Annotated in this window: 51 protein-coding genes (2 of these 51 cut by a window edge); 39 read left to right on the top strand and 12 right to left on the bottom strand. The window is 51.4% G+C overall.

The features are described 5' to 3' along the window. The 17 genes from fliD to argH form a co-directional block, all read left to right on the top strand. A protein-coding gene (gene fliD / locus C173_RS00470; protein WP_036721246.1) for a flagellar filament capping protein FliD crosses the window boundary here: on the top strand, positions 1 to 1,002 show its 3' portion. It extends 480 nt beyond the left edge of the window; 1,002 of the gene's 1,482 nt are visible here — the last part of the coding sequence; the start codon falls outside the window, past its left edge; it ends in the stop codon at positions 1,000 to 1,002. A 26-nt stretch (positions 1,003 to 1,028) separates the two neighbouring features. Continuing rightward, positions 1,029 to 1,418, top strand: a complete 390-nt coding sequence (gene fliS, locus C173_RS00465; protein ID WP_036721243.1) for a flagellar export chaperone FliS — start codon at positions 1,029 to 1,031, stop codon at positions 1,416 to 1,418. Continuing rightward, entirely contained in the window at positions 1,411 to 1,746 is a 336-nt protein-coding gene (locus tag C173_RS00460) for a flagellar protein FliT (protein ID WP_036721240.1), read from the top strand. Before fliS ends, C173_RS00460 begins: the two co-directional genes overlap by 8 nt. Positions 1,747 to 1,976: 230 nt before the next feature. Next, positions 1,977 to 2,174 carry a cold shock domain-containing protein gene (locus C173_RS00455; protein ID WP_036721237.1) on the top strand — a complete coding sequence of 66 codons (198 nt, stop codon included), beginning with the start codon at positions 1,977 to 1,979 and terminating at the stop codon, positions 2,172 to 2,174. Between the two features lie 489 nt (positions 2,175 to 2,663). Then, entirely contained in the window at positions 2,664 to 4,103 is a 1,440-nt protein-coding gene (locus C173_RS35285) for an S-layer homology domain-containing protein (RefSeq protein ID WP_051477719.1), read from the top strand. A gap of 228 nt (positions 4,104 to 4,331) precedes the next feature. Beyond that, complete coding sequence (gene hpf, locus C173_RS00445; protein WP_036721235.1) at positions 4,332 to 4,889, top strand: ribosome hibernation-promoting factor, HPF/YfiA family; 558 nt, start codon at positions 4,332 to 4,334, stop codon at positions 4,887 to 4,889. A gap of 308 nt (positions 4,890 to 5,197) precedes the next feature. Continuing rightward, complete coding sequence (gene secA, locus C173_RS00440; protein WP_036721232.1) at positions 5,198 to 7,702, top strand: preprotein translocase subunit SecA; 2,505 nt, start codon at positions 5,198 to 5,200, stop codon at positions 7,700 to 7,702. 332 nt (positions 7,703 to 8,034) lie between these two features. Further along, positions 8,035 to 8,286, top strand: a complete 252-nt coding sequence (locus C173_RS34575) for a hypothetical protein (protein WP_036721230.1) — start codon at positions 8,035 to 8,037, stop codon at positions 8,284 to 8,286. After that, a protein-coding gene (prfB, locus tag C173_RS00430; protein WP_155991162.1) for a peptide chain release factor 2 occupies positions 8,191 to 9,325 on the top strand; the annotation gives its coding sequence in 2 pieces (ribosomal slippage) (positions 8,191 to 8,283 and positions 8,285 to 9,325; 1,134 coding nt in all). Before C173_RS34575 ends, prfB begins: the two co-directional genes overlap by 96 nt. Before the next feature lie 72 nt (positions 9,326 to 9,397). Next, positions 9,398 to 10,282 (top strand): YitT family protein, encoded by an 885-nt coding sequence (locus C173_RS00425; RefSeq protein WP_155991154.1) that lies wholly within the window; start codon positions 9,398 to 9,400, stop codon positions 10,280 to 10,282. Positions 10,283 to 10,478: 196 nt separating this feature from the next. Continuing rightward, entirely contained in the window at positions 10,479 to 11,534 is a 1,056-nt protein-coding gene (gene argC, locus C173_RS00420) for an N-acetyl-gamma-glutamyl-phosphate reductase (protein WP_036721301.1), read from the top strand. A gap of 22 nt (positions 11,535 to 11,556) precedes the next feature. Further along, positions 11,557 to 12,789: a bifunctional ornithine acetyltransferase/N-acetylglutamate synthase gene (gene argJ / locus C173_RS00415; RefSeq protein ID WP_036721226.1), complete on the top strand. Its 1,233-nt coding sequence runs from the start codon at positions 11,557 to 11,559 to the stop codon at positions 12,787 to 12,789. Between the two features lie 71 nt (positions 12,790 to 12,860). Beyond that, a complete protein-coding gene (argB, locus tag C173_RS00410; RefSeq protein WP_036721224.1) occupies positions 12,861 to 13,688 on the top strand; it encodes an acetylglutamate kinase in 828 nt (275 codons plus the stop codon). A 69-nt stretch (positions 13,689 to 13,757) separates the two neighbouring features. Next, positions 13,758 to 15,044 carry an aspartate aminotransferase family protein gene (locus C173_RS00405; protein ID WP_036721221.1) on the top strand — a complete coding sequence of 429 codons (1,287 nt, stop codon included), beginning with the start codon at positions 13,758 to 13,760 and terminating at the stop codon, positions 15,042 to 15,044. Continuing rightward, positions 15,041 to 16,009: an ornithine carbamoyltransferase gene (argF, locus tag C173_RS00400; protein ID WP_036721218.1), complete on the top strand. Its 969-nt coding sequence runs from the start codon at positions 15,041 to 15,043 to the stop codon at positions 16,007 to 16,009. Before C173_RS00405 ends, argF begins: the two co-directional genes overlap by 4 nt. A 615-nt stretch (positions 16,010 to 16,624) precedes the next feature. Continuing rightward, complete coding sequence (locus C173_RS00395; RefSeq protein ID WP_036721214.1) at positions 16,625 to 17,860, top strand: argininosuccinate synthase; 1,236 nt, start codon at positions 16,625 to 16,627, stop codon at positions 17,858 to 17,860. Positions 17,861 to 17,950: 90 nt separating this feature from the next. Continuing rightward, the gene (argH, locus tag C173_RS00390) at positions 17,951 to 19,366 is read left to right on the top strand and encodes an argininosuccinate lyase (protein ID WP_036721212.1); all 1,416 of its coding nucleotides are present in this window, start codon (positions 17,951 to 17,953) and stop codon (positions 19,364 to 19,366) included. A 170-nt stretch (positions 19,367 to 19,536) separates the two neighbouring features. On the opposite strand, the gene C173_RS00385 is transcribed toward argH, so the two are convergent. After that, on the bottom strand, positions 19,537 to 20,322 hold the full coding sequence (locus C173_RS00385) for an alpha/beta hydrolase (RefSeq protein ID WP_036721210.1): 786 nt from the start codon (positions 20,320 to 20,322) through the stop codon (positions 19,537 to 19,539). A gap of 218 nt (positions 20,323 to 20,540) precedes the next feature. Here C173_RS00385 and C173_RS00380 point away from each other — a divergent pair, with 218 nt between their 5' ends. The 3 genes from C173_RS00380 to C173_RS00370 all read left to right on the top strand — a co-directional run bounded on the left by C173_RS00380 (position 20,541) and on the right by C173_RS00370 (position 23,619). Beyond that, complete coding sequence (locus C173_RS00380) at positions 20,541 to 21,146, top strand: type IV pilus modification PilV family protein (RefSeq protein ID WP_036721208.1); 606 nt, start codon at positions 20,541 to 20,543, stop codon at positions 21,144 to 21,146. Continuing rightward, the gene (locus C173_RS32585) at positions 21,130 to 21,720 is read left to right on the top strand and encodes a prepilin-type N-terminal cleavage/methylation domain-containing protein (RefSeq protein WP_051477717.1); all 591 of its coding nucleotides are present in this window, start codon (positions 21,130 to 21,132) and stop codon (positions 21,718 to 21,720) included. Before C173_RS00380 ends, C173_RS32585 begins: the two co-directional genes overlap by 17 nt. Positions 21,721 to 21,786: 66 nt before the next feature. Beyond that, positions 21,787 to 23,619: a hypothetical protein gene (locus C173_RS00370; protein WP_155991152.1), complete on the top strand. Its 1,833-nt coding sequence runs from the start codon at positions 21,787 to 21,789 to the stop codon at positions 23,617 to 23,619. An 84-nt stretch (positions 23,620 to 23,703) separates the two neighbouring features. Here the strand turns inward: C173_RS00370 and C173_RS00365 are convergent, their stop codons facing one another. Beyond that, positions 23,704 to 28,527: a DUF5057 domain-containing protein gene (locus C173_RS00365; RefSeq protein WP_036721202.1), complete on the bottom strand. Its 4,824-nt coding sequence runs from the start codon at positions 28,525 to 28,527 to the stop codon at positions 23,704 to 23,706. A gap of 305 nt (positions 28,528 to 28,832) precedes the next feature. Between C173_RS00365 and C173_RS00360 the strand changes: the two genes are divergently transcribed. The 8 genes from C173_RS00360 (at position 28,833) to C173_RS32580 (ending at position 37,219) form a co-directional block, all read left to right on the top strand. Continuing rightward, the gene (locus C173_RS00360) at positions 28,833 to 30,497 is read left to right on the top strand and encodes a GspE/PulE family protein (RefSeq protein ID WP_036721199.1); all 1,665 of its coding nucleotides are present in this window, start codon (positions 28,833 to 28,835) and stop codon (positions 30,495 to 30,497) included. Positions 30,498 to 30,512: 15 nt separating this feature from the next. Next, positions 30,513 to 31,562, top strand: a complete 1,050-nt coding sequence (locus C173_RS00355) for a type IV pilus twitching motility protein PilT (RefSeq protein ID WP_036721197.1) — start codon at positions 30,513 to 30,515, stop codon at positions 31,560 to 31,562. After that, entirely contained in the window at positions 31,562 to 32,767 is a 1,206-nt protein-coding gene (locus tag C173_RS00350) for a type II secretion system F family protein (protein ID WP_036721194.1), read from the top strand. The genes C173_RS00355 and C173_RS00350 overlap by 1 nt, the downstream gene beginning before the upstream one ends. 99 nt (positions 32,768 to 32,866) lie before the next feature. Beyond that, a complete protein-coding gene (locus C173_RS00345) occupies positions 32,867 to 33,361 on the top strand; it encodes a type II secretion system protein (protein WP_051477716.1) in 495 nt (164 codons plus the stop codon). 73 nt (positions 33,362 to 33,434) lie between these two features. Further along, positions 33,435 to 34,184, top strand: a complete 750-nt coding sequence (locus tag C173_RS00340; protein WP_036721191.1) for a prepilin peptidase — start codon at positions 33,435 to 33,437, stop codon at positions 34,182 to 34,184. A gap of 15 nt (positions 34,185 to 34,199) precedes the next feature. Further along, positions 34,200 to 35,798, top strand: coding sequence for a pilus assembly protein PilM (gene pilM / locus C173_RS00335; protein WP_036721189.1), 1,599 nt, complete (start codon positions 34,200 to 34,202; stop codon positions 35,796 to 35,798). Next, entirely contained in the window at positions 35,785 to 36,393 is a 609-nt protein-coding gene (locus tag C173_RS00330) for a hypothetical protein (protein WP_036721186.1), read from the top strand. The genes pilM and C173_RS00330 overlap by 14 nt, the downstream gene beginning before the upstream one ends. A 220-nt stretch (positions 36,394 to 36,613) precedes the next feature. Next, positions 36,614 to 37,219 carry a DL-endopeptidase inhibitor IseA family protein gene (locus C173_RS32580; RefSeq protein ID WP_051477715.1) on the top strand — a complete coding sequence of 202 codons (606 nt, stop codon included), beginning with the start codon at positions 36,614 to 36,616 and terminating at the stop codon, positions 37,217 to 37,219. Between the two features lie 114 nt (positions 37,220 to 37,333). Here C173_RS32580 and C173_RS00320 read toward each other — a convergent pair whose 3' ends face one another. Then, positions 37,334 to 38,761, bottom strand: coding sequence for a VanW family protein (locus tag C173_RS00320; RefSeq protein WP_036721185.1), 1,428 nt, complete (start codon positions 38,759 to 38,761; stop codon positions 37,334 to 37,336). Positions 38,762 to 38,951: 190 nt separating this feature from the next. Between C173_RS00320 and ftsE the strand changes: the two genes are divergently transcribed. From ftsE to C173_RS00295, 5 genes are all read left to right on the top strand, one after another. Then, the gene (ftsE, locus tag C173_RS00315) at positions 38,952 to 39,638 is read left to right on the top strand and encodes a cell division ATP-binding protein FtsE (protein ID WP_036721184.1); all 687 of its coding nucleotides are present in this window, start codon (positions 38,952 to 38,954) and stop codon (positions 39,636 to 39,638) included. Next, complete coding sequence (ftsX, locus tag C173_RS00310; protein WP_036721183.1) at positions 39,628 to 40,542, top strand: permease-like cell division protein FtsX; 915 nt, start codon at positions 39,628 to 39,630, stop codon at positions 40,540 to 40,542. The genes ftsE and ftsX overlap by 11 nt, the downstream gene beginning before the upstream one ends. Positions 40,543 to 40,585: 43 nt before the next feature. After that, positions 40,586 to 41,902, top strand: a complete 1,317-nt coding sequence (locus tag C173_RS00305) for a murein hydrolase activator EnvC family protein (protein WP_036721182.1) — start codon at positions 40,586 to 40,588, stop codon at positions 41,900 to 41,902. A 143-nt stretch (positions 41,903 to 42,045) separates the two neighbouring features. Then, positions 42,046 to 43,512 (top strand): S41 family peptidase, encoded by a 1,467-nt coding sequence (locus C173_RS00300; RefSeq protein ID WP_036721180.1) that lies wholly within the window; start codon positions 42,046 to 42,048, stop codon positions 43,510 to 43,512. A gap of 159 nt (positions 43,513 to 43,671) precedes the next feature. Beyond that, positions 43,672 to 45,018 carry a PDZ domain-containing protein gene (locus tag C173_RS00295; protein ID WP_051477714.1) on the top strand — a complete coding sequence of 449 codons (1,347 nt, stop codon included), beginning with the start codon at positions 43,672 to 43,674 and terminating at the stop codon, positions 45,016 to 45,018. 510 nt (positions 45,019 to 45,528) lie between these two features. On the opposite strand, the gene C173_RS00290 is transcribed toward C173_RS00295, so the two are convergent. The 3 genes from C173_RS00290 to C173_RS00280 form a co-directional block, all read right to left on the bottom strand. Beyond that, entirely contained in the window at positions 45,529 to 46,191 is a 663-nt protein-coding gene (locus tag C173_RS00290; RefSeq protein ID WP_036721177.1) for a response regulator transcription factor, read from the bottom strand. Positions 46,192 to 46,357: 166 nt separating this feature from the next. Next, positions 46,358 to 46,510 carry a hypothetical protein gene (locus C173_RS34770; RefSeq protein ID WP_235191714.1) on the bottom strand — a complete coding sequence of 51 codons (153 nt, stop codon included), beginning with the start codon at positions 46,508 to 46,510 and terminating at the stop codon, positions 46,358 to 46,360. Between the two features lie 138 nt (positions 46,511 to 46,648). Beyond that, positions 46,649 to 47,812, bottom strand: a complete 1,164-nt coding sequence (locus C173_RS00280; protein ID WP_036721171.1) for a sensor histidine kinase — start codon at positions 47,810 to 47,812, stop codon at positions 46,649 to 46,651. Positions 47,813 to 48,007: 195 nt separating this feature from the next. Here C173_RS00280 and C173_RS00275 point away from each other — a divergent pair, with 195 nt between their 5' ends. The 4 genes from C173_RS00275 to C173_RS00260 all read left to right on the top strand — a co-directional run bounded on the left by C173_RS00275 (position 48,008) and on the right by C173_RS00260 (position 51,709). Further along, complete coding sequence (locus tag C173_RS00275; protein WP_036721169.1) at positions 48,008 to 48,943, top strand: ABC transporter ATP-binding protein; 936 nt, start codon at positions 48,008 to 48,010, stop codon at positions 48,941 to 48,943. Between the two features lie 14 nt (positions 48,944 to 48,957). Further along, positions 48,958 to 50,124, top strand: coding sequence for an ABC transporter permease (locus C173_RS00270; protein ID WP_036721167.1), 1,167 nt, complete (start codon positions 48,958 to 48,960; stop codon positions 50,122 to 50,124). Beyond that, positions 50,117 to 51,277: an ABC transporter permease gene (locus tag C173_RS00265; RefSeq protein WP_200869493.1), complete on the top strand. Its 1,161-nt coding sequence runs from the start codon at positions 50,117 to 50,119 to the stop codon at positions 51,275 to 51,277. Before C173_RS00270 ends, C173_RS00265 begins: the two co-directional genes overlap by 8 nt. A 108-nt stretch (positions 51,278 to 51,385) precedes the next feature. Further along, a complete protein-coding gene (locus tag C173_RS00260; RefSeq protein ID WP_036721164.1) occupies positions 51,386 to 51,709 on the top strand; it encodes an L-rhamnose mutarotase in 324 nt (107 codons plus the stop codon). A 101-nt stretch (positions 51,710 to 51,810) separates the two neighbouring features. Here C173_RS00260 and C173_RS00255 read toward each other — a convergent pair whose 3' ends face one another. Next, entirely contained in the window at positions 51,811 to 52,086 is a 276-nt protein-coding gene (locus C173_RS00255) for a hypothetical protein (RefSeq protein WP_036721162.1), read from the bottom strand. Positions 52,087 to 52,099: 13 nt separating this feature from the next. On the opposite strand from C173_RS00255, the gene C173_RS00250 reads away from it, so the two are divergent. Then, a complete protein-coding gene (locus C173_RS00250; protein ID WP_235191713.1) occupies positions 52,100 to 52,675 on the top strand; it encodes a hypothetical protein in 576 nt (191 codons plus the stop codon). Positions 52,676 to 52,694: 19 nt separating this feature from the next. On the opposite strand, the gene C173_RS00245 is transcribed toward C173_RS00250, so the two are convergent. From C173_RS00245 to C173_RS00230, 4 genes are all read right to left on the bottom strand, one after another. Then, positions 52,695 to 53,492: an ABC transporter permease gene (locus tag C173_RS00245; protein WP_036721157.1), complete on the bottom strand. Its 798-nt coding sequence runs from the start codon at positions 53,490 to 53,492 to the stop codon at positions 52,695 to 52,697. A 19-nt stretch (positions 53,493 to 53,511) separates the two neighbouring features. Continuing rightward, complete coding sequence (locus tag C173_RS00240; protein ID WP_235191712.1) at positions 53,512 to 54,324, bottom strand: ABC transporter permease; 813 nt, start codon at positions 54,322 to 54,324, stop codon at positions 53,512 to 53,514. Further along, positions 54,299 to 55,348, bottom strand: a complete 1,050-nt coding sequence (locus tag C173_RS00235; protein ID WP_327196421.1) for an ABC transporter ATP-binding protein — start codon at positions 55,346 to 55,348, stop codon at positions 54,299 to 54,301. Before C173_RS00235 ends, C173_RS00240 begins: the two co-directional genes overlap by 26 nt. A gap of 175 nt (positions 55,349 to 55,523) precedes the next feature. Further along, the gene (locus C173_RS00230; protein WP_036721155.1) at positions 55,524 to 55,874 is read right to left on the bottom strand and encodes a hypothetical protein; all 351 of its coding nucleotides are present in this window, start codon (positions 55,872 to 55,874) and stop codon (positions 55,524 to 55,526) included. Positions 55,875 to 56,084: 210 nt separating this feature from the next. On the opposite strand from C173_RS00230, the gene C173_RS00225 reads away from it, so the two are divergent. After that, positions 56,085 to 56,858, top strand: a complete 774-nt coding sequence (locus C173_RS00225; RefSeq protein WP_036721154.1) for a helix-turn-helix domain-containing protein — start codon at positions 56,085 to 56,087, stop codon at positions 56,856 to 56,858. A gap of 142 nt (positions 56,859 to 57,000) precedes the next feature. Here C173_RS00225 and gcvPB read toward each other — a convergent pair whose 3' ends face one another. After that, positions 57,001 to 57,671: the 3' portion of an aminomethyl-transferring glycine dehydrogenase subunit GcvPB gene (gene gcvPB / locus C173_RS00220; RefSeq protein ID WP_036721152.1), read on the bottom strand. Its footprint extends 790 nt past the window's final position; only the last 671 of its 1,461 coding nucleotides appear in the window; its start codon lies off the right edge, out of view; the stop codon is at positions 57,001 to 57,003.

The following is a 57,671-nucleotide window of genomic DNA, read 5'->3' as shown; positions in this document are numbered from 1 at the left end:
AGCAGTTTAAGTATCTCTGAAGCAATAAGCAAGATCAACAGCACCACTGCTGTGAATGCAACAGCGAAATTTGACGAAATTACTGGTAAACTATCTATAGAGTCCAAGAATTATAGCTCTTCTGGAACCCTAACACTTAGTTCCAATGATACTTTTCAGAAACTGTTCGGTGGAATATCGGGTGCTATTTCAACTTATCAGCCCGCTATAATCAAGGTTGATTCAACTGAACTTACCTTTGCAAGCAACAGCTTCAAGCTCAATGGTGTGAATCTTACTCTGCTGTCTGAGTCAACGACTGCGGCCAAAGTAACAACATCCAATGACCCAACAAAGGCTCTGGAATCCATAAAAAGTTTTGTTTCAGATTATAATTCTTTGCTTAGTTCCTTAAATACAAAGGTTAATGAAGAAAGGTACAAGGACTTTACTCCATTAACCGATGAACAGAAGGAAGCAATGAACGAGAGTCAGATAGAAGCATGGGAAACAAAGGCTAAGAGCGGGTTATTAAAAAATGATCAAATTCTTAAATCTACAATTTCGTCAATGCGAACTGCTATATCTGAAAAACTTGGACAGCTAAGTCAATATGGGATTACGACCGGACAGTACTACGAGAACGGTAAATTGTACATTGATGAGGATAAGTTGAAACAGGCACTCACTGACAATCCTCAGGCAGTCACAACAATTTTCCAAGGTGGGTCGGATAGTTCAACGGGGCTTATTAGTAAGCTGTCGACCCTAATGACAAATGAAATAGAGAAGATGTCAATAAAAGCTGGTACTTCTAAATTTTCTTCTGATGTTACTGTTACGTTTAAAACAGATAGCACAATGGGAAAAGAATTGGCCGACTACAAAAAGCGCATATCAACTCTTCAAGATCGGCTAGATGATTACGAAAACAATCTCTATAAACGTTTTACGGCAATGGAGACCGCAATCAGTAATTATAATAGTCAATCATCGAGCTTGGCAAGCTATATGTCCTCATAAGCCTACAGAAGAGAAAGGTGAATGCAATGATAACATCTCCTTATGATAAGTATCGCCAATCATCAGTTCAAACTTCTAGCCCAGCGCAACTATTGCTAATGTTGTTTGACGGAGCTGTGCGTTTCGCAAAGACTGGTATTGAAGGAATTGATGAGCAAGATTTTGAAAAAGTTAGTACTTTTTTAGGAAAAGCTCAGTCTATTGTTAATGAGCTTCTTGCTACTCTAGACAGAAACTATGAAGTTGCCAAAACCTTGGCACCTCTGTATGAATATATTAACTATCTTTTTATCCAATCCAATATTAAGAAATCCAAGGCTGAGGCTGAGGAGGCCATTGGTTATCTTATAGACTTGCGTCTAACATTTGCACAAGCTGCTAAAATGACTGCTGGACAAGACCTCCAGCATGGATAATCTGTTGCAGGAGCTTGAAGTTCTGACCCGAGCCATGAACTATCAGTTGGAAGACGCTACCTACGAAGAACTAGAAGCTTTCGTAGAACAACGCCAGAAACTTGTCGAAGCCATTGGGGGAGAAGTCGAGAATTGTCAGATGACCCCAGCGCAAAAAGAGATATTGCGTCGAATCCTGGAGCATGACCCGGCCATCGTGGCCCGGATGAATGCCCTTCGGCTGGAAGCCAAAGACGGGCTTCAAAAACGCAATCAAGCCAAAGCCCAACGCAACGCTTACGAGACAGCCTATACTCCTGACAGCATTCTCATGGATCGAAAAAAATAATAGATTTCCCCTGTTTCAGTCGGGGAGCAGGCGGGTATTTTTAAAACGTCTGCTCCTTTTTTTGTAACTTATATTACCGAATTCTATCCATTTCTGATGCCGATTGTACCCTGGTAAATTATTGAAAGTAATCATTTACTATTCCAATTGACAATAGAGAAGCTGCGGTGGTATAGTCGAATTGTGAGCAAGACTCACGTTCATCTGATGACGAAGGGAATGTTTAGTCAATGGAAGGTAAAGTTAAATGGTTTAACGCAGAAAAAGGTTATGGTTTTATCGAAACTTCCGATGGTGGTGACGTATTCGTACACTTTTCCGCGATTCAAACTGACGGGTTCAAGACTTTGGATGAAGGCCAATCCGTAGAGTTCGATATCGTTGAAGGCGCACGCGGACCACAAGCAGCTAACGTCATCAAATTATAATCATCCGGCGAAGCCGACCTACATATATGGTAGATGGTTAGCAATTGAGACAACGCTAGCGTTAGACCCAGGGGGATCTCCCTTGGGTCTTTTTTATGTAGTGAATGAAGTTGCTTTTGTCTAATGATGTGACTTTGTCTGTTGTAGATAAACTGTGCATAAAGCTGGGGATAAGAGTTCGAGAGGTGTTCTTTGTAAGGATGTGCAGTATGAAGCTGTTCTTACATTTTTCTTATAAATATTCTCAATTTCGAGTAAATGGCCTACATTTCGAGATGAAAAGAGTCCGAAATTGGACACTTTGTAAAAATTAGTTACGGAAAAATGTTAACATCCTCCAAATTATGGGTAATAGAAACCGTTGGGCTTTTTTGTTGCCTAGTCTGCACTCTCATTATTGCTTAGGCGTATGCTTCCGAAAGATCTTTTGGTAAGAAGTCATGCAGTGAAGCCTATGCCCATCAAACTCACAGGAGGATGAACAAAAGAATGAAGAAATTGTGGCGTGGCCTTACGGCCGGAGTACTTGGTATTTCAATGCTGCTTGGATCACTGGGAAGTGTGTCCGCAGCGCCTGCACCTAAGGATATTCAAGGACACTGGGCGCAGAAGCAACTGCAGAGCTGGCTGGATAAAGGATACCTGGGTGGTTATCCTGACGGAACGGTTAAGCCGAATAAGGCAATTACCCGTGGTGAATATGTGGCACTGATTAATCGTCTGTTCGGGTTCACCGAAGCAGCTACTCTTAACTTCACGGATGTGAAGAAATCCAATTGGGTCTACAGTGAAGTGGCTAAAGCTGTGAAGGCCGGTTATATTGGCGGGTATGAGAATAATACCTTCCGGGCCAATAATCCGCTCACCCGGCAAGAAGCAGCAGTGATTGCTGCCAAGCTGCTTAAATTAAGTACAAGCTCTACTCCGCTTAAGTTCAAGGATAATGCCCAGATTGCGGCATGGGCCAAGGTGGCCGTAGCCTCAGCGGCTGAGAAGAAGATCATCAACGGCTATCCTGACGGAACCTTCGGTCCGAAGAAATCGCTTACCCGTGCCGAAGCGGTCGGAATCATCAGCAACTCGGTGGTGCATAAGCCGGGTACGGGCGGAGTAACGCCTACACCAGCACCGACAGCAACACCGGCTCCTTCTGCAACACCTGTGCCAAGCACCAGCCCAACAGCTACTCCAGCTCCTGGCGGCGGTAGTGGTGGCGGCACTGGCGGAGGCGGCGGTGGTAGCGTTACCTTGCCGTCTGTAAGCAACGTGACTTACGGCCATGTAGGTTCTGTTACCGCTGATGTATATGTTACGCCTTCTGTAACAGGAGCCGTGTATTATGTAGTTGCTCCATACAGCATGAACGTAACCGCACCAACTGCAGCACAAGTGAAAGACGGACTGATTAATGCTACAACAGCAGGCGTTCATTTCGGCCAAGTTGCGGCTACTGGCGGCACATCCGTTGCTTTCTCGGTGTATGGTCTGACTGCAAATACGGATTATACCGTTTACGTTGCCCTGGCTGACGCTTCTGGTAACTGGTCCGGCGTAACGCCGCTTCAAGTGAAAACAGCACCAGGCAGCACATGGTCGATTTCTCAGGTTGGAATTACCAATCTAACAACGGCGACTGCCGATGTATATGCTGCTTACGGGCAGGCGGGTACACCGGTAACCCCTCTGAAATATGTGGTGGTTAAGGCAACAGATGCTGATCCAACAGCACAACAAATTTCTGAAGGAAAGAATAGTGATGGTGTTATCTTAACGGGAACGTGGAAGGGCACAGCCAGTGTAGCTCCAACCGTTAAACACACCTTTGCGCTAAACGGACTCACTGCCAATACAGCGTACAAAGTCTTCTTTATCACAGACTCTAACGGCACATTGTCACCTGTAGAGCTTCTGCGTATTCACACAAAATAAGTAATTTTGATGAATGCAATCATTCATAATCCTGGCTTCAGCGTGAAATAATACAGCAATCAGTATTCGGTCCGGCGAGGGCGGCTTTATGCTCGAGCCGGGCCGTTTGTTGTTACGGCAGGTCTGTTACATCTATTGTTAGGTGAATGTAAAGTCTGTCATGATTTGTTTTTTACTTAGCCCTGACAATTTGCTATAATGGAAAAGTAAACAAAGGAGGAGTGCCTTATGAAATTCAGCATTCGAGGTCAACAAATTGAAGTGACCGACGCTTTGAGAGACTATGTTGATAAGAAGCTCAGCAGACTTGAGAAGTATTTCGAAGCACCCCCTACCTCTGAAGGATATGTGACGCTTGGCGTCGTTCGCGGCCTTCATACGGTGGAAGTGACAATTCCTCTAGCTGGTGTGACGCTTCGTGCGGAAGACCGCAGCGATGATATGTATGCATCCATCGATGCCGTAGTGGACAAGCTGGAACGTCAGATCCGCAAGCACAAGACTAAGCTTAATCGCAAGTTCCGTCAGGAAGGTAGCCTGAAGACCTTGTTCGTTGAAGGTTCGGGCAGCGCCGTTGCTGTTGAAGAGCAGGAACAGGATTATGATGATCTTGAGGTTGTGCGGAACAAACGGTTCACCTTGAAGCCTATGGATGTGGAAGAAGCGATTCTGCAAATGAACATGATTGGACATACGTTCTTCGTGTTCTCCAACATTGACACTTCCGAAGTTAGCGTAGTATACAAACGCGATGACGGGAAGTACGGTCTGATCGAGCAGAACTAACCTCTGGACCGGGAATTGTTGGAATAAGCAAGGGCTTCGGTTCAGCCTAACGTGGACAATTAGACGAGTCCCTATTCGCCTGAAGCGAATAGGGCTCTTGTGCGTATATATAGAAGTTTCATTAAAATGCCATCTTCTGTCCTCTTGTAAGGGGATTATACAGAATAAGGTTAGGGCGGCTTGTATTGCGGCTTCTCTTACAAACTGTTACAATTTATGAAGCAGCGGAATCGAAATCATATATGGCCCTTTCAATCTATGAGGATGGGCTCGGTTCCACCATCTGTGTTGCATGAAAGGGGTTAACCATGCTAGGACTTGTTAAGAAAATATTTGGCGACACTAATGAACGGGATGTCAAACGTCTCATGAAGACGGTCGAAGTAATTAATGGGCTGGAGCCGGATTTCGTATCGCTTACGGATGAAGAGCTGCAGGCGAAGACAGCGGAATTCCGCGCCCGTATTGAGAAAGGTGAGACCCTGGAAGAGATTCTTCCCGAGGCCTTTGCTACCGTACGCGAAGCTTCCAAACGGACGCTGGGCATGCGGCATTTTGACGTTCAGCTGGTTGGGGGTATGGCGCTGCATGAAGGCCGGATCTCCGAGATGAAGACCGGGGAAGGCAAGACACTGGTTGGAACGCTGCCGGTGTATTTGAATGCGCTGCTGGGTAAAGGCGTGCATGTCGTCACCGTAAATGATTATCTGGCTCAGCGCGACAGTGCGCAAATGGGACAAATCTATAACTTTCTGGGCATGAGCGTTGGGGTGAACCTGAACGGCATGGACCATAATGATAAACAAGCGGCATATGCCTGCGATATTACGTACGGCACGAATAATGAATTCGGGTTCGACTATCTGCGCGACAACATGGTGCTCTATAAGGAACAGATGGTACAGCGCCCGCTCTACTTCTGTATTATTGACGAAGTCGATTCCATCCTTATTGATGAAGCGCGGACCCCTCTGATCATCTCCGGCCAGGCTGAGAAATCGACGGAGCTGTATTATGCAGCAGACCGTTTCGTGAAGAAGCTCACTGCCGAAGAGGATTACACCGTGGATATCAAGGTGAAGTCTGTAGCGCTCACTGAGAAGGGCGTGGCTACGGCTGAGCGTGCTTTTGGGATAGAGAATCTGTATGACCATAGCCATGTTACCTTGAACCATCATATTGTACAGGCCTTGAAGGCGAACGCTATTATGCGCCGGGATGTCGATTATGTGGTTAATGAAGACGAGGTTATGATCGTCGATGAGTTCACCGGCCGTCTGATGCAGGGACGCCGTTACAGCGACGGGCTGCACCAGGCGATTGAAGCGAAGGAAGAGATTGAAGTCCAGAATGAGAGTATGACGCTGGCTACCATCACCTTCCAGAACTACTTCCGGATGTACCGCAAGCTAGGCGGCATGACGGGTACTGCGAAGACGGAAGAAGAGGAATTCAAGAAGATCTATGGTCTTGAGGTTCTTCAGGTTCCTACGAATAAGCCGAATCAGCGTATTGATATGCCGGATGTGGTCTACAAAAGCGAGAACGGCAAGTTCAACGCTGTTGTCGCTGAAATTGTGGAACGCCACAAGAAGAATCAGCCGGTGCTGGTAGGTACGGTATCGATTGAGAACTCCGAACGCGTATCAGAAATGCTGAAGCGCAAAGGTGTAAGACACCAGGTGCTGAATGCGAAGCATCATGCGGCTGAAGCCGAAATTATCTCTTATGCCGGTCAGCCGGGAACAGTAACGATTGCCACCAACATGGCTGGACGCGGTACGGATATCGTATTGGGCGAAGGGGTAACCGATGTGGGCGGCCTGCATATTATTGGTACAGAACGCCATGAATCACGCCGGATTGATAACCAGCTTCGCGGCCGTGCCGGACGCCAGGGCGACCCGGGTTCGACACAGTTCTATCTGTCTCTTGGGGATGAGCTGATGAAGCGCTTCGGTGCGGACAATGTGCTGAACATGATGGACCGTCTGGGATTCGAGGAAGATCAGCCGATTGAGAGCCGTATGATCACCAAGGCTGTTGAATCTGCCCAGAAGCGGGTAGAAGGCAACAACTTCGACATCCGCAAAGTCGTATTGCAATACGATGACGTCATGAACCAGCAGCGTGAGATTATCTACAAGCAGCGCCGCGAAATTCTGGAGTCGGACAATATCAAAGACATCGTAGTGGAAATGATCAAGCCGGTTATCGACCGTATTGTGAATGCACACTGCAGTGACGATATCCCGGAGAACTGGGAGCTGCAAGAGGTTGCAGATTATGTGAACAGCAAGCTTTTGGAAGAAAATGAGCTGACCCGCGATGATCTGTGGGGCAAAGAAGTAGATGAAATGATCGAATTCATCTTCGCCCGTGTACTTGAGAAGTATTCTGCACGTGAAGAGCGTCTTGGCTCTGAGCTGGTACGTGAATTCGAGAAGGTTATTGTGCTTCGCTCCGTAGACAGCAAATGGATGGATCATATCGACGCCATGGATCAGCTTCGTCAGGGGATTCACCTCCGTGCTTACGGCGGTACCGATCCGCTGCGCGAATATCAATTCGAGGGCTTCGAGATGTTCAACGCTATGACAGCGAACATTCAGGAAGAAGTAGCGACCTATATTATGAAGGCGCACATCGAGACGAACCAGGAACGGCAATCGGTAGTGGAGGAAGACAAGATCTCCACCAACGCAGAGCCTGCTGAGAAGCGTCCGGTGCATGTGGAATCTACAGTTGGCCGTAACGATCCATGCCCATGCGGCAGCGGCAAGAAGTATAAGAACTGTCACGGCCAGGCGTAATATATAGTAGAGCTAATGCTAGCTGATTTACTGTCTGGTGAAATAATGAGCAGGCGTTAAGCTGCGAGTACCTTTCACCCGATCGTACTTCCTGTTTTGTGCACTTGCACTTAGGTTATAATGACAATAAAAAGCGGCTGGGCCCGGGGGACTCCCCGTTTGCGGCCCGGCTGCTTTTTTGGGCTTGAAGGCCCTTTGACGCATCTATGTACGGCAGACGGAGAGTTCAGATGGTTATGGCCAAGGTGGAAGTGACGGAGGGGAAGTTTGGAACTGTAGGAGCGGTAGCGTCCGCCTTTAGGATTGAATTTCTACTGCGAGGAGCAGTTTAAATGAGGGAATTCAATCCTAACAGCGGCCGAAAGTCCAAACATTTCCCGCAGTTACGGCGGACACCGGGCCATGTTACGGATGAAGCGAAGCGTCATCCGCAAAGAGGTTCGTCATACCGGCAAGCCCAAACCGGCAGCCCGGCGCAATATTCAATTATGAAAGGTGATGTGATCCAATTGATCGATCCTAATGTGAAGCAGGACCTGCGTGAAATGGGCAAGAAATTAACCAACCTTAGGGGGTCACTTTGACTTAGACCTGAAGCTGGAGATGATAGCGAACTTTGAAGAGAAGATGGCGGCTCCCGGGTTCTGGGATGATCCCGATCAGGCGCAGAGCGTGATTGGCGAGATGAATGCCGTGAAATCGGTGGTTGATCAATTTGAGAAGCTCCAGCAGGATTATGACGATGCTGCCATGATGGCGGAGCTGGCCGATGACGAAGGCGACGACGCACTGGCTGAAGAGATAGCCGGAACGATCCGCAGTATAAGCGCCCGAGTGGATGAGTTCGAGCTGCAGCTGCTGCTCAATCAGCCATATGACAAGCTGAATGCCATTCTGGAGCTCCATCCGGGGGCAGGCGGTACCGAGTCTCAGGACTGGGGCCAAATGCTGCTGCGCATGTACACACGCTGGGCGGAGAAGCGGGGCTTCAAGGTCGATGTGCTGGATTATCTTCCGGGCGATGAAGCGGGAATCAAGAGTGTAACTTTGTTAATTAAGGGCCACAATGTATATGGGTACCTTAAGGCAGAGAAGGGCGTTCACCGGCTGGTGCGCATTTCGCCTTTTGACTCCTCAGGCAGACGGCATACCTCCTTCGTATCCTGCGATGTGGTACCGGAGATTGCTGACGACGTCGAGGTGGATATCCGTACGGAAGACCTGAAGATTGATACGTACCGGGCCAGCGGCGCGGGCGGTCAGCACATCAATACAACCGATTCAGCGGTGCGGATTACGCATATGCCTACCGGCGTGGTGGTCACCTGTCAGAATGAGCGTTCACAGATCAAGAACCGGGAGCAGGCAATGAAGATGCTGCGTTCCAAGCTCTATGAGCGCAAAATTCAGGAGCAGCAGGCACATCTGGACGAGATCCGCGGGGAACAATCCGAGATTGCCTGGGGCAGCCAGATTCGTTCCTACGTATTCCATCCTTACAGCATGGTGAAGGATCACCGCACCTCTGTAGAGACAGGCAACGTTGGAGCGGTAATGGACGGCGATCTGGACGGGTTCATTGACGGGTATCTGCGGAGCCAGATCAAGACGGAAGCTGAATAAAAGTAATCAAATTCCTACGCGTCTTCGGAGGTGTAGGAATTTTTGTCTGAACATAAAGGAGTCCGGCCAACCATGCAAAAAATCAATTCACGCAACAAACCTCCGCTCATTCCCTTGAACGGACCGCTGCGTCATACGGTGGACATTGCGCTTATTCTGATCGGCTCGCTGATCACCGGGCTGGCGTTCAACCTGTTCTTCCTCCCGAACCGGATTGCATCCGGCGGGGTGTCGGGGCTGTCGGTGCTGGCTGAGGCCTGGTTTGGGGCAGAGCCTGCTTTTACCCAGTGGGCGCTTAATATTCCGCTCTTCATTCTCGGTGTAATCTTTCTCGGCAAACAGTACGGTATCCGCTCTCTCTTAGGCAGCTTTGTGCTGCCGCTGTTTATCTTCCTGACGAAGGACGGGCCCGTGCCGACCACGAATCCGCTCCTGGCCTCTATCTATGGAGGAATTGGTGTGGGTCTCGGTCTGGGCCTCGTCTTCCGGGGGCGCGGCTCTACGGGCGGACTGACCATTGCGGCACAGATTATTCAAAAGCTAACCGGCTTCAGCTTCTCGCTGTCTGTCGTGCTGCTGGATGGTACGGTAATTACCTTGGCGGCTTTTGTGCTGGGAATGGAGCAGGCGATGTATGCACTGATCGGGCTGTTCGTTACCGGCCGGGTGATCAACGCGCTGGAGGTGGGCTTCAGCACCACGAAGGTGGCGTATATCATCTCGGATTACACAGAGGACATCTCGCAGGCGATTCTGAATGATCTGGACCGCGGGCTGACCAAGCTGAATGCGCAAGGCGGCTATACCGGGGATAACCGTACGGTGCTGATGGTCGTGGTAGGCCAGAATGAAATTACCAGGCTCAAGGCGATCGTCCGCTCGGTGGACCCGGGTGCATTTGTGATTATTACCGAGGCTCATGAGGTGCTGGGCGAAGGTTTCAAAAGAGAAGCGTAGACTCCCTTAAGGGGGCTCTGCGCTTCTTTTGATATACTGTAGCGAATAGGATAACCCTGCGTTTCTTCTTGTGCGCCAGCTGAATAAAGTTAACGCAACGTGTTGTATTTATATTAATTCGGTCGTATAATAATACATATTTGCAGGACGGTTATGCATGAGCGATAATGATAGAAATGAGAAACGGGAAGCGGGGATGACAGTGACAGACAAGCTGAGAGCGGCGATTGTCGGATCAACGGGTTATGGGGGCGTGGAGCTGATCAGGCTGCTGCAGGGCCACCCTGATATAGAGATTACTTCAGTGATTTCCTCTTCGAGTGCGGGTGCGCCGATTGAGGAGGGTTTTCCGCATCTCACGGGAGTGGTGCAGCGTAAGCTGGATGGTGTAGATGCAGCAGAGATTGCAAGCAGAGCGGATGTTGTATTCACTGCTACCCCTTCCGGAGTGAGTGCGAAGCTGGTGCCCGGGCTGCTTGAGGCAGGACTCAAGGTTGTCGATCTGTCGGGGGACTTCCGGTTGAAGGATGGCGCGGAGTATGAGCAGTGGTATAAGCATCCGGCTCCTCCGGCAGCGTATCTGGAGCAGGCGGTATACGGGTTATGCGAGGTGTACGGCGAACGTGCGGCCGGAGTGGACTTTATCTCGAATCCGGGATGTTACCCGACAGCTACGCTGCTGGGGCTGGTTCCGGCGCTGGAGGCAGGCTGGATCAAGCCGGACAGCATCATTATTGATGCGAAATCCGGGGTGTCCGGGGCAGGGCGGGGAACGAGCCTGATGGTGCATTTTGCCGAGATGAATGAGAACTTCAAAGCCTACAAAATCAACAAGCATCAGCATATCCCGGAAATTGAACAGGTGCTTACCGATATTGCCGGGGAGAAAGTTACAGTAACCTTCACTACCCATCTGGTGCCGATGACCCGGGGGATTATGACTACGATGTATGCCGGACTGAATGGTGAACATAGTGAACAGGAACTCGTAGATTTATATCGTAAATATTATGCAGGCAGACCGTATGTGCGGGTGCGTGAGCCCGGCGTGGTTCCGGCGACGAAGGAAGTCAGCGGATCGAATTACTGCGATATCGGCTTCGCCACAGACGCGCGTACCGGACGGGTTACCATTGTGTCGGTCATCGACAATATCGTTAAGGGCGCCGCAGGGCAAGCGATTCAGAACCTCAATTTGATGATGGGATGGGAGGAAACCCGCGGGCTTGGTTACACACCAGTGTATCCATAAGCGCAAGCGGTCAAACAATATCATGAGTGAGCAACCACTATATATCGTCGTAGAAGGCGGAAGTATTACTGCACCTAAGGGCTTCACCTCCGGTGGCCTGCACTGCGGTCTCAAAAAAACTGAGCGTAATGACCTCGGCGCAATTCTCTGTGAGGTGCCTGCTACGGCCGCTGCGGTGTATACGACCAATGTGTTTCAGGCGGCTCCGCTGAAGGTTACGCGGGAGAGTCTGGCGGACGGGACGTTGCAAGCGGTGATCGTGAACAGCGGCAATGCCAATGCTTGTACAGGGGACCAGGGCGAGGCGGATGCGTATGAGATGCGTGCGGAGGCTGCCCGTTATTTGGGCGTGAATGAGCTGGATGTTGCTGTCGCTTCCACGGGTGTGATCGGGGAATTGCTGAAGATGGACTGTGTGCGCAGCGGGATTGCCGGACTGCCGGAGAAGCTGGACGCGGGCGCTGCCGGTGCGGAGGAATTCAGCCAGGCGATTCTGACAACCGATCTGGTCAAAAAAGAAAGCTGCGTAAAAGTAACGGTAGGCGGTACAGAGGTTACGATTGCCGGGGCTGCGAAGGGTTCCGGGATGATTCACCCGAATATGGCGACGATGCTGGGCTTCATGACCACCGATGTGCTCATTGACGGCGAGGATCTGCTTAGTCTGCTGCGAAGCGCGACGAACACTACTTTTAATATGATTACAGTGGATGGTGACACCAGTACGAACGATATGCTGGTCACTATGGCCAGCGGTCTTGCCGGTAATGAGAAGCTGACGCGTACGCATGCGGACTGGGAAGCTTTTGCAGCGGCGTTCACCCATGTCTGCCAGAGTCTGGCCATGGCGATTGCCCGTGACGGCGAAGGGGCCACGAAGCTGATTGAGGTGCAGGTGAACGGGGCGGTGCATGATGAGGCTGCGGCGGCGATTGCCAAGACCGTGGTCGGCTCAAGCCTGGTGAAGTCGGCGATCTTCGGCGCGGATGCCAACTGGGGGCGGATTATCGCGGCCGTAGGGCGCGCGGGCGTTCCGGTATCGCCGGAGCGGGTAGATATTAAGCTGGGTGAGATCGAGGTGCTGCGCGGATCGCGTCCGGTGGCTTTTGATGAGGAGCAGGCACTGCATTATCTGCAAAAAAGCGATACCGTGCTGATCACGGTAACCTTGTCGGATGGCAGCGGGCAGGCTACAGCCTGGGGCTGTGACCTGACTTATGACTATGTGCGGATTAACGCGGCTTACCGTACGTAGTGCAGATAGTTTCACCGGATTACAACAGCGGCCGAAAGCCGACTAAGCTTTTACTTACAGGGGGCAGGGAGATGACGTTAGAACCGATAGAGCCTCAGGCGCAGGCGGGGGCCGCCGGGTTGTTCGTAATGAAATGCGGGGGGAGTACGCTGGCGGCGCTGCCGGATTCATTCTTCGAGGATCTGCGGGAGCTTCAGGCCGGCGGAAATCAGCCTGTAATCGTGCATGGCGGCGGCCCGGCGATCTCCGGCAATCTGGAGAAGCTCGGCATTGAGAGCCGCTTCGTGAACGGCCTGCGGGTAACGACGGAAGAGGTGCTGGATGTGGTCGAGATGACCCTGGCCGGCAGCATCAACAAGGCGATTGTCCGCCGAATTCAGGCTAGCGGGGGGCAGGCACTCGGGTTGTCCGGCGTTGACGGCAACCTGATCATGGCGCACCCGGTGGCCAATCACGATGAAGTGGGTCTGGTGGGCGAAGTGACCGGTGTTCGAGCGGAGATTGTGACGGGTATCCTCGCGATGGGCTATATTCCGGTGATCGCACCAGTGGGCGTAGATGGCGAAGGCCAGCGGTATAACATCAACGCGGATACCGCTGCCGGAGCGGTGGCTTCTTATATAGGGTCACCGAGTATGATCGTGGTTACGGATGTGCCGGGCATTATGCGGACGGTGGACGGGGAGAAGGTGGTGCTTCCGTCCGTAACGGTGGCACAGATCGAAGCACTGATTGAGAACGGCGAAATCTACGGCGGAATGATTCCCAAGGTGCGTGCCGCGATGGACTGCATCCAGGGCCAGGTGTCCGAGGTTATTATTGTAGACGGCAAAGAGCCGCGTGTACTCAGCCGGGTGCTGAAGGGCGAAGCGCTGGGCACGCGGATTGTAAGAGCATAGATAGGCTGGAAGAATAATAAGACGCGCTGACGGGAAGCCGGCAGCAGCATGGTGGGAGAGTGACTAAGAATGAGTGAGCTTACGCAAACGGACAAGAATTCTTTGACAGGGGCGCTGCAGGAACGTTCAGCGGGAACGGACGGGCAGGGGGCCGCTCCTGCCAAGCTGAGTGCGGTATTCCCGTCTTACGCCAGATATGACCTCAGTCTGGTCAAAGGCAAGGGCAGTTGGGTATGGGATGAGCAGGGTAACAAGTATCTGGACTTCATGTGCGGACTTGCGGTAACGAGTCTGGGCCATGCGCCGGAGAAGGTCGGTGCGAAGCTCAAGGAGCAGATTGATACGCTGTGGCATGTCTCGAACCTGTTCCACATTCCGGGCCAGGACCGGGTAGCTGCGCTGCTGACAGAGAATAGCTGTGCGGATCAGGTCTTCTTCTGCAACAGCGGAGCGGAAGCGAATGAAGCGGCCATCAAGCTGGCGCGCCGGTATCACCAGAAGGTGAAGGGGACGGACCGCTATGAAGTGATTACCTTCGAGCAATCGTTCCATGGCCGTACACTGGCTACTCTGACAGCCACCGGACAGGCGAAGGTCAAGGAAGGCTTCCTGCCGCTTCCGGTAGGCTTCAAGACGGTGCCGCTGCATGATCTGGAGGCGCTGAAAGCCGCCATTACGGAGCATACGGCAGCGATTATGCTGGAGATGGTGCTGGCGGAAGGCGGCATTATTGTAGTAGAGCAGGAATTCCTGGATGGTGTCGTGGCACTGTGCAAGGAGCACGGGCTGCTGCTCATCGTGGACGAGGTGCAGACCGGCATGGGCCGTACAGGCAAGCTGTTCGCTCATCAGCATTACGGCATTGAGCCGGACATCTTTACCCTGGCCAAAGGTGTGGCGAGCGGCTTCCCGGCCGGTGTGATGCTCGGTAAAGGCTATCTGCGCGAGGCCTTCAGCCCGGGCAGCCACGCCAGTACCTTCGGCGGCACCCCGCTGGCGGCAGCGGTGATGGAAGCGACCATTGAGACCATGCTTGAAGATAAGCTGCCCGAGCGGGCGGCGGAGATGGGCGAATACTTACGCGGACAGCTGAGAGCGAAGCTGGCGGATACTTCTTTTGTGAAGGAGATTCGCGGCAAAGGCCTGCTGATCGGCATCGAATGCCAGGAGCCGGTAGCCGAGATTGTTCTCGCGGGACAGAAGCGCGGACTGCTGTTCGTTCAGGCTGGCTCGGATGTGATCCGGCTGCTGCCTAATCTGTATGTCAGCACCGATGAAATTGATCAGGCGGTGGACATCCTATCGGAACTAATTCATACTTATGCTAACAAAGTAAGCGGGGAGGCAAATTCATGAGTCACGGTGCACCAGGCGTAACAGAGACGATTGCCGCACAGCTCAAAGGCCGTGATTTGCTGGAGCTGAATGATTACAGCCCGGAGGAAATCACGTATTTGATTGACCTTGCGATTGAGCTGAAGCGCAAGCAGAAGAACGGTGAGGTCTACCAGCCGTTGCTGGGGAAGACGATCGGGCTTATTTTTGAGAAATCCTCTACCCGTACACGGGTGTCGTTCGAAGTGGGGATGTATCAGCTGGGCGGACATGCATTGTTCCTCAGCAAAAATGATATTCAGCTGGGCCGCGGCGAGACGGTTGGTGATACGGCCCAGGTCATGTCGCGTTATCTGGACGGTATCATGATCCGTACGTTCGGCCATGATAAAGTGGAAGAGTTGGCCCGTTATGCCTCGATTCCTGTAATCAACGGCCTCAGCGATCTGGCGCATCCCTGCCAAGTGCTGGCGGATTATCAGACTGTATACGAGCACAAGGGCAAGCTGAAGGGCCTCAAGCTGGCGTATATCGGCGACGGCAATAATATGGCCCATTCTCTGCTGATCGGTGGCGCCAAGCTGGGTGTGCATGTCGCGGTTGCCGGACCGGAAGGCTACGAGCCGGACGAGGCTGTGGTGGCCGAGGCGCGTGAGATCGCCAAGGAGACAGGCTCGGTCATCACTGTGACCCGCAGCCCGCAGGAGGCGGTACAGGACGCTGATGTGATCTATACGGATGTCTGGGCAAGCATGGGCTTCGAGGCCGAGCAGCTGGCGCGTGAAGCGGCGTTCAAGGACTATCAGGTCAACGAGGAGCTGGTGAAAGGCGCGAAGAGCGATTATCTGTTCCTGCACTGCCTGCCCGCCCACCGGGAGGAAGAGGTCAGCACCGGCGTCATCGACGGCCCGAACTCCGTGATCTTCGATCAGGCGGAGAACCGCCTGCATGCGCAGAAGGCGCTTATGGCGGCTTTGATGGGCTAGATGCAGATGTAGCCTAGCAGAGCCATCAGGAGGCCAGATATGAGTTCATTCCACAAATGCGCTAATGTATGAAGTTGACGTTCGAAGCGGACTTTCAGAGATAAGTGTATTATGTGCAATTAAAAACAGTGAAAAGTAAGAGTTTTCTCTTCTAACTGTAGTCTGTACAACTAAATCTGCCCGAATGGGCGAGAATTCAGGTATAGAGGCATTTTAATTGCACGAACTACAGCTAAACGCACATTCGGCGTTATATCAGCCAATTTAGTTGTACAGATTGCAATTAAGTCTACCCAGGGCACCTTAATCGGGCACAGCCAACCGTCAGCATGCCATGGGTTAAAGTAATTTAATTTTATATACAAAACCATATATAAGATCAACAGGAACTTACATAAGAGGGTTGGGAGGATCGGAAGGGGATTTTGGAACTGTAGGAGCGTCAGCGTCCGCCTTTGTCTACGGATTTCAACCGCGATCAGCGGCTATAAATCAAGAAATCTGTAGACAACAGCGGCCGGAAGTCCAAATATTCTCTGGAGTGACGTCCAAAACCCGTTTAAGAAGTTAAAGTTGATCTTATCACCCTCCACACCGAAAGGAAGCTAAACCCCCATGCCAAAAGAAAAAATTGTACTCGCCTATTCCGGCGGGCTGGATACCTCAGTCATTCTGAAATGGCTGAAAGAAACGTATGATGCGGAGATTATTGCTTTTACAGCCGATATCGGTCAAAAAGAAGAACTGGACGGTCTGGAGGAAAAAGCACTCGCCACCGGCGCGTCCAAAGTCTACATCGATGATCTGCGCGACGAATTCGCGAATGACTTCATCTACCCGATGTTCCAGGCGGGCGCACTCTATGAGGGACAATATCTGCTGGGCACCAGCATTGCCCGTCCGCTGATCGCCAAGCGTATGGTGGATATCGCTATCGCCGAAGGCGCTACAGCCATTGCCCATGGAGCTACAGGTAAAGGGAATGACCAGGTGCGTTTTGAACTTAATGCCGCTGCATTGTCACCGAGCATTAAGGTAATTGCGCCTTGGCGTCTGGAAGAGTTCCGCAACCAGTTCCCGGGCCGTGCGGAGATGATCGCTTATGCCGAAGCCAATGGTATTCCGGTACAAGCCTCAGCGGCTAAGCCGTACTCGATGGACCGCAATCTGCTGCATATCAGCTATGAGAGTGGCGTGCTGGAAGATCCGTGGTTCGATCCAAGCGCATCGGAGAACAAGGAGATGTTCCTGCTCTCGAATGCTCCAGAGGATGCTCCGGATGAAGCCGAGTACCTGGAACTGGACTTCCTCAAGGGCGACTGCGTAGCGCTGAACGGTGAGGCGTTGTCCCCGCTGCAAGTCATGGAGAAACTCAATGAGCTGGGCGGCAAGCATGGGATTGGACGCGTGGATATGGTCGAGAACCGTTTTGTCGGCATGAAGAGCCGCGGCGTGTATGAGACTCCGGGCGGAACGATTCTGTTCACCGCTCACCGCAAAATGGAATCGATCACCATGGACCGTGAAGTGATGAACCTGCGTGACAGCTTGATCACCCGTTACAGCACGCTGGTGTATAACGGCTTTTGGTTCGCACCGGAGCGAATTGCGATGCAGGCCCTGGTGAAGGAGAGCCAGAAGAACGTGACCGGTACGGTACGCGTGAAGCTCTACAAGGGCAACATCATCGGCGCCGGAGTGAAGAGTCCGGTCAGCCTGTACAACCCGGATATCGCCACCATGGAGGCAGATCCTACCCAGGCCTACGACCAGGGCGATGCGACCGGCTTCATCCGTCTGAATGCCTTGCGTCTGAAGGTATCGGCAGGCGTAGCAGAATCCAATAAATAAGTAGCAGCATATAAAAGCGGACACAAGAAGGCCGTTCCTCCCAACCGGACAGGGGCGGCCCTTCTAACGTCTATCGAGGAGGAACAACAGGTGAGCAAGCTGTGGGGCGGACGTTTTACCAAAGGAACGAACAAGCTGGTAGAGGAATATACGGCTTCTATCGAGTTCGATAAAGTGCTGGCGGAAGAGGATGTGCAGGGCAGTCTGGCCCATGTCACGATGCTGGGCAAATGCGGAATTCTGCCGCAGGAAGATGTGGAGACGATCAAGGCCGGGCTGAATAAGGTGCTGGACAAGGTGCGTGCGGGGGAGATTGTATTCTCGGTTGCCGATGAAGATATCCACATGAATATTGAAAAGAACCTGATCGAACAGATCGGCCCGGTCGGCGGCAAGCTGCACACCGGCCGCAGCCGCAACGATCAGGTGGCGACAGATATGCACCTCTACCTGCGTAACCGCGTGGTGGAGCTGGTCGCGCTGTTGCATGAACTGCAGGGTGCACTGATCGGGCAGGCCAAGGATAACCTGGAGACCATCGTTCCAGGATACACACACCTGCAGCGGGCACAGCCGATTCTGTTCGCGCATCATCTGCTGGCCTACGTGTCGATGTTCCGCCGCGATGCGGAGCGCCTGACCGACAGCTACAAGCGGATTAACGTACTGCCGCTGGGTGCCGGGGCGCTGGCGGGAACCACGTTCCCGATTGACCGCCACTTTGTGGCTGAGCAGCTTGGCTTCGATAGCGTGTATGAGAACAGTCTGGATGCGGTCAGCGACCGCGACTTCATTGTGGAGTTCCTGGCGAATGCATCGCTCGTGATGACTCACCTGTCCCGGCTCAGCGAAGAGCTGGTACTCTGGAGTAGCACCGAATTCAGCTTCGTGGAGCTGGATGATGCCTTTTGCACCGGCAGCAGCATCATGCCGCAGAAGAAGAACCCGGATGTGCCGGAGCTGGTACGCGGCAAGACAGGCCGTGTCTACGGCAACCTGATCGGACTCCTGACCGTGCTGAAGTCGCTGCCGCTGGCCTATAACAAGGACATGCAGGAAGACAAGGAAGGCATGTTCGATACCGTAGCTACCCTTACAGGGGCCTTGCAGCTGTTCGCGCCGATGATCTCCACCATGAAGGTGAACAAGGCGCGGATGCGTGAAGCGGTGAACACGGACTTCTCCAACGCGACCGATATCGCCGACTTCCTGGTGGGCAAAGGCCTGCCGTTCCGTCAGGCGCATGAGGTGATCGGCAAGACCGTCCTGTATTGCATCAACGAGGGCAAGTTCCTGCTGGATCTGACGCTGGACGAATTCAAGCAGTTCTCGCCGCTGTTCGACGATCAGATCTATGCGGTGCTCCAGCCGGAGGCCGTGGTGAACGCCCGTAATGTCTACGGCGGTACCGCCACGGTTCAGGTGCAGGCCGCCATCGGGCGGGCCGAAGCGGACCTGACAGCTGCGGGTGAATGGGTGAAGCAGCATGGACATGCTGCGGAGTAAGCCTGGGAGAGCCTGAAGGCGAAACTAGAGGATAAACGAAAGACTGTCTCTACTCAGCATCGGTTAGATGCGGTAGGACAGTCTTTTTTTTGAGAGGTAATGTTATATTCTCCGCACCCCAGGTAGAAGCTTACGGGAATGATCCGTATCCGCTTACAATCTGGAAGCTTCTACTTGCTTAAAGGCAGCCACTTCAGCACATCGCGGATCTTGGTATCCCAGTATCCCCACTCATGCTCGCCCGGCCCTTCCTCGTAGGTCAGAGACAGCTTGGTCTTGGAGCAGGCCTTACGGAAGACCTGATTATCCTCATACAGGAAATCCTCGGTTCCACAGCACTGATAGAGCAGCGGCTTCGGCCCTTTGGAGCGGTTCACTTCCTCTAGCAGCCATAGCAGATCTTCCGGAGAACCAGCAATGTCTTTGTCCCCAAAAATCTGCAAATAATCCTTGGTTCTCTGCGATGGATCTTCAAAGTTCAAGAAATTGTGTGCCATATTGAGTGCCCCGGACAGACTCGCTGCTGCGGCCCAGTCCTGCGGCTTGCGCAGTCCCAGCTTCATTGCCCCATAACCGCCCATCGACAATCCCGCCACGAAGTTATCCTCGCGCTTGGCCGACAAAGGGAAGAAGGAACGGGCCAGCGCCGGTAACTCCTCGCTAATGAATGTCCAGTACTTACCGCCCGCCTCCATATCCGTGTAGAAGCTGCGGTGGACCTGCGGCATAACAACTGCGATGCCCAGCTCTGCTACATAACGCTCAATCGAGGTCCGGCGCAGCCAGATCGAATCATCGTCAGACAGGCCGTGCAGCAGGTACAGGGTGGGGTGTAAGGTCCCTTTGGAGACATTGCTCATTCCAATCTGCGTAGTGGTCTGCTGCGGCAGAATGACAGTCATAGAAGTACTGAGCCCCAGCACCTCCGAATAAAATTTACATTCAATCAAAGCCATTTGCGTATCCCCTTTCTGCCCACATGATAGCACAGCCCCTACCTGATATAAACTGTAGATTTCTCCAGATTTATTGTCCGCAAGCATTGCTGCTGCTAGAGGAGAAAGAATATAATGGAAGTAGGTAGAAAGATTCATATAAACATGCAAGGACACAGGACTGAAGACATGGATAAACCCATAATTTAAATTTCAATAGAGTATAGGGAGCGAACATAATGTCCTGGAAAGACCCATGGAACCGCAGCCGCGAGCGGGGCAAGGAAGCGGGCTTCACCTTAATCGAGGTGCTGGCCGCCATCGTCATTCTGTCGATAGTGTCCCTGGTGCTGACCTCCTATTTCACCAACGCGCTATCCTACTCCAAATCCAACCAGAACAAGACGATCATGGTCAATCTGGCGCGGAACGCTTTGTTTTATATGGAGAAGCAGGATTTTGATAAGCTGGAGCTGTACCTTAAAGGCAAACCTGCTTCAGGAGCAGAACCTGAGATTATAGGCCACCCTGCGATTCAAGCTTCCGGTTGTGTTCCATTGACAGAGACAACAGTGAGCTGTAGCGTCTACAGTGCTGCTGTAAGCGACGTGAATACTCTGGCGAAGGTGCTGAATCCTACGATTAATAACATCACTTATCAAATAGATATTGAATATCAGTCTACTCTCCATACAGGAATGATACATTCATCGGATGCCATTGAGAAGGCTACTGCCGAGTACCTTTTGCCGGTTCGGGTCAGAGTGCGGGATTCCAGCCAGGTTAGAACGAATGGTAAGGAGACTGTTGTGGAGGGATATATTACAGATGAGAAAATTCGTTGATCTTCTCCGCAAAGAGCAGGGCTTTACGCTAATTGAGCTTATTGCAGCTTTGACTTTGTTTTCTCTGGTATCCGCACTCGTCTATGGAGTAATGACGTTTGGTGTGCAGAGTTATCAGAGAGTGACTATGGAGAATACTTTGAGGGATGAAAGTGACTTACTGATGTCTGCTATTATTACTGAAATCTATACCTTTGCTCCAAACACGATCTCTTCGGATGAAGTGAATAAGACTATACTTCTGCGCAGAGATAATATTAGCGGTGGGATCGATGAAGTAGCAATAGGCATATCCGGCGGGCAGTTAGTAATAAGTGAGCTTCCAACAACTGACCCCGCATCAACAACTCCCGATCCAGTGGGTGACGTAACTACTCCAACACTAGGAGATACATATCATACAAGGACTTCGACAGATTCCACGTTGGGCCCGGATTCTTCAATGAGCTTGGAATGCAGTGCAAATTCGATACAGCCTTGTGAGAGTGGCCTGCTAAATATCAAGCTTTCTCTGACTTTAGAACGTGGAGATACCAGACGACAGCTTGCGGTTGAGAGCAAATTCGGATTCTAGGAGCGGTGGGCAGAAATGGGATTGTGGTTTATGAATAGGAGCAGACAGGCGGAGCGGTTCTCCCGCATGAAGTCTGAACAAGGCTCTGCACTCGTACTGGTAATGTTGATTGTCCTCCTGCTTACAATTCTCGGATTAGCAGTTCTAGGTGCAACCATTGGAGGAGCCCAAAGAAGTGAAACAAGGGAGAGTGACGTACAGTCCCTGCATCTTGCCCAAAAAGGACTTAATGAAGCTGCGGCCTATATTCAATCCGAGCTGAAGGGATTACAACTGGAGGATATTGACCCGGAAAGCCTGGGAGTCATTCTGGCGAAGCTGGATGACAACAAGTCCAGTCTGAAGGTAGCTACAGAATTACAATCTTCCAGCAGGGGCTCAGTCGATGGCATCAAATATGATGATACTAAGGACAAAAAAATCAGAAAACAAAACCAATCTATCCAGTATACGATCAATATCAGCTCCAAGGCGGTGGTTAACGGAGTAGAACGGACACTAAGGCAACAGGTTATTATAGACAGTTATCCAGACTTCCTGAAGTATGTATTCGGCTCAGAGAAGACTCTCAGACTGAATGGAGCTCCTGTACTTATGGGCAATGTGTATGCCGGAGAGAAGCTGCTGATAACGAATACACCTTGGTACACTTACTTGGGACATAGATATCCTGAAGTCACCTTGGATTTCCCTACCGTCATGAGTAATGCGGATGGGTCAGCCCCGGGTGAGGTACATGTTCAAGCAATGAGCAATATCAAGTATAAAGAGAATTTCCAGCCGAAAGAGAGTATCCTGTCAGAAGATCAAGAAGATACAATGACCTCCCTCCCTGAATCAGAGAGCGCAAGGAATGATTTATTGGCTAAGATTCTGCACGTGAATCCGGCTAACATCAAAATTAAAGAGAAAAATAAATTTGTCCAAATCAACGTTGAGGAGTCGTTTTTCGATAAGCTGGCACAAGGGTTATCCTCCTCAAAGGATGATTTTACTCAAAAATCGTTAAGAAACAGTGTACGTGGAGAATACAATAAAGGCATTGCAGACTTGAATTCTTGGATCATCGGGCGTTCGGAGGTCACACATATTCAAGGGATGCCGGTAGCTCTGGACAAAGTTCTCCCAGATGCTGATGAGGCTGCCCTTGCTCAGTATCAAAGGGATCTTGAAATATACAATGAGAAACTACAGCAGTTGGAGAACTTGGATTCCACAGTTGTTTTTAACGGAAATTTAGTTATCGATGGGTTAGCCTACAAGAAATTGTTTTATCCGCTGGGACTGTCCAATGATAGTGACCCCAAAAGCGGGAGTATGCCTCGCTGGTTCATCGTTGCGGGGAATTTAGAGATCAACAACTTTAAACCGGATTTTTTACCAGTCCGGGCCAATATATTAGTTACTGGGAATGTTAAAATCAAAGGCAACGTTAAGTTTGATTCGACGTTGCTGGTGTTAGGTGATACAACGGTTGAGGATGCAAATATTCGGGGACTTCAGGGTAATGACCTGGAGACCAAAGAACTGGTCTTGATCTCCAAAGGGAAAGTGCTTATCAACCGCCTGCACGCCTTTGCTGTGAACGAACCAAGCGCACAGGAAACGATGGAAGCTTTCTTTTATACAGACTCCAGTGGTGAATTGTATGGTGTGGGCTCTATGTTTCACCTGATCGGCGGTTTTTTTGCCAAAGACGACCTGACTGTACATGCAGTGAAAGGTAATGTGAGGGAGCCTCTTCCAGACAGTTCTGACGGGCTAATCATTAACCAAGTGGCTAATCCAGAGCGTTTTGTGATAGATTATAAACCGGACATCTATGAGAATCAGCAATCCAGCTTACCCAGAGTGCAAACCGTCAATGTAAATGTCGGACCTATGCAACTGGTGAATTGACGGTATACAGCATTAAAAGGAGCCCCTTCGCGTCAGTATCTACTGCGCTTAAAGGCTCCTTTTAATATTGTCATCTAGTTTTCCTTAGTAACGGTCATCCGTATCGAGAGGATATACTTTGACGAGTATGGTTGTCTTAATTAGAGGGTTGTTAACATACTGTACAGTTACCAGCGTACTTCCGCTTTTGTGTGCATGGATTATCCCCCGGTTGTCTGCAGTAACAGGAGTTTGGAAGGAGGCAATTCCTGAGAAAGTACTTGTCCAATCCAATTGATCCCGAACATCATTCAAAGTAATCTCTCTTGGCGAGAACCAGAGAAGTTGGTCCAGAGGTCTGGAGTCGCCAACGTTCATCTCCACTATAGTCCCGGTAAACTGGATATCCGTAAGAACCAAAGGTTCGATCTTAATTCTCTTAGTCCTAGTAATGCCTCCTGCCGTGACTGAAACAGTGACAGTATCCTTTGCCTTGATGCCAGTGAAAATATACTTAGTATCATTCGTATCGTCTGGGGCTTTAGTTAAGCTTGCATATTGAGCACCATCTCCAACTAAGCTCCAATGGATATCTAAAGCATCATCTGCGTTATTAGGAGCGAAGTCCTTTACACTCATCTCAATGAATTTGCCGACAAAAACACTATCAGCACTATCAATAGTAAAGTCCCTTAAAGGATTGGTGATGGTAATGATCTTGGTGGCTGGGGAGCCAGCCTTATTGCTGTTGCTGTATGCAGTTACCGTGATAGTATAGATCCCACTCTGCGGTGCATTAAAGGTTCCCGTAGGTGAAGTTGGACCACTTGTTGTCAGGTATTGATTAACGTTGGTGCCATTCCCATCTGTGGCTGTCCACTTATAGTTTATATCCGTCTCAACTGGATTACTGGTGTATACAGCATTCAAATTAATTGGGGTATTGGCAGTTCCTGAAATATCTCCGGTAAGCTCAATGGTGCGTATCGGCTCAGGCGGAATAGGTGCTGTCACAGTAATCCTGGCTATATTGCTGACAACCTTGCTTCCATCTTGAGCAGAGGCTTGAATCTCTGCTTCACCGGGCGCAATTCCTTGGATGATACCATCGCTTGTGAATTTAATGAAGTCTTTGCCGCTGACGATGGTCCATAGAAGCGTGCGGTCCTTCGCATCTACATCATCTGGCAGAATTGTAGTTATGGACGGGAGCGATAGCTCTTGATCAACCAGTATGTTCTCATCGTGAACAGCAATTGAAGTAATCTCAATAATTACTTCCAGATTAACAGCTAAAAACTTCATAGTCACAGTTGTTGGAACTGGCGTAGCTGTCGGCATCACAGTTGGTGAGGCACTAGCAGTAGGCACTGGTGTAGCTGTTGCTGTAGCTACTGGGGTAGGAGTCGCTGTAGGGACTGCGGTTGGTGCAGTGGTTGCGGCAGGCATTTCAGGCAACGAGCCCTCAAAGGGTTGATAACCTATCGCGATTCCGCTAGATCCTATAGTTAATAGAGACTCACCGATAATATTTCCATTAAAGCTCCCTGTGAGATTGATATTAGCTAATGGGGCAAGAATAGACTGATTAATTTCACCATAACTCTCGACTGTCAAGGATTTGGCTTGATAGAAATTGAGGATAATATGGTTGCTGCTTACTCCATTAACAGATACGCTCCCATTTATAAACTTGATTGATTCTCCTGCAATATTAATCAAGACTGTTGAATCTGCTGGTGCATTAATTTTGAGGCTGCGTAAATTAATATTATTTAGATTGCTTGGTTTTACGTTGAAAATGTTTAATTTTTTATCTTCTCCCGAAACTACAAGATCGCTATCCTCAGAAACTTTGATCTCCTTGCCTGTTAGACTTCCCATGTATGCAGATCGGCCAATGAGTTGAGAGCCAATCGTTGTAAAATCTAGTGGAGAACCCTTCGTAATGTTTGCTCGCTCTTCTTGCGATAAATAGGCATGCATTTCAATGTTATTTCCATAATATCCTTTGCCGGAAATTTTCCCTCCCCATGAGCCCCAGTACAAGTCATTGCCTACAACCAAAACAGCATCAGTAAGTGTATCACCCAAGGTAAAAGATTGTGCTTTTACGTTTCTTCCTGCAGCAGTTCGGCCTTTATTCTGAAAACTATTATTATCATAGCGGATGTCTTTCAACATAAAGACAGTATAATCCTTAGCAACCCCCAGAGCCGAAATAGGTGCTGTAGAACCCGGGAACACCGGAGGAGCTACAGTCGGAACCGGTGTTGGCGTAGGTGTCGGTGTCGGAATCGGTGTTGCTGCAACAGTAGGCGCCGCTGTAGGTGCTGCCGTAGGTACAGATTCTGCGGGAGCATGGATATCATCGTACGTAATGCTGGAGTTATCCAGTATATATTTCACTGCTGCCTTAGGTTTGAAGCTCAGAGTGAATTTATATATAAGCGGGTCTGACGTACTGTTAGGATTAACCGGCTTATAGTACTGCTTACCATCAATTGTAGTTAACTGAAAAGTGATATTCTCAAAAGTTCCTTTTATAGTGTAACCTTCACTGAGACTTCCGGTCTTGGTGAATCCTTGCGGCAAGGCTTCACCCTCAAATTCAAGATTTGGAGCGAATTTTTCCTCATAGTGCAGGCCGGAAATTAACAGGTTATTTTTCCCCTGATACTGAGGTTGAACATCCTCTAGCCTTAAGGTTTTTGGTGCAATGCTGTAATCGATCGTTACCCGCTTGTCACGGCCTATTTTGGTGGCGGACTGGCTTCGGCCTATAGATAAAGTGGATTCCACCTTTGAGACGGTCAATGGGATGATGACCGGTGAAGCGGAAGCGCCCTGGTCATCTTGTGCTGTGATCATGATTTCAATATTGCCACTTTCGCTAAGCGGGTTCTTGAAGGTCTGTGTAATAGTCTCTTCAGATCCTACACGCCGGTTGTGGATCATGTAGTCCGGGCTGGTCAATTCTGTTCCGTTCACGATGAACTTCAGATTAGTGGTCAGAGTACGGTCCTTCAAATCCAGATCGGCTACCAAATAGCTTACAGTCAGCTTATCTTGATAGGATGGAATGACGGCTCCTTCAATAGGTGAATATGCAGTGATGCTGGGAGCGTGGTTAGCACCCATAAATGCTCTGTACATCGTGTTAACAAAAAGCTTCTGTTCCCACTCCGGGAACACTGACTCGCTGCTCGAAAGATTAGATCCAAATAGATGGCCTGTTCCTGAATAGGTTACGTTTCCTTTGGAGTAGGTGTAATAATGGTTCCAACTGTCATCAGGAGTCCGTTTGTTTGCGTCGCCTGATTCGCTGATGATGTTGTACCAGGGTACAACTGTCCGGTCTTCCAGATCCAGCGTGAAGTACTGATTGTGGGTCTTGGCTACTTTGGGTTCACCTATACTGTTCTGGGTACCGCTGCTAGTCTGTTGACTCAAGTAAAAAGGGTACTGCATAAGCAATCCGTCATTTACCGGCGTTACTTTTTTTGATGGATTAAGTGCATTATGACCAAGGTTAACAACAGGATCTTTCTGGCCTGTAATCTCTTTGAAATTATTGACCCAAGTGTTACCTCCGTAGAGGTTGATAACTGTATCATGTGTGAACATTGCGCTCTGCTTGGATTCGTTAATGAACTCCTTTACTGCTGTGATAGACAATGGCTTCATTATTGTCTTCGAGTAGTATTCATCCCGGAATCCGAACAGTAGCATGTCATAGACACCATTAAGGCCATATTCATGTGTATTTGCTAAGGTACTCTCAATATAATAATTGAATTCATCTATATTCATAACGGTAATATCCAGCTTGTAATCCTCATTGCCTAAAAAATTCTGATTCATGTTTATTGATTTTTTTAGACTGCTCTCATGAATGGGAGAAGTAGTGGAACCCGGAGGTGTGATCTGCAGGACTCTTATAACAGTCTGCTCATTACGATTACGGTAACGGATGCTTCCGCGTTCATAGTCTTTTAACTGCGAAGTGCTGGTAGGGTCACTAATCTCGAGTTTCCAATATAACAGTCCTGAGAATGTCCGGGGAAGAATGTACTCCACCGTACCATTGGCTTTATTTACTTTGACAGATGCGACAACCTGCTGCTCACCCATAGCAATAGACTTATCAAGATTAATATATAGTTTGGCGGTCAAAGGATGATTCGCAAGATCAGAGGTATTGCTTACATTAAAGTTGAACTTCAATTTGTCACCGGGAGTGTAAATCTTCCCCCTAGTGGAATCCGGAACATAATTGCTGATCTCATCACTGTTGGTGATTTGCAGTTGGGGGCGTTGTTTCAGCTTGGAGCTGTCATTCTTCAGTCCCTTGAAGAAATCATTAAGTCCGGAATCATTCAGAAAGAGAACGTTACTCTTCGAAGCCGAGGTTCTGCGCAAAGGATTAAATGCTTCGTAGAGGATTCCTTTTCTGGCCTCAGCCTTCTCTTGATCTAAGAAAGTCTGTTCATGAAAAATCACATACAAGCCCTTCATAATAAAGAGCTTATTGATGTCATCTACACGAAGACGCGTAATATCATTCTGAATTAACGAGGTGTTCATAGCCGCAGAGCGCACAGAGACATCTTTATCCTTAAGGTTTCCCAGAGTTACTGGACTATAGGTACCTTTACCTATAAATATGCCGTCATACTGCCCATCCAGATCATCGCGTAAAGCGACAAAACGTTTCATACTCATGGTAACGACTGTGAAATCTGGAAAATCGGTTTTGAGGGAGGTTAACTGGCTTATGCCATCTTCCGTGACTTCAAGCAGGCGAACCGGATAACTGTTCTGATCAGCATCAATCCTTGATACCGTACTCCAGATGACAGCAAACAAGATTAAGGCCAACGGAAGGCTAAGCATAATCAGCAGTCTTTTTCTTTTCAAGACCTCCATCGTGATCTCTCCCCAATAATTATTAATATCACAAAATTTGTCATATAAACTTCTATTTTGCCTAATAAAGATTGTTGTTTAAGTGGCTTTCCATTGTAAAATTATCCATTCTATGCTATATACATTCTAGGACATATTTAGTAGATAGGCAATTAAAAGATATGCATAAAAACCTATAAAATTGAGTCTAAATAACTATAAAATTTAAAATATTTTATGAAAACTATGATTTCAATGTACTGCTCATTTCCAAATGATTAGCGTATAACTGCTTGGAAAATATAGTGCTCTGGAGTGAAACAGATATGGCTATCATGAAGAAGAGACTGGGAGATTTACTCGTAGAAAACGGGATTATCTCTCAAGCACAGCTTGAAGAAGCGCTGGTAGAGCAACGCAAAACCAAACGAAAGCTGGGGGATCTGCTAATAACCCAAGGCTATATTACAGAGCAACAGCTCATAGAGGTACTTGAGTTCCAGTTAGGTATCCCCCACGTAAGCCTGTTCAAATATCAGATTGATCCGGCAATCACGCAGATCATCCCCGAGAGTATGGCCAAACGCTACCAAGTGCTCCCATTCATGAAGGAAGGCAGCAAGCTGATGGTGGCAATGGCAGATCCCTTGGACTACTTCGCTATTGAAGATTTGCGCATGAGTACAGGATTCAGGATTGAGCCGGCAATCTCCAGCCGTGATGAGCTGACAAGAGCGATTGCCCGTCATTACGGAATGCGGGACTCTATGAGTCAGATGATGGTCGAGCTTCCAACCCAGGAAGAGATAGAAGAAACAGAGATTACGGATGAGGATTCACCGATTGTGCGGCTGGTCAACCAGATGATTCAGCAGGCAGTGTCATTGCGGGCTTCAGATATTCATGTGGATCCCGGTGAGAATAATCTCTCCATCCGTTACCGGATTGACGGGACTTTACGGACAGAGCGGATCATTCCCAAGCAAATGCAAGGCTTCATCACCGCCAGACTGAAGATCATGGCCCGATTGAATATAGCAGAACGGCGCTTGCCCCAGGATGGCCGGATTAAAATGCAATTTGACTACAAGATGGTAGATATACGTGTATCTTCACTGCCCACCATGCATGGTGAGAAGATCGTACTGCGTCTCTTGGACCTAAGTACTGGAGTTAAGTCTGTAGATACACTGGGCTTCAGTGACCTTAACGCAGATGCCTTCAGAGATATGATCAGCAAGCCTTACGGTATTCTCCTGATTACCGGTCCAACCGGCAGCGGGAAATCTACCACCTTATATTCCGCCCTGAGCCAATTGAATACCGAGAATGCGAATATTATTACGATTGAAGATCCGGTGGAATATCAGCTGGAAGGTGTGAATCAGGTGCATGTGAATCCGGCGATTGGCTTAACCTTTGCCGCAGGCTTACGCTCGATTCTTCGTCAGGACCCGAATATTGTAATGGTAGGAGAGATTCGGGACACTGAAACTGCTGAGATTGCTGTACGTGCTTCACTTACAGGACATCTTGTGTTGTCTACATTACATACCAATGATGCCATTAGCACCATTTCTAGATTGCGTGACATGGGTGTTGAGCCTTACTTGATTGCATCCTCGCTGCTAGGGGTAGTCGCTCAGCGGCTGGTACGCAAAATCTGCCCGGATTGCAAAGAGGAGCATAAACCGACAGAGCAGGAGTCGATAATGCTTAGGCGCTATGGCCTGCCTGCTGAGGTCATCTATCGTGGGAGAGGCTGCGGTAACTGCAACAATACAGGATACCGTGGACGGATTGCCATTCATGAGGTGCTGACCATTAATGATCATCTGCGGCAGCTTATCACAGATTCTGCATCCATAGAGGAGCTGCGGGCAGCCGGTAGAGAGCAGGGCATGGTCCAGTTAGTAGAGGACGGATTCGTCAAAGTATCTAAAGGAATTACAACCTTACAAGAAGTCATGCGTGAGACCGTATCGCATTAGATAGGGGGAGTATGAATGCCATTATTCAAACATGATATTGTTCAACTTCTGCATATGGCCTATACCTCCAAAGCCTCAGATTTGCATATATCCGTAGGTTCTCCGCCAGTAATCCGGATAGACGGAGCGCTGCATTCACTGGAGGGGGAGAATGTCGCGCCTGAAGAATCTGTAAGTATGGCGGAAACCTTGCTCGGAAGCGGCAAAAGTGAAATTTTCCATAGCGTTGGAGAAATGGATTTCTCGTACCCGTTGGACAATGGGGTTCGGTATCGGGTTAACGTGTATAAGCAAAGAGGAGAAGTCAGCATAGCTGCGCGTGTAATTCCAGTAGAGATCCCGACGCTTGAACAATTATCATTGCCGTCTGTACTTTCCAGTCTTGCTATGAAGCCTCAGGGGCTGATATTAGTAACGGGACCAACCGGCAGCGGGAAGTCCTCCACACTTGCCGCCATGCTGAATTACATCAATCGAACAGAGCGTAAGCATATCGTGACACTTGAGGACCCTATAGAATTTATACATTCTCATGGAACATGCCTAATAGATCAGCGTGAGGTGGGAAGTGATACCGGCAGCTTCGCCAGTGGATTACGGGCTGCGCTGCGGCAGGACCCGGATGTGATTCTGGTAGGCGAGATGCGTGATCTGGAGACGATGTCGGCAGCAGTTACGGCTGCGGAGACCGGCCATCTGGTGATGGCTACGCTGCATACTACGGATGCCCCGCAGACGGTTGACCGGATTATCGATACTTTTCCAGGACACCAGCAAGGTCAGATTCGTTCCCAATTAGCTTCAGTGCTGCTGGCGGTTCTCTCACAGCGCCTTTTCCCGAGGGCGGGTGGCCGGGGCAGGCTGAGCGCAACGGAGCTGTTGATTAATACGCCAGCTGTAGCGAACCTGATTCGTACTGACAAGACCCACCAGCTCAAAAATGTAATGCAAACTGGGCGGTCACTCGGGATGCATACGCTTGAGATGAATATTCGTGAACAATTGCAGTATGGACTTATTCATCCAGAAGCTGCTAAAGCCTATCTAACGGAGGTGGGCAACTGATGCCGCAGTTTGAATATCAGGTGAAAACGCATGCGGGCAAGCAGCTGAAGGGGAAGCTCACCGCAACGGACAAGTCCATAGCGATGGAGGAGCTTCGAAAGCGCGGTCTGACTGTATTCTCGCTCGTAGAATGCAAAACCACTATTCTGTCTATGGAAATATACATAGGAAATCCGGTCAAGACCATTCATTTCATTATCTATTGCCGCCAGTTCGCGACACTAATGCGTGCAGGTGTTTCTATTGTGGATGCTACACGAATATTGGCTGAACAGACAGAGAGTAAGCCTCTGCGTAAAGCTTTGACAGATGTGAATTCCGGTCTGTTGAGAGGAACTGCATTCTCACAGGCGATTCAGGACCACAAGAAGATCTTTCCGCCGCTCTTTGTCAGCATGATTCGTGCAGGTGAGGAGACCGGTGATCTGGAAGGGACGCTTGAACGGTTGGCGGTCTATTTCGAGAAACAGCACACAACCACCGAGAAGATCAAATCAGCACTTACTTATCCCATTACCGTTGGAATTATGGCTATTGCGGCAGTGGTGTACCTCCTCTGGGCGATCGTACCTCAATTCGTCAGCATGTTTGAATCAATGAATGCCGAGCTGCCTGCGATTACCAAGATGGTATTGGCACTTAGTACAAGTATTCAAGGCCAGTGGTATATTTGGCTGCTGGCAATAGTGCTGCTCATTACCGTCTATCAGGTAGTCAAACAGACGGAACGCGGAGCCTATGCGCTTGATTATGCCAAGCTTAAGATTCCGGTATTCGGCAAGCTGAATCAAAAAGGCTCCATTGCGCAATTCACACGCACCTTCTCATCCCTATATGCCAGTTCGGTGCCTATTCTTCAATCCTTGTCGATTGTTGAAGAAGTTGCTGGGAATAAAGTAATTGGCGGATACATCCGCAAGGCCAGTGATTCTCTTCGTCAAGGGAAGCCGTTATCGGACCCGCTGAAGAAGGCTTGGGTTTTTCCACCGCTCGTTACACAGATGATTGCGATTGGTGAAGAGACGGGGGCACTGGATCAGATGCTAGCTAAGGTAGCTGACTTCTACGAGATGGATGTAGAGAATACAGTGGACCGGCTGAAATCGCTGCTGGAGCCGCTGCTTATTGCCTTTTTGGCAGGTGTGGTAGGAATTATAGTAGCTTCTATTATGCTGCCTATGTTCAGTATCTATAGCAACATTTAATTAAAATGTCTTGAATGATTTGAGAGGGGTGACGCCGGTCAAATAGCAGAGGATCGGGTCTGTTCAAGGGATTACACCACTATCTGAGGAGGAATTATAATGTTCGCACAGGCATTGAGAAAGACGTTAGGTAAGGCGGTAAAAGAGGAAAAAGGGTTTACACTGATAGAGTTGCTGGCTGTTATTGTAATTATGGGGATCATAGCAGTTATAGCTATTCCAATGATTAGCGGACTAATCAAGAATACAGGAGATAAGGCAGATCTGGCCACGGCTCGACAAATCTATGAAGCTTCGCGTATGTATATCACTACTGAGTTGGATGGAAAAATAGATAATCAAGTCATTAATGTTATTGGGACTGCTCCAACCGGCTCTACCGCAGGTACAGGGCTTCAGGGATTGAAATATTTGGAGACTCCACTGGTATTACCTAGTACTAAGGTTAATGTCGCATCTGGCTCAGTAAATTATTCTGGTGGGAAATTAGCTAATGCTACTAATGGATTCGCAATTATCATAACAGCTGGTACAGGTGATGATGCAGTAGAGAGAAAATATACTGCTCAACAAATCTTAGAATCAAAATTATAATAACCCAACTTGGATCAAGGAATCGGAATTCCCGATTCCTTTTTTAAAATTTACCAGACAGGACCGTTAAACCATGACGATTATTGTAGCCAGTTACATCACGCTGATCGGCCTGATTCTGGGCTCTTTTTATAATGTAGTAGCCTTGCGTATACCTGCAGGTGAATCGCTTCTGCGGCCGCCATCACACTGTCCAAGCTGCAATACGCGGCTAAGATCATGGGATCTGATACCTGTACTAAGTTATTCGTTGAACAGAGGAAGATGCCGTTACTGCGGGAGTAGAATCTCACCGTTATATATGCTTGGTGAGGCAACCACAGGCTTGCTGTTTCTATGGATTTACCTCCAATTCGGTCTGACGGGCAAGGGGATCATTGGATACTTATTGGTCAGTCTGGCTGTTATTGTAACGGTGTCTGATCTTAAGTTTATGTTAATTCCTGACAAGGTGTTACTGTCTTTTCTCCCGATACTCGCTACCGCAGTGCTGTTCTTTCCCGAGGGTCCGCTAGTCTCTCATCTGCTGGGAGCAGCCGCAGGCGGAGGTATTCTGCTGCTGTTAGTCTTGTTCGGCGGCATGGGGATGGGGGATGCGAAGCTGATGGCATTACTCGGTCTGGTGCTGGGGTTCCCTAATACGATTCTGGCCTTTCTGCTTGCCTGTGTGTTAGGAACTGTGGTTGGAGGCACTTTGCTATTTACAGGAAAAATTCAGCGTAAACAGCATATTCCCTTTGGCCCGTGGCTGGCAGCAGGGGCGCTGCTTGCCTTCGCATACGGCTCACATCTTATCAGCGGGTATCTTGCGCTCATTCGTTAGGAGGAACTATATAGCATGATTGGATTAAGGCACAGAGCAGCGGGGATCTCTATTGAGCAGACAGGAATCCGTTATATAAGTTTCAAAGCCAACAAGCAGATTCATAAAAAGCGGTTCATTCCCCTGCTTCCAGGAATGATTGTAGAGAACCAGATAGCGGATAGGGAGGCTCTGCTCGACCGGTTGAAGCAATGGGTCAAACAAAAGGGGATGCGTGGCAGCGCTGTTGATGTTTCGATCCCTCCATCGCAAATGATTGTACGCAAGATGATGATTCCGAGTACGGGCGAGAAGCAGATCGAACAGCTTGTGAAGCTGGAGGTTGAAACTGGACTACATCTTCCGTTCGAGAATCCGGTGTATGATTATGTAATTACCGAACAGGATGAGAACCAAAGCCAGTTAATCCTTTTTGCCGCACCGCGTAAGGTAGTTCAGGATTATGTGGATGTTCTGGAGGATGCCGGATTGCGGGTGAGGACGGTAGAAGTAACGGCCACTGCGCTTGCCCGAAGTATTGTAGCGGGGTATGGACATGAATTCAGTGAAACGATGCTGATTCACCTGGAGCAATCTTTACTGGATATTTATATGTTCCGTAGTGGTCATCCTGTATTCATGAGAACTATAGATCTGATCGATCTGTCGCAAGAGAAGCATGTAAATCTACAAGAGAACATACCATTTCTTGCTGAAGCGGAGATTGCAGTAGCGGCACAAGAACACCTCACTACGGAGCAAGTCGTTGAAATTACAGCGGAAATCTCCCGAATGCTCAGCTTCTATCAATACAGTCTGCATGACGGCTCGACGCGAATCTCAGAGATCTTAATTACTGGATCTCCAGAGATGCGTGTACAGTTACAGGAGGAACTTCAAGCTGCGCTTCCAGAGATGGCTATTGCTCCTATTGCCGTTGACCAATTCTCACAAGGCACGAAGCTGGACAGCACTCTTAATGATTACAGAGCCGCTGCCGGAGCAGCTCTGCGTGACAGTAAGATACGGAGCATTAACCTGTTACCCCGCGAAGACCGTGAGACGATTATATTTCCTTATATCGCTATCTCTTTAGCCGCAATATGGATTCTGGGTGTAGTCGGTTCGGGCGTATTGTATGCCTCTGTTCAAGGACAATATGCAGAGCGGGGAGAAAAGATATTAGCTTATCAGGATCAGAATGCCATGCTCCAGACGGAGTTAGCCGGACTTAACGGCCGTAACTCATCAGGCGGTGGGCTTGACCGTGCGGTTATCATTGAAGCCATGTCTGCCAGCCGTGCAGATGCTGCTGCTGTTCTGGATGAATTAGAGGCAAGTCTTCCTTATGGCGGAGTCATCAGAGATATTAAATATTCGTACCATAGCGAGATTATCCTGTCAGTGAATTTCACGGCAATGGAGCATAGTACAGTATACTTAACTGCATTACGTCAGATGTCTTTCTCCAAGGGGGCTTCCATTCAGAAGCTGACAGAAGGCACTGAGAATTCCGGTAACTCTGTTGCTAAATATACCGCAGTCTTCAGGGTGAACATGGCACCTGTAGTGGAGCAAAGTGCTCAGGCCCAGAGTCCGTCAGAAGGAGGGGAGGACAGCAGTGGAACAAATTAATAAATACCGTTCAGCCATTGTGCTGGCATTGCTAGTCCTGTTCCTGATTCTGTTTGGCTTCTATATGTTCGCCATACGCCCGGTGAATAACGATATAGCTATGCAAGATAATGAGTTCTCATTGCTGGAGCAGGAGAAGGGAATTCTTACAAATAAGATTAACGAGCTTAAGAGTGACGAGCAGGGAACAGATTCAAGTGAGGATACTCTACTGGCAGGAATTCCTCAAGGAGATGACAGCGAAGCGCTAATCCTGGCCTTACAACGGATTGGCACCAGCTCACATGCCAGACTGAAGGATATCGGATTCTCGCTGGCAGAATCTAATGAAATTAGCCCCTGGACCGGGATCAGCCCCGAGGAAGCGGGCAGCTTGAGAGAGATCAAAATGGCTGCTATTGTACAAGGGAGTTATGCAGAGATTAAGGATTGGTTGAAGCAGCTTCATGACCTGCCGCGAATCCTTGCAGTAGATTCTTTCTCCTTCCAGAAGCCTTATGAATTCCCGGTCCCGGGTAAACCGGGCAGTATCCTGACGGCAAATGTGTCTTTTACCGCGTACTTCGAAGCTACAGCACCTAAGTCTGGTAATTAAGCTGTACCCTATGCCCATCCCGCTCCCCCAACTCTGCCCCCCCCCGTTTACACGGAGGGCAGAGTTTTTTTACGCTTTTCCCCCATTACCCGTTTATACCCCCGGGTGGTTTGGGTATTACAGCTTACGGGCTATTGTAATGTTATACAGTACTTATCGCAGCAGCTTAGTCTGAAGTACGCTTCAGGCTACCACACAGGAATACGAGGAGGCGTTCAAGATGAAGAACAAAAAATGGATGATCGGGTCACTGGCATTATCACTGGGTCTTGTCTCTGCAGGGGGCGGAGCGCTTGCAGCTTCACCGGTGGCAAGCATTGAGGGCGTAAGAACGGTTGCGGCGTCTGCACCGGGCAAGGAAGGGCCGGCGACCATTAACAATCTCACTGAACGGAGTGTTGTTCCGCTGGTGGTTCATGCCAAAAAGCTATATACGTATGCCAGCCGGGGAGGCAATGTATTCAGCCCGGAGCTGTTCACTTATAAAGCACAGGAGTACCGCTATCTGTCCAGTGATCTGGGCTCGAAGCAGCAGCTGATGAGCTATATCAAGAAGGGGTTCACGCATAATGCGGCCGCCTTCTACGCACAGACACAGTTCCTGGAGCAAGAGGGCCGAATGGCGCAGGTCAATTCCGATCTGGGTAACTCGCTGGACTTTACCAGAGCCACTGCCCGGATGGTCTCCAAGACTGCACAGGCGGCAGTGTTCGAGCTGACTGTACCTGCTGAAGGAGCGAACGGGTCTTCCGAGGTAGTAACAGTGAAGCTGAAGAAGGTTAACGGTTACTGGAGAATTGATATGTCACCGGATACCCTTTTCTAAGCAGCAGAGGCTTCAGGCTCCATCCAGAGCTTCATAAAATAACGGCTGTGCCGACCTTGTCACAAGGAGGGCACAGCCGTTTCTGCTTGCTATACATTTTGAGGAAAGTGGAAGTTACCGCACCTTCACGCCGTCCTCGACGAGCTGTCTGCGCGGGGATTCGGGCTGATCGGATTTGCTCATCCCGCCGCGGTTGATGGCAATGACACGTTTCTGGGCGTAATAGGTATCGCGGGAGAGCAGATTTCTTTCTACGGCTTTACCATCTACGTGGCGGGTAATGTAAGTTTCAACTACATAGCCGGTTTTGCCGGCAAGCAGTACCCGGGTTCCGCCCTTGGGGAGCGAGGCATCGCTCACATATTTATCCGTGGGGGGCAGCACCTCGACGGTTCTGGATTCAACGGAATAGGTGACGTTCTTCGGGAACGTGCCGAACAGCTTGATGGTCAACGTGCGCCCCTGGACTTCGGATTTGATGATCAAGTATTTGCCGGTGTTGTTGCGGAAGCGGAAATTAATATACCCCTCGGCAAAAGTGGCGTCCTGCCCCTTGGGCAGATAGCTGACCGGAAGCGAGTGGTTGCGCCGTTCTACGATCTCCAGCCCGGAGCGGAGCGCGGCATTATACAGGGTGCTGGAGACCTGGCAGATCCCCCCGCCCGTGCCGGGCTGGAGCTTGCCGTTCACGATGACCGGGGCTTCGCGGAAGCCGTATTCGGTCTGGGCCTTCTGGATTGCTTTTCCGTAATCAAAAACCGCATTCGGCGGCAGCACCGTGCCGTTTACAGCTTTGGCGGCCGCCTCCACATTGAAGCTGCGCCCGGGGCCGCTGGCCCCGAGGGAGGTGCTGAACTGGACGATTTTGCGATCGATGCCCTGATCCTTGAGCGCCTGTAGCGTGATCTTCGGCTGCTTGACGGCAAGGGGAACCTCCAGCTGAATCTGCTGATCCTGAAGTGTGCCGTCAGCGGCCAACCGGGTGGGCACCGCCGCCTGCATCGCAAGCTCCAGCGCCTGCCAGTCCACCTCGTAGGAGGAGGTGCCCGGCGTATATACGACCCGGTCATCTCCGGTGATCCGCCGGACCGCATTGACCGGAACGCCGAAGGAGGCTTGTTCCCATTCGGGATTCAAAAGACTTCTGAGCTGCGCAGTCTGCAGCTGAATCTCCATATTCCAGCTGCCGGACCAGCTGCGCCGGGCTTGTACCCGCTCCATCAGCGTGCCGTCCGACAGCGTCTTCAGCGCATGGAGGAAGTCCCCGGCTTCATAGGTCACACCTGCCTGCTTAAGGGTAACCTTGAGTCCGGCATTATTTTTTGCCTTCAGCATGAGTGGAGTGGCTTCCAGCGCCTGAAGTCTTGCATCCATTCCGGCCGCTACGTCAGCGATGTTCATTCCGCCAACCTCCCAGCCAGCGATAACGGTGTTTGCAGGTAGGGTAGGTTGGGTCCCGTATAGATGAAGTCCTCCGGCAGCCAGTGAACCGGCCAGCATCAGACCGAAACCCGCGATGAGAGCGGCGTGTATTTTTTTCATAAATAATCTCTCCTTCTATGGGGGCGAAACCTGATGTTTTTATGTATATGTAAGGATTCGGTAAAACTTTCGGGTACTCAAGGGGTTATGGATTTGTTACAATAGATACGCCTGCGATAATCATGCAGTTTATGGAAGCTCCCCCGGCCCGGTGGCCCGGCGGAAGATGTCAGAATCGGGAAGTGAGAAAATGATTGAGATGCAGGATGTATGGAAGACCTATGCTAACGGGACCCATGCATTGCAGGGAATATCGGTCAAAATCGACCGCAATGAGTTCGTCTACATTGTCGGACCGTCCGGCGCAGGGAAATCAACGTTCATGAAATTAATTTATAGAGAAGAAACGCCGACCAAAGGACAGATCTCTGTAGGCGGGTTCAATATCGGCAAGCTGAAGCCCCGTAAGATCCCTTATGTGCGCCGCAATATCGGTGTGGTCTTTCAGGATTTCCGGCTGCTGCCGAAGATGACGGCTTATGAGAATGTGGCTTTTGCGATGGATGTTATTGAGGCGCCGAAGAAGATTATCAAGAAGCGTGTGAATGAAGTGCTCGATCTGGTGGGACTACGCAGCAAGGCGGGGCGTGAGCCCTCACAGCTCTCAGGGGGGGAGCAGCAGCGTATCGCGATTGCCAGAGCCATCGTCAACAATCCTTCCGTTATTATTGCGGACGAGCCTACCGGCAATTTGGACCCGGAGACCTCGTGGGGCATTATGCAGCTGCTGGATGAGATTAATTTTCGCGGTACCACGATCGTTATGGCGACCCACAACCGGGATATTGTGAACAAAATGCGCAAACGGGTGCTAGCGATTGAGAATGGAACGATCGTCAGAGACCAATTGAGAGGGGAATACGGTTATGAGTTTTAAAACCTTCTTGCGGCATTTGCGGGAAGGCTTCAAAAACGTATTCCGCAACGGCTGGATGTCGGTGGCGTCCATCACTTCCATCGTTGTCTCTCTCTTCGTACTCGGAGTGTTCATCCTGCTGGTGCTCAACGTCAATCAAATTGCGGACAAAGCAGACAGCCAGGTGCAGATCAATGTGCATCTGACGCTGAATACGGACCAGAAGATGCGGGAGAAGCTGGAAAACGAAATCGGCAACATGCCGGAAGTCAGCAAGGTGGAGTTCGTCTCCAAAGAACAGGGCTTGAAGGAATTCCGTGAAGATATGGGGCCGGATGCCGCCGAGCTCCTGGAAGGCTTCGATGAAGACAATAATCCGCTGCCGGACAAGCTGCTCGTTGAAGTGATTGAGCCGACCACGGTTCCGTTTGTAGCGGAGAAGATAGAAGCATTGAACAAGACGCATGAAGAGCAGCCGATCTATAAGGTGAACTACGGTAAAGGCTCTGTGGAGACTTTATTCAAGGTGACCAAGGCGGTGCGGAATATCGGATTTATTTTTGTAGCGGGACTGGCGCTGATGTCGATGTTCCTGATCTCGAATACTATCCGGGTAACGATCCTCGCCCGCCGCAAGGAAATCGGCATTATGAAGCTCGTGGGAGCAACGAATTATTTCATCCGCTGGCCCTTCTTCATCGAAGGCGCTCTGATCGGATTGATCGGTTCAGTGGTAACCTCGGGTGCGCTCTACGCCGGTTACAGCAGTCTGGTGGCTTCAGTGAAGGGAGATCCGATGCTGGGGCTGCAGCTGATTCCATTCGAGGATATCTGGTTGCTGCTATGCGGGCTGCTGGTGGGCCTCGGGGTGCTGATTGGCGTATGGGGCAGCACGGTGTCGATCCGCAAGTTCTTGAAGGTATAGCCTGTATTATTCACATTATTGAACAAAGGACGGAGAGTGCAAGTTGAAAAGAATTGCTGCCGGAATGGCCGTAATATTGCTGGCTGTCACAATGTTCGGGCCCTCTGACGGGTATGCGAAGAAAACAAGCGTTGCCGAAATCGATAAGCAGCTGAAGCAGCTGCAGCAGGAGGTCCAGGCGGCCAAGGCGGCGCAGGAGAAGGCGGACTCCCGTAATCAGGAGGCTAAGCACTATAAGAATAAGACCACGCTGAATCTCGACTATGTGCTGGGGCAGATTGCCCAGGTGAAGGGTGAGATGACCACGATATCCGGCAAAATTGCCAGCACGGAGAAGTCGCTTACCGTGACAGCAACGGAGCTGGATGATGCTGAGGCGCGTGTGGCCTCCCGCGAAAAGCTGCTAGAATCCCGTGTCCGTCTTATGTACACGGATGGCGCAGTCTCCTATCTGGATGTACTGCTGTCCTCGACTAGCTTCTCTGACTTCCTGGACCGGGCCGATTCCCTGAAGATGATCGTGGATCAGGATCAGGATCTGCTGGTGCAGCATAAGCTGGACAAGCAGACGGTAATTGCCAAGAAGCAGGAGCTGGAAGGGCAATATGCAACAGCGAAGCAGCTCTATACCGATCTTGAAGCCCAGCGCAGTATGCTGAAGGAGAAGGAAGCGGAGAAGCAGGAGCTCATCGCTTATTATGATGAGGAGATTCAGAATTCGGAGGTCATCTCTGCTGAACAGGATGCCAAGCTGGTAGAGCTGGCCAGCAGCCGCTCTGCGCTTGAAGCGCAGAAGGACAAGCTTAAGGCGGAGGAAGCAGCGCGCAGAGCGGCAGCCGCGAAGGCTGAGGCGCAGCGCCGGGCGGCATTAGCCGCAGCCAAGGCGGCGGAGAAGGCGAAGGCCTCCAAGTCTTCCGGCGGCGACAGCTCCTCCGTTGCGAGCGCAGAAGATTATTCGGGCGGAGACGGTCCTTACCTGCGGCCGGTGGGCTACGCGCGGATCTCTTCTCCTTTTGGCTACCGGACCCATCCGGTGACGCATGAAGTCGGCAAGCTGCATACCGGTATAGACTTTGCCGTGCCGCAGGGTACGAGTATCCATGCGGCGGATTCCGGTACGGTTGTGATAGCGGAGTGGTATAGCGGTTACGGATACTGTGTCATTATTGATCATGGCGGCGGGGTATGGACGCTGTACGGCCATATCCGCGAAGGCGGTATCCGTGTGAAGCAGGGAGAGCGTGTTGAGCGCGGACAGACGATTGCCGAATCCGGCTCAACCGGACGTTCCACCGGCCCGCATCTGCATTTTGAAGTGCGGATCAACGGTAAACCGGTGAATCCTATGCCTTATCTGTAAGTGGACTAAGCGGATGAATTATAAGTTTGGCTGAACTGATAAATATATTTTCATGCTGCGGCATATACTGGAAGAGATGCCGTTTCTCATGGAACGGGCCCATGCTGGTGTTAAGATGGACAAGAAGGGACGGTGGGAACATCATGTTAAAGAAAAGCACTGCGGCCTTTATGATTGTCGCGGCACTGCTGTGCGGCAGTCTGCTGACCCTTGGCGTGACCGGTTATGTACAGGTATTCGGACAAGCCGCAGGTGAAGGGCTGGCAACGGTCCTGCAGACTGCCGGACTACAGGAGAAGGAATCGAAGAAGCTGGGTACCGCTCTTAGCCTGATCGAGAGCAATTATTATGAGAAGGTCGACCGGGAGAAGCTGATTGACGGTGCGGTCAACGGAATGATGGAAGCACTGGGCGACCCGTATTCGAACTACATGGGCAAGGAGACGGCACAGCGGTTCGAGGAGAGCATTGAAGGCTCTTTCTCGGGGATTGGCGCTGAAGTCTCCTCCGACAACGGTAAGGTCGTTGTAGTCTCCCCTATCAAGGGCTCACCGGCAGAGAAGGCCGGTATTCAAGCCAAGGATGTGATCCTCTCCGTTAATGGTGAATCGCTGGAAGGGCTGGAGCTGAATGCGGCTGTAGCCAAAATCCGCGGTCCCAAGGGCAGCAAGGCGACCCTGAAGGTCCAGCGGACCGGAACAGCAGAGCCGCTGCAATTCGTCATCACCCGTGATGATGTCAGACTGGAGACGGTCTATGCGAAGATGGAGAAGGAGCATGTCGGTGTGATCGAGGTTACGCAGTTCTCACAGAACACCTCGGAGCGGTTCAAGGAAGAGCTGACGAAGCTGGAGAAGCAAGGCATGAAGGGCCTCGTTATTGATGTCCGCAATGACCCGGGCGGTGTGCTGCCGGTCGTCATTGAGATGGTTGAGCAGTTCGTTCCTTCCGGCAAAGCCATCGTACAGGTGGAGGATAAGAACAAGCGGCGCGAGATCAGCACCTCGAAGGGATCAAGCAAGAAGTATCCGGTAGTCGTGCTGATGAACAAAGGCAGCGCGAGCGCTTCGGAGATCATGGCCGGAGCCCTGCAGCAATCTGCCGGAGCCAAGCTGATCGGGGAGAATTCGTTCGGCAAAGGCACCGTGCAGACCAGCTTCGAGGAGCAGCTCGGGGACGGAAGCCTGCTGAAGATTACGATTGCCAAGTGGCTGACGCCAGACGGCACCTGGATTCACGGCAAGGGCATTAAGCCGGATATCGCCGTAGCCCAGCCGGATTACTTCTCGGTGGCGCCGATTAATAAGAGCGTTACGCTGCAATATAATATGAACAATGCAGATGTCAAAAGTGCGCAGACTATGCTTGATGGGCTAGGCTACAAGCCGGGCCGCAAGGACGGTTATTTCGATGCCGGGACCAAAGAAGCGGTCAAGAAATTCCAGAGCGCAGCCAAGCTGAAATCGACAGGCTCGATTGATGCCAAGACCGCGGAAGCGCTGGAGCTGGCGCTGATTAAGGTCATCCAGGATCCGGTGAATGACAATCAGCGGAATAAGGGGATCGAAGAAATTCAGAAGGAAATCAAGGCTGCGGCGTCGAACAAGTAAGAGGGCTGATTTCAGCCTTCTTTTTTTCTTTGAATGGGATATTATCATTTAATTCTGTTTTTAATTGTGGCCCGAATATATGTGAAAAACAGCATATATTGTGCTGGCGCGCAGTTAATCCCTATTTGCTATAGGCTATGAAAAGGAGTGTGCGAACCGTTGAATGTACTCCCGGAGCTGCTGACCAGCTGGGGCACAGCAGTCCTTCATCTGCTGATTCAGCCCTATTACTATATCGCTATTCTATTTATTGCCCTATATTACCGCAGACAGGTGGCTCTGGAGCGGAAGCTTATTCATGTGAAGCTGCATAGCTGGGGACCGGAAACCTGGCGGACCGTGTGGACTGGCGGACTCATGGGACTGGCGGTCTCCCTTGCCGCTGTTGCACTGGGAGTATCAGTGACTTATATGGCTGTTGCCTGTATCTGGGTAGTCAGCCTTATCTTAATGCTGTTTCGGGTGCGTTACTTATGCTTTGCGTATGCCATAGGCGCGCTTGGAATCGTGCAGTTTGTGCTGTCGTTCTTCCCTGGGACGCTGCAGAGCGGAGCCGCCGGAACGGTTGCCGGTGCCGTGCGGGAGATGGACATCCCGGCGCTGCTGGCGCTTGCCGCGCTGCTCCATGTGGCCGAGGCGCTGCTGGCGCGCTGGCAGGGGCCCCGACTGGCGACGCCGTTGTTCCTTGCCGGCAAGCGCGGCAAGGTGGTGGGCGGCTACCAGCTGCAGGCCTTCTGGCCGCTGCCGCTGTTCGTGCTGATTCCCGCAGGCACGGGAATCGGTGAACTGCCGTGGCATCCGCTGCTGGGCGGGGGCCTCGGCCTGGTCTCGCTGCCGGTCATCATCGGCTTCAGCGAGATGACCCAGGGCATGCTGCCCGGACGCAAGGCGGCCCGGACGTTCGGACGGCTGCTGATTTACAGCGCCGTCCTGCTCGGCCTCAGCCTGCTTGCGGACCTATGGAGCCCGCTGACGGTTGTCGCGGCGCTCGCGGCCATTCTGATGCACGAAGGGTTAAGCTGGTACAGCGCTCTGGAGGAGCGCAGCCTTAGCCCCATCTTCGTGCATCCCCCGGCCGGCCGCAAGGTGCTGGCCGTGCTGCAGGGCAGCCCCGCGCAGGAGCTGGGCATCCTGCCCGGCGAGATCTTGCTGAAGGTCAACGGGGTCCTGTTGACCAGCGCGGCGCAGCTGCATGAAGCGCTGCGCATGAACCCCGCGTTCTGCAAGCTGGAGGTGCAGAACCGCGAAGGCGAGAGCAAGTATCTGCAGCGCGCGATCTATGCCGGGGACCATCATCAGCTCGGCATCATTCTGGTGCCGGACCCGGACGGGGGCATCACCGCAGAGACCAAGCCGTCCAGTATCTTCAGCATCATCGGGATGCGGACAGGCATCCGGCAGCGGGGAGTGCAGGGCGACCGGCTGGGCCGGGCGAAGAAGACGCCGCCTGCGGAGGTCAAACAGACGCCGCCGGCAGAGGCCAAGCAGGAATCTGCCGGCGTCTGACGGATGATTATCAACGTAATTGGTTCCCCCAGCGGCTGCTGGCGCGGAAGGTTAAAGAGGCCCGTTCTTTCTGAACTAAGTTCAGGGGAATGGGCCTTTTATATTTGATAAGGAAGTGATGTGAGGCACCTGGAATGTATGCGACAAACCGAATACAATGCGCAACCATGGGGGCTTGTGGACCTCATATATGCGAAAAACCGAACGCAATCGGTGCTGCTGCGAAGAGGGGGGCCTATGCTCCGCAACCCGCAACATTGTAGAGAAATCCTGCAAGAAGTGCAGGAATAATGACCAATAGAAGCGGCCGAGGCTGAAATCTTGCATGAAATGCAACAAATCCAACGCTAAGTCGCACTAAGCACCAGAATTCCTGCAAATGATGCAACAATGTACCCGTAGTCCGTAACATTTTTAGAAGAATCCTGCAAAATGTGCAACAATGCGATTCATACAAGCGATCCGTGAGAGGGAACTTTTAGAATTGGCGAGAGATAGCATTTCTGTGGCTCAATGGTTCCCCTGCGTACTCTTCAGATACAGAATCGCAATCTGTGTCCGGTCGCGTACGCCGAGCTTGCTGAGGATGTCGGTAATATAGTTTTTGACGGTGCCTTCGCTCAGGAACAGCTTGGCGGCGATTTCTTTGTTGGTGAGTCCCTCTGCAATGGAGGTGATGACTGCCTGCTCGGACTTGGTCAGGCCATAGGAAGCAAGCGGCTGAGCCTCGGGAGCTTCCTGACGCGCGGATGGCTGGAGGAAGCCCGCCAGCTTGCGGGCAATCTCGGGATGAATGAGCATATTGCCCTCATGTACGGTCTTGATGCCTTGAATGATCCGGTCCGGCGGGATGTTCTTGAGCAGATATCCGCTCGCCCCGGCGCGCAGAGCCTCAATAATATACTCGTCATCATCGAAGGTGGTCAGCATCAGGACGGCTACGGCCGGATAGGCTTCTTTGATCAGCCGTGTGCCTTCCACCCCGTCACATCCCTGCATCCGGATATCCATGAGTACAACATCCGCTCCGCCGGGCAGCTCCCCCAGCAAGGAGAAGGCCTCCCGGCCATTCCCTGCGGTTCCGGCCACCTCGATACCGGCATCCAGCCCGATCAATACCTTCAGGCTCTCGCGGATAAAAGAATCATCGTCAACAATCAATACTCTAATCATGAATCAGCACCTCTTATCTGTGAATATACTCCCGCTGCCCGTCCCCGGCTAAGTTGATGAGTGTGTGGTGTATGATCTCCCGGTTGGCTCCATCTCTTAGTTGGATTTTGAGCACTTGCTGATCAACGAGTGGCCTCTCTGGGGACAACAGTTGGATAAACAACACTTAATTGTTCCCAATCTGCCCCGCAGCAGTAAAATCATAGACAGTAGATGCTGTTTTTCCAACTAATACCCTGGAAACATCAGAAACTGTGAAATTAAGATACGTTTTTCCACTTGCTTCTGCCAGAGAGGGAGCAGTTCCCCCCAGATCCACAAGTTGTTAGCATATAACACCTGTATCTCGATCCGCCTTCCCATCAGTTCCCCGTCAGTTATATGTACGCTATGGCTATAGCCAGCTTCCCACAGCCTCACTCTCATCCTTGCCCCACTCTCACGCCCACTCCCCTATTCAGCGCGGCAATCCCTCCGGCTGCCGATACACGGGCAGCCGGGTGATGACGGTGAACTGCGGCTGCAGCCGCAGCTCCAGCGTTCCGCCAATCAGGGCGCTGCGTTCGTGCATGCCCTTCAGGCCCATTCCGCCAGTATGGTGCAGCTTGTACAGAGCCTCCTCCTCGGGCAGCTTCCCGTTATTGCCGGTCTCCATCCGCACCTCATGCTCTGTGTAGGTGACCTCCACCCATACGGAGCTGGCCTGCCCGTGCCGCAGCGCATTGGTGATGGCCTCCCGGGCATTGGTGTACAGCACAACCTGAAGGCTCGGATAGAGCGGATAAGGAATCCCTTGCACCGTATAGGAGGTGGCAATGCCTGTATCGCGGCCCACTTCTTCCAGCAGCCGGTCCAGCGCATAGGCTCCTTCAAGCTGCGGAGCAGGGTTAATCCGCTTCAGCGCCGCACGCATATCGTCCATACTGCCCGAGAGCTGATCCCGGATCTGGTTCATCATCTGCAGTCCCGTTTCCGGTGCGGCAGGGAGGGTATGGATGGCCGCTTCGGTCATCATCTTGACCCGGATCAGCCGGTGGCCGATGTCATCATGCAGCTGACGGGCAATTCGCACACGTTCTTCTGCCTGCGCAGCCACCTCTATTTGCGAGGTGAACTGGAGGAGCCTTGCGCGGGCCTCTTCCAGCTCGAAATGCTTTTTGCGCAGCTCATCATAGAGGAATAAGGTATCGGCACGCCCGCGCCCTGTGCGGAGCAGCAGCAGATTCAAGCCGGCACAGAGCAGGAAGGTAAGGTTCGTGAACACAAGCACTGCCGGAGCACCATGAAGCAGGGCGGCATTCAGCAGGGCCAGATGAATACAGAAGAAGGTGAGGGCCGTATTCTTGGGCTGCCGCCGGGTATAGGAGATCACCGCAGACAAGGCCGGAAAAACCATCAGAGGCCCGTATTCGTAACAAAGCCAGGCGGTGAGGATCAGCTCCATGCCTCCGGTCAGTGTGGAGAGGGGCCCGGATTGCCTTGCACCCAGTGTGACCAGCAGCATCAGCAGCATGAAATGCAGAGTGAACCAGTCATAGTCGGCGAATTCATAGACTTGAATTGAGAGGATCGCCGGGATTATAAGCAGGCTGTAGCGCAGCAGAATCAGTTCTCTGGTCAAGTAAGCTCATCCTTTTAGATAAAATATCCCTAATAGGTCAACATTCTTCTCAGGTATAACCATCTTAGCATAAGAGTGCTGCCCTTCAGGAGATGACTTTCGTCACCTCTGGATCATGACCTTTAGTACCTTCGGCTGTGTCCGCCCTACTGTACAATAAGAATACGAGAATGAAGGAACAGGGGGGCATCGGCAATGGCACTAGCAGTACTGAGCGATGTTGTGAAGAGATATGACGGTAAGCTGATTGTGGATCACGTCAATTTCAATATACAGGAGGGTGAAATCTTCGGCCTGCTGGGCCCGAACGGTGCCGGGAAAAGCACGACCATCAGCATGATCTGCGGGCTGCTTCAAGCCGACAGCGGCAATATTATTATCGACGGGCTGTCCGTACGGGAGCGGCCGCTTGAGGTGAAGAAGCGCATCGGGCTTGTGCCCCAGGAGCTGGCGTTATACGAGAATATGACGGCAAGCGATAATGTAAGCTTTTTCGGCAGACTCTATGGGCTGCGCGGACAACTGCTGAAGGAGCGGACGTGGGAGGCGCTGGAGTTCACCGGCCTAAGCGACCGGGCGAAGGATAAACCGTCAACCTTCTCGGGAGGGATGAAAAGACGGCTGAATATCGCCTGTGCCATCATGCACCGGCCGCGCCTGATTATTATGGATGAACCCACGGTCGGCATTGATCCGCAGTCACGCAATCATATTCTGGAATCCGTGAAGGCTTTGAATAAGATGGGGTCCTCGGTGATCTACACCAGCCATTATATGGAGGAGGTCGCTGCGATCTGTGACCGGGTGGCCATTATGGACCAGGGGCATATTATTGCCTGCGGTACGGAGAACGAGCTGCGCGAACGGGTGGCCCACGAGGAGAAAATCGTTGTGAAGGCAGCGGGCATCACCCCTGCCTTAGTGAACGAGCTGGGGCAGCATCCCAGGATCAACCGGGTAGAAGCGGTGCAGGATGCGGTAGAGCTGTATCTTCCCTCCTCGCAAAGTGCGCTCCAGGATATTCTGTTTATTTTCTCCAAGCACGAAGGGGTCATTGCCTCCCTGAATATTGAAGAGCCGGATCTGGAGACCTTGTTCCTTAGTCTGACCGGCCGCACCTTGCGGGATTAGAGAGGGGGAGAAACGTGAATACCTGGATTATTATGAAATTTGAGCTGCGCAGACAGCTCCGTTCACGCACGTTGCTGCTCAATATGTTCCTGCTGCCGCTGGTGCTGATCTTCCTATTGGGCGCTTCGCTCTCCGGGGTGGTCGGGGTACAGGGGGCAGATGAGATCAAGCCTGTACGTGTAGCTATTGTGAATAACGGAGGCGGAGGGGCAGAGGCATCTGCGATCCTTACAGCTTTTCTGGAGACTCCTGAGGTGAAGGGGCTCATTATTCCTGTCAAGACAGAGAGCCGTGAAGCCGCGGAGAGCGGGCTGCGCACCAGCAAATATGCCTATGGGGTGATTGTTCCCCCGGGCTTCGACCAGGAGGTGCAGAGCGGTAAGAAGGCCAGCCTGGAGTTCATTCTGGGCAGGAGCCATGACGATAACCGGGTCGCCGGAACTGCCTTCGACAATCTGCTGATGGAGCTGAATTATAAGCAGGCCGCAGCCGTAACCCTTGGACCACAGGCTCTTACAGCGACTACGGCACCTGCCGGGAAGCCGGGGGTGGTACTGGGAGATCTGAACAATGGTGGGAAGACCTATTCGGCGGCCCAGTTCTATGCAGCGTCCATGCTGCTGATGTTCCTGATGTATAGCGGACTTACTGTGACAGCCTCACTTTTTAACGATAAAGAGAACCATACGCTGTTCAGAATCCATTCCATGCCGGTAAAAGACAGTCATCTGTTCATCGGCAAAATGCTCGGCGTAGGCCTGGTCAGCATCCTGCAGTGCCTTACGATTATTCTGCTGTCTGACTGGCTGTTCGGCGTCTACTGGGGGAACCGCCCGGGACTGCTGCTGCTGTTCTGTCTGCTGATGATTGCCGCCTCGATGACGCTGGGCGTACTGATCTGCCTCTTCAGCCGGACCTCGGCGACGGCTACGAACATCATTAGTGTCCTGACTGTAGTAATGACCTTCGTCAGCGGCGGGATGGCGCCGCTTCCCGATTCCTGGGTGAACAGTGCAGGTGCATTCACGCTTAACCATTGGGTGCAGCAGGCAGTCATCCGGATGATGCTGCATTCCGGTCTGGAGCAGCTTTTGCCAAATCTGTGGGTGATGTGCTTCATCAGCGCGGCCTTGTTCGCAGCAGTGATTGTCTCATACCGGAAGGTGGGCTACCGTGGATAAAATATTAATTATTGCCTGGAATATGATCAGACGAAGCATTGGCACCTTCAGGGGACTTATGGTATTCATTCTGCTTCCCGGTATAGTGGTGGCAGCGATTATCTCCCTTACCGGAGGGATGGCGGAGGGACCGGCAACCGTTCTATATGCCAACTCGGATACGGGAGCAGCCGGCAGACATTTGATTGCGGAGCTGGAGCAGGCCGGAGAATATAAGTTCGAGCCGCGCAGGGATGAGGCCGCTTTGAAGGAAGCGACAATTAAGCAGGAGGGAACGGTGGGGGTGTTCATTCCTGCCGGGTACACTGCCGCCTTGCTGGCGGGGGACCCGCTGCAGATCAGCATCTATGAGCTTCGGGCAAGCGAAAGCTCAATCATGATGAAGATGAAGATCGCCGCCACTGCCGCTCAAATTGCCGAAGCAGCACATACCGTTGCTGCCGCCAGCGGAGGAACAGGCGATATGCAGGCGCAGCTCGCTGCTGTGCTGAAGCAGTCGGAGCAGCACAACGTGGGCAGCACCCGTACCGATTATGATCTCTATCCGCGGCAGACGCTGGGCGTGGTTACAGGGATGACACTTATGTTCCTGATGGCACTGGTGACCAGCTCCGTCTCCCAGATCACGGATGACCGCAGAGGGCGTACCATGATGCGCATGTTCAGCGCTCCAGTCCGTTCCTATGAAATTGCCCTTGGCAACTTCCTGGGCAGCTTTCTTGTAGGAATGATTCAGATCCTTGTTGTGCTGGTGCTGGGCAAATGGGTGCTCCGCTACGATTATGAGATGCCGCTCTTTCTCTACTTCCTGGTTCTGGCGGCCTTCATGCTGGTCTCCATGGGGATTGCCAGCACCGTTGCTGGGCTGATCCGCAATCCGCGCAATGCCGGGATGCTGAATTCGCTGATTCTTACCCCGACCTGCATGCTGGGCGGCTGCTTCTGGCCCGTCTCCATCATGCCGGAATATATGCAGAAGCTGGCCAACTTTACACCGCAGAAATGGGCGATACAAGCGGTAGACATTGCCGCGACCGGTGGCGGCTGGAACGAGCTGTGGATGCCGTTTGCGATCCTGGGCTTGATGGCTGCCGTTCTGCTGGCGATTGGCTCTGCCATTCTTCGTCCGAATGAAGCCGGAATCAGTACCTGAGGTCGAAGCGTATCTTTGCTGCCCTCCATGTCTAAATCGGACATATTCAAATCATATAATTATGTGATATGATCGAATCAAAGGAAGATATGACAGGGGGATACGAGGATGGGCAGCAATAAGCTGGCTTGGACCTGGAAGGTGAAAGAGGAATACTTAGAGAAATACGTACATATGCATCTGGAGCCGTGGCCGGAGATTCTGGAGGAGCACAGCAAGGCGGGCATCCGCAACTACTCTATTTTTCAGAACGGCAACCAGTTCTTCTATTGCTTTGAATGTGATAATACAGAAGCCGCATTCGCCTACATCGCCGGGAGTGAGGCCTGCAACCGCTGGAATGCGATCACCTCGAAGATGGTCGAGGGTTCCTTCGATTTCAACGATGCGGTTCCGATGGTGCCGCTGCGTGAGGTCTTTTATCTGAAGTAGTCCGGTATACAGGAATGTGACTATTTTTTAAAGAAAATAAGACAATCTCTAAATTTGTGGACCGTGATAATCTTATATAATGGGTTGTACTCAAAAAACGATTAGAGGGGAATGAGTCCAATCCGGTCTACAGCTACAACACTGGCAGCAGGCACGGTCCTGTCGCTTAGCCTGCTGCTGGGGTGCAGCAGCCAAAATACATCCGTCACCGGTACGCCGGGGGCAGAATCGGCTCCGTCTGCCTTAGCATCTGCTTCTGCGTCTCCATCGGCAACTCCTACTGCCCCTGCACAGACTGTTTCATCTGCACCAAGTGCTTCACCAGCAGACGCAGAAACTGCATCCTCAGCGACTCCGATAACTACAGCTGGCCTCACCAGCCAGTTCCCCTTGGAGGGTATCGCCGGCTCTGTGGTTGTCGATTCTATTAATGCCAGAGGAACTATCCGCGCGAGAAGCGCAGCCGGGCAAGGTGAACTGCTGATGATCGCAAGCAGCTCCGAAGAGCGGGGACATCTGGAGGCATCCAGCAATGACGGTCTCGAAGGGGAGCAGACATATCAGGCGGATTACTCCATCGTGTACCGGTCGGGGGATCAGGATCAGGTCTTGCTTAAGCTGCCTGCCTTCTTGTTTGTACGCCCATCAGACCAGGTCCTCGAGTTCGATAAGGTCAGCTTCAAGGATGCAGAAGTATATTTACTTGCTCCCCAATATAAATCCGGACATGGATTAGTTGCTTACGCCTTTGCTATGGAGAAGGGAAGCGGAGAAGTATTTCCGTTATCCTTCAAGCAGGGGGAGATCGTACACGATACACTGGTCTATTCAGAGCTGCCGCCGTTCCCGGCCAACCAGAACGAACAGCTAGTGGTGCACTCGCCTGAGGGTGCTGGCGGTGACCCGGAGCTGAAGCCACGGGTATACGACTTGGATCTGGAAAAGCGGCAGTTTATCGCACGTTAGAGGTGATTTACACTAACATTCAGTTCCCCGTACTCTCATACCGGGACAGCCCGTACCGGAAGACTCCGTAAGCCGCTGCCGCGCTTCCGATAGCCGCGACAGGGGCGAGGAGCCACCAGCCGGACCAGCCACTTTTGCCGAAAATATAGGTTGCCGGGTAGAAGCTGATGAACGCATAGGGCAGCACCGTAGAAATGAAGATGCGGATCGCCTGCGGAAACAGGGTAATCGGATATTTGGCCAGATCGGACAGATTATGCACCATCAGCGGGAATGCATTCCCGGCATTGCGAATCCAGAAGGCCGCCGAGTTGCCCATGAGGTTAATGGATACCCGGATAATGACCGCTGTGATGAATAACAGGATAAGAATAGCGGCCTTGCCCGCTGTCCAGTGGATAGGACTGTGCACAAGCGACTGCCAGATGATCACCCCGCCGATCAGCAGATTGCCGAGTCCGTTAATCCCAATCCCCGTGCAGAACACCTGAAGAACCACCGGCACCGGCCGCAGCAGATAACGGTCCAGCTCCCCTGTGTTGACCAGCCTGCCCAGCCGCCAGCTGCCCTCGAAGAACAGCGAACCCGCCCCCTCCGTCAGGAAGATCATAGCGTACATGAAGGTAACCTCCCAGAACTGCCAGCCCTGAATATCCGGAATCCGGTCATAGATCACCCACAGGAAGACGAACCCGAGTACCTGCGTCAAGGCTGCCGAACACATCAGGATGTAAAAGTCTTTATTATACTCCAGAATCGCCTTAAGCTGCTGCACATACAGCCTTCTATAGAGATAGAGCATTTGCGATATTTTCATTCTGCGTCCTCCTTCCGCCTTAGCCTCCATGAATGGTCACCTGGCGGACCGCCCAGTTCCACATGGCTTTGCCTGCCATCCAGAGCCCTGCCCCCCAAAAGAGCTGAAGGCCGATCAGCCGCAGGCTCTCCCACGTATCTGCCTGCTGTAGGAAGATCATCGTCGGCGTATGAATGATGGCCTGGAAGGGCAGCAGCAGCGCCAGCTTTTCCAGCCAATTCGGGAAGAAGGCCAGCGGCACCAGCGCGCCCGACAGCAGGTTGGTCAGCGCAATCCGCGTCCAGACAATCCCCAGTGACCCCGTGGACCAGAAGCATAACAGAGCCGCCAGATAGACCACGCCGAATTTGACCACCACCGCGCAGAGCAGACTGACCGCAAACAGCAGATAGACGATCGGCGAGTGGGGAAAGGTCACTCCGGTAAGGAAGGTGGCGAACACGATCAGCAGAACCGTACTCATCGCCCCCTCCAGCAGACTCGCACCCAAAGTCTCAGCGAATCGGGCCGTCTGGAAATCAATCGGCTTCAGCAGGTCCATGGCGACGCTGCCGTCCAGGATTTTGCCGGAGATAGCGGTCTCGGAATACCAGGACAAGACGGAATTGGCCAGGAAGGTCACCAGCAGATAGGTCTTCATCTGATCCCAAGAGTAGCCGCCCACCGCCTCGCGCCCGCCATAGATTCCCTGCCAGAGGAAGAAGATCGCGACCAGATTAATTGAGTTTGCGAGTAAATTAATGATGTAGGAGTTCCGGTAGGCCATCACATTTTGCAGAGAGCGATTGGCAATGCTTCTGTATTTGTTAAGCCGGGCTGATGTCATCATCATGCGCCTGCCCCCTTGCTCCCCGGTGCTCATTCAGGTCCAGATGTCCGTCATAGACAGCCTTAATGACCTGCTCAATATGGGTGTCCTCCATGCGGAAATCGAGTACCTCCCCATGCTTCATCACCCGGCTAACCACTTCACTGGCGGTATATTCATACCGGTCAAAAGTGACCGAGAACTCCTGGCTGCTCTGCTGTTCCAGCTTCAGCCCGGGGCTATGCTCCAGCAGCGCGTACAATTCCGGCATGGGGGAGCGTACCTGGAAGAAGATGACGCGGTTTTTGGCAAAACGGGCCTTGACCTCGCTCAGCGTACCGTCATAAATAATCGCGCCGTGATCGATAATGACCAGCCGCTTGCACAGGTCCTCGATGTCGCCCAGATCATGGGTCGTCAGCATCACAGTAGTCTGGTGCTCCTGGTTGATCTGCTTAATGAACCCGCGGATCTTCTCCTTCACGGATACGTCAAGGCCAATCGTCGGCTCATCGAGATACAGAATCGGCGGATTATGCAGCAGGGCTGCGGCCAGATCGGCACGCATACGCTGACCCAGCGAGAGCTTCCGCGCGGACAGGTGGATGAATTCGCTCATCCCGAGCATCTCGGTGAACAAGTCCATGTTCTTCCTGTAGAGGACATTCGGAATCTGATAGATATCCTTCAGCAGCGAAAAGGACTCGGCAATCGGAATATCCCACCACAGCTGGGTGCGCTGCCCGAAGACTGCGCCGATCTGGGCGGCGTTTTCCATTCTTTTGCGGTACGGATTGATCCCGTTCACCGAGATACTCCCGGAGGAAGGCATCAGAATGCCGGTCAGCATCTTAATGGTGGTCGATTTACCGGCACCATTCGGTCCCACGTAGGCCACTGTCTCCCCCGCTTCAATCCTCAGATCCAGCGGCTTGACCGCCACCTTCTCAATATGCCGGGGCAGGAACAGATGCTTCACCGCTCCCTTAAGGCCCGGCTCCTTCACCGCCTGCATAAAGGACTTACTCAGCCCTTTGGCTTCAATCATACTCAAGCTTAACCCTCCTGTTCATTACGTTGAAAGCGTTACCGCAGATGGCTGCGAGAAAAATTCTGAATCCTCAGCGTTCTGAATGACGTAAGAGTAAATATATCACTGAGCCGATGTCGAAAACTATCAGATTAGGTCGATTTTGCAAAAAAAAGCGGCAGCCCCGTATAGCCTACACCAGCCGGGATTTACCGCTACGCTTAAGGAGAGTCTGGACGGCGAACCCTACCAGCAGGGGAAGCGCCAGCTGAACCTCAAGTCTCCAGTCTACAGCATACAGGTCTACGAGGTTAATCTGCTTCAACAATACATAGGTCACGTTGTATAAGAGGAATGAACAGCTGAAGGTAAGCAGAGGGATCAGATATAATGTTCTTTTGTTCTGCAGCAGCCGATATCCCGCAAGGGTTAAGAGGGTATAGCTGGCCATGATGAGCAGGGCATAATTACTTCCGAAGCGCAGGAATGACACCATGGCGGTAGCCAGATTAAGGGCAGCCGATAGATAGCCGATGCGAAGCATGTCGAACCTCCTGGAATGATGTAGAAATATAAGAGTGAACAGATTTCTACATTTTACAGCGCTAACGCGGGGATTTACAGATCCAATACTGAATGTTCATTATTCCGTAATTGTATGTTATAATGCTTTCTTTTAAAATTGATTATATAGTAATTGGTAAAAATGGAGGGATCGTTTGTGAGAGTCTTTAATCAATCAAGAGCATGGAGTATGCCTGGGGATTTAGAAGCAAGCGAACTTGAAGCCTTCCGGCCGCTGGATGCACCCCAAGTTGATGTCCAGAGCGGAATGTCCGTAGCGGGTACTTCCGAAGAATCCAGGGAGCATATCTACCATAGAGCTATGATTTCTTCGATCCGCAGTGAAATGAATAAATTAAGCCAGCTGCTCTCGATTCCATATGTGGTGTTCCTGACGGACAAGGCGGGGACTATTCTGGAGCTGGTCTATTCTTCTTCGGAGACGCAGGCCGAGATGGAGCAGGCGGAGCTGCGTCCGGGGGTCAGCTTAAGCAGGCAGCAGGCGGGGATGAATGCCGTATCGCTGGCGATGGAGATGAACTGCATCGGGGTGGTGCGGGGAACGGAGCATACGGATCAGACCTTCCGCGACTGGAACTGTGTATGCGCTCCGCTGCAGGATGATGATAGCGTTTACGGGTATGTTGATATTTCTTTTAATAGAGGAGAGCCGATTGAATTCGCCATTCCATTCGTGCAGCAGATTGCTGAGAATATTATGGAGAAGTGGATGGAAAAGAACCCGGAGATGCAGCAGTACCGGCTTGAATCCACATTACTGGAGTATAAGCTGACCGCGCGGGAGCAGGAGGTAGCAAGGCTATGGCTGATGGAGAAGAGTGCGCTGCATATCGGAAGCGACCTGGGGATCAGTGAAGGCACCGTGCGCAATATGCTGAAGAGTATCTATAGTAAAATGCGGGTGAATGACCGCTTCCAGTTCGTGAAGCGCCTTACGCCGTAGCCGGAGGAATCTGCATCAGATACATACATCAAATAGCCGGTCAGCGATACTAATGTATCCCTGACCCGGCTATTTGAAAATATAGAATTTATATGTTTTACGCTATCCATTATCCTTCTATTTCTTACTGAAAGGCAGAAGGTTAACCGCAGGAGCAATTCAGTACCGGCTTACGCGCGGCCTGCGTCTCATCCAGGCGGCTGATTTCAGTCGTATGCGGTGCGTTAATGACAATCTCCGGGGTTTCCTCCGCTTCCTTAACGATTCGGATCATCGTCTCAATGAAACCGTCGAGCGTCTCCTTGCTCTCGGTCTCGGTCGGCTCAATCATCATACATTCCTCTACCGTCAGCGGGAAGTAGACGGTTGGCGGATGATAGCCGAAGTCGAGCAGCCGTTTGGCTACATCGAGGGTACGTACACCGTATTGCTTAAGGTTCTTACCGGACATGACGAATTCATGCTTGCAGACGCCCGGGAAGGGAATCTCGAAGTAAGGAGCCAGCCGGTGCATCATATAGTTGGCGTTCAGCACGGCGTTCTCGGACACCTCGCGGAGGCCGTCGGGACCGTAGGTACGGATATACGCATAAGCACGGACGAGAATCCCGAAGTTTCCGTAAAAGGCTTTGACGCGGCCGATCGATTCCGGCCCGCCACAGTCCAGCGAGAAGCTGCCGTCTTCGCTGCGGACCACAGTAGGCTGCGGCAGGAACGGGATCAGCTTCGCCTTCACGCCGACCGGTCCGGCTCCCGGTCCGCCGCCGCCATGCGGTGTGCTCATCGTTTTGTGCAGGTTGAGATGCACGACAT

Origin of the sequence: Paenibacillus sp. FSL R7-277 (assembly GCF_000517965.1) — a bacterium.
GTDB lineage: Bacteria > Bacillota > Bacilli > Paenibacillales > Paenibacillaceae > Paenibacillus_AQ > Paenibacillus_AQ silagei.
This window is presented reverse-complemented; position numbering and strand designations above follow the sequence as displayed.

Excerpts from the sequence above, each read along its gene's own strand:
- C173_RS00455 (WP_036721237.1), top strand. The coding sequence starts at position 1,977 with ATGGAAGGTAAAGTTAAATGGTTTAACGCAGAAAAAGGTTATGGTTTT.
- C173_RS00425 (WP_155991154.1), top strand. The coding sequence starts at position 9,398 with ATGCAAAAAATCAATTCACGCAACAAACCTCCGCTCATTCCCTTGAAC.
- C173_RS34575 (WP_036721230.1), top strand. The coding sequence starts at position 8,035 with ATGAGGGAATTCAATCCTAACAGCGGCCGAAAGTCCAAACATTTCCCG.
- C173_RS00340 (WP_036721191.1), top strand. The coding sequence starts at position 33,435 with ATGACGATTATTGTAGCCAGTTACATCACGCTGATCGGCCTGATTCTG.
- C173_RS00395 (WP_036721214.1), top strand. The coding sequence starts at position 16,625 with ATGCCAAAAGAAAAAATTGTACTCGCCTATTCCGGCGGGCTGGATACC.
- C173_RS00345 (WP_051477716.1), top strand. The coding sequence starts at position 32,867 with ATGTTCGCACAGGCATTGAGAAAGACGTTAGGTAAGGCGGTAAAAGAG.
- C173_RS00320 (WP_036721185.1), bottom strand. The coding sequence starts at position 38,761 with ATGAAAAAAATACACGCCGCTCTCATCGCGGGTTTCGGTCTGATGCTG.
- C173_RS00385 (WP_036721210.1), bottom strand. The coding sequence starts at position 20,322 with ATGGCTTTGATTGAATGTAAATTTTATTCGGAGGTGCTGGGGCTCAGT.
- C173_RS00460 (WP_036721240.1), top strand. The coding sequence starts at position 1,411 with ATGGATAATCTGTTGCAGGAGCTTGAAGTTCTGACCCGAGCCATGAAC.
- C173_RS00235 (WP_327196421.1), bottom strand. The coding sequence starts at position 55,348 with ATGATTGAAGCCAAAGGGCTGAGTAAGTCCTTTATGCAGGCGGTGAAG.
- C173_RS35285 (WP_051477719.1), top strand. The coding sequence starts at position 2,664 with ATGAAGAAATTGTGGCGTGGCCTTACGGCCGGAGTACTTGGTATTTCA.
- C173_RS00350 (WP_036721194.1), top strand. The coding sequence starts at position 31,562 with ATGCCGCAGTTTGAATATCAGGTGAAAACGCATGCGGGCAAGCAGCTG.
- C173_RS00240 (WP_235191712.1), bottom strand. The coding sequence starts at position 54,324 with ATGATGATGACATCAGCCCGGCTTAACAAATACAGAAGCATTGCCAAT.
- C173_RS00380 (WP_036721208.1), top strand. The coding sequence starts at position 20,541 with ATGTCCTGGAAAGACCCATGGAACCGCAGCCGCGAGCGGGGCAAGGAA.
- argC (WP_036721301.1), top strand. The coding sequence starts at position 10,479 with ATGACAGTGACAGACAAGCTGAGAGCGGCGATTGTCGGATCAACGGGT.
- C173_RS00355 (WP_036721197.1), top strand. The coding sequence starts at position 30,513 with ATGCCATTATTCAAACATGATATTGTTCAACTTCTGCATATGGCCTAT.
- pilM (WP_036721189.1), top strand. The coding sequence starts at position 34,200 with ATGATTGGATTAAGGCACAGAGCAGCGGGGATCTCTATTGAGCAGACA.
- C173_RS32585 (WP_051477717.1), top strand. The coding sequence starts at position 21,130 with ATGAGAAAATTCGTTGATCTTCTCCGCAAAGAGCAGGGCTTTACGCTA.
- argJ (WP_036721226.1), top strand. The coding sequence starts at position 11,557 with ATGAGTGAGCAACCACTATATATCGTCGTAGAAGGCGGAAGTATTACT.
- C173_RS00290 (WP_036721177.1), bottom strand. The coding sequence starts at position 46,191 with ATGATTAGAGTATTGATTGTTGACGATGATTCTTTTATCCGCGAGAGC.
- C173_RS00230 (WP_036721155.1), bottom strand. The coding sequence starts at position 55,874 with ATGCTTCGCATCGGCTATCTATCGGCTGCCCTTAATCTGGCTACCGCC.
- C173_RS00275 (WP_036721169.1), top strand. The coding sequence starts at position 48,008 with ATGGCACTAGCAGTACTGAGCGATGTTGTGAAGAGATATGACGGTAAG.
- C173_RS00300 (WP_036721180.1), top strand. The coding sequence starts at position 42,046 with ATGTTAAAGAAAAGCACTGCGGCCTTTATGATTGTCGCGGCACTGCTG.
- C173_RS00360 (WP_036721199.1), top strand. The coding sequence starts at position 28,833 with ATGGCTATCATGAAGAAGAGACTGGGAGATTTACTCGTAGAAAACGGG.
- C173_RS00245 (WP_036721157.1), bottom strand. The coding sequence starts at position 53,492 with ATGAAAATATCGCAAATGCTCTATCTCTATAGAAGGCTGTATGTGCAG.
- C173_RS00225 (WP_036721154.1), top strand. The coding sequence starts at position 56,085 with ATGCCTGGGGATTTAGAAGCAAGCGAACTTGAAGCCTTCCGGCCGCTG.
- C173_RS00260 (WP_036721164.1), top strand. The coding sequence starts at position 51,386 with ATGGGCAGCAATAAGCTGGCTTGGACCTGGAAGGTGAAAGAGGAATAC.
- argB (WP_036721224.1), top strand. The coding sequence starts at position 12,861 with ATGACGTTAGAACCGATAGAGCCTCAGGCGCAGGCGGGGGCCGCCGGG.
- C173_RS00365 (WP_036721202.1), bottom strand. The coding sequence starts at position 28,527 with ATGGAGGTCTTGAAAAGAAAAAGACTGCTGATTATGCTTAGCCTTCCG.
- ftsX (WP_036721183.1), top strand. The coding sequence starts at position 39,628 with ATGAGTTTTAAAACCTTCTTGCGGCATTTGCGGGAAGGCTTCAAAAAC.
- argF (WP_036721218.1), top strand. The coding sequence starts at position 15,041 with ATGAGTCACGGTGCACCAGGCGTAACAGAGACGATTGCCGCACAGCTC.
- fliS (WP_036721243.1), top strand. The coding sequence starts at position 1,029 with ATGATAACATCTCCTTATGATAAGTATCGCCAATCATCAGTTCAAACT.
- C173_RS32580 (WP_051477715.1), top strand. The coding sequence starts at position 36,614 with ATGAAGAACAAAAAATGGATGATCGGGTCACTGGCATTATCACTGGGT.
- C173_RS00370 (WP_155991152.1), top strand. The coding sequence starts at position 21,787 with ATGAAGTCTGAACAAGGCTCTGCACTCGTACTGGTAATGTTGATTGTC.
- secA (WP_036721232.1), top strand. The coding sequence starts at position 5,198 with ATGCTAGGACTTGTTAAGAAAATATTTGGCGACACTAATGAACGGGAT.
- ftsE (WP_036721184.1), top strand. The coding sequence starts at position 38,952 with ATGATTGAGATGCAGGATGTATGGAAGACCTATGCTAACGGGACCCAT.
- C173_RS00405 (WP_036721221.1), top strand. The coding sequence starts at position 13,758 with ATGAGTGAGCTTACGCAAACGGACAAGAATTCTTTGACAGGGGCGCTG.
- hpf (WP_036721235.1), top strand. The coding sequence starts at position 4,332 with ATGAAATTCAGCATTCGAGGTCAACAAATTGAAGTGACCGACGCTTTG.